Genomic DNA, 57,671 nt, shown 5'->3' with positions numbered 1-57,671 from the left:
TTTTCAACCGATTCTTCATAAGTATAACGAATAGGGGCATCTCCTAAAATAGGCGTATACATATCATACATATGTAACTCATCGACACCCATCATTTTTTTACGTAACGCAACATAGCGATGTAATAATGGTAAGTGTTTATGTACAACCTCGATTAACGTATCATATACGCTTTCTGGAATATGATTGCCTGCTAAAGCTGCTGCACGAGCAGATGGATAGTTACGTGCTTTTGCTTTATAGTTATGTACTTTAACATTACTTGATAAAGTCGTCGCAAACGTGTGTTGGAATTGCTCGTATACACTGTATAAACCTTTAAATGCCGCTTCACGGACTTCAGGCTTCACACTTTCCATTAATTGACCATAAACACCATGCGATAACTGAATAGCTTCGCCTTCTTCACCTTCAATAATCGGAAATTTCAAATCCGCATTATTTAAAATAGCAAACGTATCCCCTGCTGTACCAAAAATCTCACCTGCACCCGCTAACAATGCTTCTTCTTTTTCTGATAAAACATGCGCACGTTCTGCTAAAGTTGATTTAATCATTTGACGGTACACTTCAAGTTTTGGTTCTTCTTCAACGTAAGCCCAGATTTCTTCATCTGTTAATTGTAACATTTCAGGTTCAAACCATGAAATAGCTTCTGAAGCTTTAGCTACCAAGCCACTCATTTTACCAGACATCCCTTGATATTTGGTGTTCGCTGTGTCTTGGTCGTTCTTCATACTTGTGTATACATACATTGTTTCCAATTCACGTGTCAGTTCTAAGGTTGCTTCAATAGCCGCTAAAAATTGGCCTGCTCCTTCTTTTAATGTGCCTTGATATTGTTTCACTTCAGGGATTTTTTTCTCAAAAGCCGTATAGCTTGCTTCAAAATCCTCATCTGTTGCAAAAATTTTCGTTAAGTCCCATGTCAACGCTTCATCTAATTCCTCGCGTTTTGGTAATCGTTTCGGTTCACTCATTTAATTCTCATTCCTCTCTCACTATATGATAATAATTATGATACCACATTATGAGGCAATCGACTAACAAACACCCTATTATTTAAATTTTTTTCAACAAATAATTGAATTTCTTCCTCTGTCATCATGATATTTATTGGTTGTATGACTCTCAATTGATGAGACTCTATCTTCAACAATGAGACTTCGACTAATAAACGCAACCATTCTCTAAATTTCATTTGACTCTCTTGTGACAACTCATGACAATACAATCGTAGTTCTTCTTTGGTAATAATAGGTTGCGTGGCAATCTGTTTTATAAACTTAATTCGGTGTATAATCTCATTATCAAATGATGTGTCCGATACCAAGCTTGGCAATAAAATCATCGGATGCAGGGCACTTAAATGATACCCCTCTAAATACAACAAACGTTGAATAGCCATCACTTCTTTCTTACGACTAAATAAAGCCCGCTTAATCGTATGTGCTTGATCAAGATAGATCTCCTTTAGTGAATACCGCCACTGATGAAATAACTGACGATGATATTTACCGTCCAACATAAACAACAATAACTCGTCTGGTGTTAGATTTAACTCTGAAAAAAAGACTTCGTGAGTAAAAACAAATTCTTGTATGTGATATAGTAGCTTAATGTTTTCTTGTTCTGTATCTAAATAAATTAAATAATTCCCCCAAGATGGGTGCCACTTAATAAACGCGCGCTGTAAGTTGGTGATTTTCTCTTTGATAGACAACTGCTTACCCAACAACCAGCACACCTTCCCTATAGAAGCATAACCCTCATTACGCTCTCTCAATCGCTCGATACTTAATGGGCTACATTGAAATTCAACTGCTAGTCTATCCTCCATCCAGACATCTGGTCGTTGATCAATCTGAGGCATGGGATATTCTAGCTGAACATTAAGTCCCTTCTGAATTGCCCACCTGTATAATAACGCCTTGCCTCTAATATGCTCCACTGTTTCCGGTTCATTTACTCCTTGGCATTCATAAAGATGCTTGTGGGCAAAATGAGCCTGTTTAATTGCGCCTATTTTGATGATCATTTCCTTATGGCACACAGGACAATAATACTTATTCCCTCTTTTATGTAATAAAGTGTCACGTGTCTCTTCTATAATATTAATAATACGACCATCCGCCATTTCCGCTACTAGCATCTTCATCACCTCATGAAATAATACGCAAAAAAAGAGAGCTAACATCAATGTTAACTCTCTTACATATTCCTCTTAAATCCAAACTTTTGCTAACAAATAACAAAAGAAAAGAAATGAAATAATACAAACCGTTGGGGTTAATTCTTTTCGTTTTCCTGAAAACAGTTTAACTAACGGATACGCAACAAATCCAAATGCCAAACCTGATGAAATACTCATTGAAAAGCCCATCATCACAATCATTAGAAATGGTGAGAACCAATCTGAAAAATCTTCTAAATCAATGTGTTGGATATTACTCATCATCAAACAACCGGTAATAATAATAACGGGTGCCAATGCGGAACTCGGAATATATGATAAGACAGGAATCAAAAAGATACTCACAAAGAATAGAACACCTGCCACTACAGAAGATAGCCCTCTTTTAGCACCTTCTTGAATACCTGTTGAACTTTCAGCTGCCGGAATCGTTGGGCTTGTCCCTAGTATACTAGAAAACATCATCACACCAGCATTAATGATAGATGCTTTCTTAAAGCGTTCTTTACTTAACCCCGGTAGTAAGCCATTCATCAATCCAAGTGATTCAAAAATCAAAATCATCGCTAATGAAAAAGTCCCCAGTAAAAATTTGATGCTAAATAGACTAGAAAAATCTAATTTTGCTACAACATCTGGATAATCTTTTATAGCAGACAAACTGAAGTTATTTTGTCCAACATCCACTAATCCAAGTAAATTAGCAATAATTGTCATAATAATAATCCCAATAAAAAAACTACCTTGAACATTTTTCAAAAATAAAAACAACGTCAGAACAAGTGCTCCCAGCGTTAACAACATATCAGGGTTCGTAAATGAATTCAATTCCATGAAGGTTTGTTCACCACGAACAATAATTTTCCCATTTTCTAAACCAACAAGCACTAAAAATAACCCTATCCCAGACGTAATCCCGTGTTTTAAGCTTTCTGGAATCGAATCGTTCATTTTATCAATTAACGGAGTGACAGCGACAATCAAACAAATAATACTTGCCATAAAACTGATAGCTAGCGCTTCTTGCCAACTCATCTTCATATCCATCACTAAATTATAGGTGACAAATGAATTGACCCCCATTCCAGTTGTCAAAATAATCGGTACATCTCCAAGTAAACCAATTAACAAACATCCTATCACCGAAATAAAAATCGTACCAAACACACTCAACTCAGGTGGTAAACCTGCCTCAGACAAAATCATCGAATTGACAATAATGACATAAGAGATTGCAAAAAATGACGTCAAGCCACCAAAGAGTTCCTTTTTAATATCTACATTTTTCCATTGTTTAAACATCCTTTTCTCCTTTCATCGCACAAAAAAAGTATAGACGGGTAGCAAGAAGCCCACCCACCTATACATAACGAATATACTATTTAATTATTTAATAAAACGCTTCACTTAATCATTTTATCATGATTTGTACCTATTTTCAATCGTATAAAAGATGAAGAATTATGGCAATAATAGACGTATCAAAACGTATGCCGTCATCATTTGAAAAACTGCCACAGTTAGGCCATAAAGCATCGCTTTAGGTCCTTCTTTTAGTAAATAATGAATATTCACACGTAAACCAATTGCGGCCAACGCAATAATTTCAAATTGATTACTCAACCACTTCACTATTTGGACCCATTCATCTGATAAATGAATCACCGTAGAACTCGCTACACATAAAATGAAAAAGACCATAATAAACCATGGAATGTTGATACGTTGTCGCTTGATAGATGACTGTTCCACGCCACTAACATTTTTTATTTTACTAAAAACTAAGACCACCACTACTAGCAATACGACACGTAATAATTTGAATACCGTTGCCATTTCTGTTACGGGATCACTGACCATTTTTGCAGAAGCAACAACTTGACCAACCGATTGTAAATTACCACCAATTAAGGCCCCTGACTTTATGATACTATCATGAAACCAATAACCGGATAGTATCGGGGCAATCAACATCAGCACTGTACCTGTTAAGTTCACTATGGTAATAGACAAACCTTTATTTTTTTCGCTAGCACTGATAACCGGTACGACAGTAGCAATTGCTGATGACCCACACACACCATTTCCTGCACCCATTAGCAAACGAAAATCTAGTGAATAACCCATCCGTTTTCCAATTAGAATCACGCCCAAAATGGTCACACTCATCTGCAAAACAACATACAATACACCACTTATACCAATCTGTGAAATCGATTGTAAACTAAGCGTCAATCCTGTTAAGGCAATCGCTATTTCTAATAATTTACTCTCGGAAAACTTTGTTCCTTTATCGAGGTACTCTTGATGACCTATCATATTCCCTACTATAATACCTAATAATATAGCAATCAAGGCACTTCCTAATGTCGGTAAAAAACGTCCTACTAGCTGAGCAACGATACTTATCATGATAGATAATATAATACCTGGTAACAATTTTTTAGATTTTTGCATATTTTTCTTCCTTAAGTGTATTTCATAACGTATTGATTTAATCATCTATTACTTTATCAGAAAATACAACATATAAGAAATAGCTAGCTTCATTTTTTAAGTTTTCCTTCTTAAAATATTCAAGAGAATTATCAAATGTTGTGAAACTCTCTCCCTTAGACCACATGGCAAGCATCACAGGTTGATTTGTAGGCAGTTGTTTCATTTCATCAGATAGACTAAAATTACTAGAACTATTATATTGATAACGACTCATATCTGGAATCCCAAAATTAATACTACTTTCCTCTGTTACAAATGCTACGCTTAAAGGATTCATATAACTACTATCGTCAGATTGCTCATCAGAGTCGTTTAGCTTGTTATTTGCAGTTTCTCCCCAAACTAATGTCCCTTTTAATTTAAATAAGTCATCAGCGAAAACTTTACCAACTTCCTCATGTTTCACTATCTTATCTTGGTGATAGACATCAAAATATACAGTCATTTGTTTCACCTCATCATTTGGACTTATAATCAAGCCGCCTGGATTTTGTATTAATGTAACAAATGGATTTTGCTCCTGATCAGCAATTATATACCTCATCTTCCCCTCTTTTATTAACTGATTTTTTGGTAAAGCTGTTTGACAACCTGTCACTAACAAACACATGCTCAATATTAGCCCAAATTTAATTACCCTATTTTCCATTTCATCACCTCATATTAATATTATAAACATCTTAACATAAATAGGTATTTTATTGAACAAAACTAATACATGACTCTCATCCTGATATCATGACAAAAAAATAAGCCCTTGATTCTGATTTATCTTAGAATCAAGAGCTTTTATTAATTAAAAAACTAGAGAGTCAATCATGACTCTCTAGCTAAATTGTTATTATCTTACACGTACTGCAAAGTCTGGTGAGTAATATTGGAATGAACCATATTTGATTGACTCACCTGGTTGTGGCGCGTGGATATAACCTGTACCACCCGTTGAAATTGCAACGTGTGATGTGCCACCTCTTGGCCCCCAGAATAATAAGTCTCCTGCTTGAGCTTGTGATAATGGAATCACTGTTCCTGCAGACTCTTGAGGTACTGTATAACCACCGATTTCACGTCCAGCGGCTTTACGGAATACGTAAGCTGTAAAACCTGAACAGTCAAAGACATCTGGTCCTTTACCACCCCAAACATAAGGTTTCCCAATATGTTTAGCAGCTTCTGCTAAAATAGCTGAAGCATTAATAGATTGACTAGGCGCTGGTGTTTCGGGTTCAGCTGGTTGAGCTGGTTCACTTGGTGCTGCCGGCTCACTTGGTTGAGCTGGTTCACTCGGTACTGATACTTCTGGTGTCTCAATAGTTGAGCTTGTATCTTCAGTTGACGTATTAGTTTCTGATTCTTTACTACTTTCAGCATTATTAGTGCTACTTTGTGTTGTATTACTTTCAGTTACAACATTAGTAGTTGAAGCATCTGATGACACTAAATTATTACTTACAGATGTTTGTGTTTCTACCGCTCTTGCAGCTGCTTGTTCTGCAGCTGCTTGTTCTGCTGCTACTCTTTGAGCTTCTGCTGCTGCAGCTGCTTTAGCTTGCTCTTCAGCTTCTTTAGCTAAGCGAGCTTCTTCAGCACGACGACGTTCTGCTTCTTCTTTTTGAGCAATGAATTCTGCTTTTTTGCCTTCTTCAGTTGTCTTCTCAGCTGCAATTGTATTTACTAACACTGTTTGTTGTAATTCTTGATCAACTAATTGACCTTTTTGTGCTTCTAGTTCTGAAGCATTGGCTTGAATTTCTTTTAATTTATCTTCTGTTTTAGCTTTTTTCTCTTCAACAATCTTTTTATCTTGTTCTTGCTCTTCTAATAAAGAATTACTTGCAGACACAAGTTTTGCTGAAGCGGCAACACGTGTAACAGCATCTGATAAACTATCCGCTGATAATACTGCTTCTAAATATCCTGAAGACATACCACCTGTTTGAACAGCGCGGGCTTGGTCTTTCAAACGTGCATCACGTTTTTCGATTTTGATGTTCAACTCTTTCACTTCTTTGTTTAAAGTTGTCACTTCTTTACCTAACGCTACTTGCTCTTTTTGTAATTTCTCAGCTTTCTCATGAATAGCTGAAATATTTGCTTTTACAGCTGCTAATTCAGCTTCTGCTGTCGCTGCCTTATCACTTAACTCTTTAATTTTTTTATTTGAATTTTCGATTTTTTGATCATATTCATCTGCTTGAATCGTACTTGGTAATGCTAAACTTCCGCATGCCATGGTACTTACCAACAACATTGATAATAAACGTCTCTTCACTCTGTTTACCCCCGTATTAATTATCTATATATTTTATCTTTCCTACATCTACAAGAGTAATAGTAACATACTACTGTGACAGTCATATAATATTAATATTACAATAATATTTCAAGGTTATCTTTTTCTATTCAATAACTTATTGATTGGATAAGCTAGTATGACAAAAAAGAAGATATTCATAATTAAGGTTGGACCTAACTCACGGGCAATAAAATTAATGAAGTTGCCCTCTATCAACCCAAAAACCACCTGAATAAAATAGGCACTTGAATCCAAAAGTGTAATAAAAATAACCAAACTCAGGAACAAACTAGGAATACTAGGTTTTATGTATTTAAAAATCCAATACGCAATTGAAACAGTAATTGGTAAAGAAACCGTCCATATTCCTAAAATACCGTAGTAATAATTATCAATAATCAATCCTAAAATAATTGATAAAATCGTCATATAGCGTTGATTAAAAAACAAACTCGCTAGGATTAAACCTAGTAACATAAAATGACTAAGTATCACATATTGATTCTCAAACGCAATACGTAAAATATTACTTAATTGACTATCCAATAACGTTACCATCAGCAAAAGAAACGGCAACCATATTTTAATCACAATGTTTTCTTTCATTTATTCGCCACTTCCTGCCATGCGTTTAACAACAGTCACAATCGAAATGTCATATAAAGAGGTTGCTGGTTTAACGTAAACTTCTTTTTCTAACCCAAAATTAGTGGATTCAATCTTTTCAACTGTTCCTATAACCAATCCCTTAGGAGCCGTTGAACCTAGTCCTGAGGTGATGACTTTATCTCCTTTTTTCACGCCTTCTGTAGCATTTAATTGTTTTATAATGAATAGATTAGTTGCCTCGTCATAATCTTCTAATAATCCGAAAACATCGTCTCCTTTAGACGTTGTAATCATTGCTGGGAAGTAATTAGAATTTTGATTAGTTGATGTCAATAGCTCAACTTTCGATGATGTTTTATTAACTGAAATAACACGTCCAATTAATCCTTTTGCTCCCATTACAGGCATATTTACTTCTAATCCGTCAACTTCTCCACGATCTATAATCAAAATATCTTGCCAATTATCTGGTGAACGTGAAATCACATTAGCATTCACTTTTGCCTGTGTAGTTAATGTAGCTCCTAGAGTTAATTGTTCTCTTAACTCTTTATTTTCTTTCTTCAGCAGATTATTTTCTACTTGTGTTTCTGCGTAACTGTCCAAACGTTTTTTCAACTGAGTATTCTCTTCATAGGTGCCAAATACATCCCCTACTAGATGAACACTCTTTTCAATCGCCCTAATAGGATATGACAGACCTTTATCCAGTGTCGCAACTAAATCATTGGTCACCGCTTGAAAAAGACTTGTCTCATTTTTGCGATCACGTTGCAGCGCACTAACGGTTATTAATACCACAACAATTATGGTCAAAATAATGGCAATTATCATATTTTTGCTTACATTATATTTCTTCACTTTTCCACCTCAAGTTCTTTAAAAACAAAAAAAACAATCTCCAATATTTTACCATTTTTATCATTTTTTTTCCACAAACATTCCTCTTCTTAATCATTCTATAAACAATAAAGAAGGAGCGAAGACTTATGCTTCACTCCTTCTTTAGCTATTAGGAATTATTTGCCATTATATGCTTTAATAATAATCTCTTTTAATTCACTAATTAATGGTTCTTTTGGATTTGCTCCTGTACATTGATCTTCATAAGCTAATTCTGCTAATTCATCTACTTGAATATCTAATTGTGATTTAGTCACACCTTGTGCTTTAAAGTTCATATCAATGCCACATTTTCCACCTAAATCTGCAACTGCTTTAGCTAATGATTCGACTAATTCTTCTGTTGTTTTACCTTTCAGACCTAAGAATCGAGCGATGTCTGCATAATCTTCATCCGCACGGAAGAAATCATATTTAGGGAACAACGCATGTTTTGATGGGTCTTTTGCATTGTAACGAATCACGTGTGGTAATAGAATCGCATTTGTACGACCATGTGGAATATGGAAAGCTGCACCGCATTTATGAGCGATTGAATGACATATTCCTAAGAAAGCATTCGCAAATGCCATACCAGCTAAAGCTGAAGCATTATGCATTTTTTCGCGGTTTTCTTCATTTGGACGTAAGCAAGAATCTTCTAAGTTTTCAAACACTAATTTGATAGCTTGTAAGCTTAAACCTCTTGTGTAATCTGAAGCCATAACAGAAACATAAGATTCAATCGCGTGCGTTAACACGTCCATCCCTGTATCTGCTGTTACTGATTTAGGGACTGAGTATACAAATTGTGGGTCAATAATCGCTACATCTGGTGTTAAAGCGTAGTCAGCTAATGGGTATTTCACGCCTGTTTCGCTGTCAGTAATAACCGCAAACGGTGTTACTTCTGAACCAGTCCCAGAAGTTGTTGGGATTGCAACGAATTTAGTTTTTTCTGCACCAGGAATTTTGTACGTACGTTTACGAATATCTAAGAATTTTTGTTTTGCGCCAAAGAATTCCACATCTGAGTGTTCATAGAACATCCACATACCTTTTGCTGCATCCATTGGTGAACCACCACCTAGGGCAATAATAGTATCTGGTTTAAACGTTGTCATTTGAGACAATCCACGTTCAACCGTTTCACTTGATGGATCTGGTTCAACATCAGCAAACACTTCTACTTGAACTGGGTTAGAACGACGATTTAATGTTTCAATCACGCGGTTAACGTAGCCTAAATTTACCATCCCTTGGTCTGCTACGATAAAGACACGTTCAACATCTTTCATATCTTCTAAATAATTAAGTGAATTTTTTTCGAAATAAATTTTTGGTGGTAATTTAAACCATTGCATATTATTCCTTCTTTTCGCTATTGTTTTTGTGTTAATTAAATTAATCGCTGAAACGTTTTTAGACACTGAGTTTTTACCATAAGAACCGCAGCCTAATGTTAATGATGGAATCATTTCGTTGTATAAGTCCCCGATACCACCTTGAGCAGCTGGTGAGTTAACTAAGACACGACAAGCTTTCATGCGTAAACCGAATTGTAATTGTAAGTCTTCGTCTTCTGTATGAACAACTGCTGTATGTCCTAAACCAAACTCTAACATGTTTTCGCAAAGCTGTAGCGCTTCTTCACGACTGTTTGCTTTCACCATTGCTAAAACTGGAGATAATTTTTCTAATGATAATGGGTACTCAATACCTGTTCCTTTAAGCTCTGCCATTAAAATTTTAGTTCCAGCTGGCACTTTAATGCCTGCCCATTCAGCGATAGTCGTTGCGGGCATTCCTACCACTTTAGGATTAACCGCTGTTTTCGCTTCATTCATCACAGTTGCTTCTAATTTTTCAATTTCGTCTTCTTTAACAAAGTAAACTTGGTGCGCTTGAAATTCAGCTTTTACATCATCATAGATTTCTTTATCAACGATGATTCCTTGTTCAGATGCACAAATCATTCCGTTATCAAATGTTTTAGATACAATTAAATCGTTAACTGCACGTTTGATTTTCGCTGTTTTTTCAATATAAGCTGGTGTATTACCAGGACCTACACCCAAAGCTGGTTTACCAGTTGAATATGCTGACTTAACCATACCTGAGCCACCTGTTGCTAATACAATGGCCACACCTGGATGATTCATCAATCCGCTTGTTGCCTCTAATGACGGTTGTTCAATCCATTGAATACAATCTTCAGGTGCCCCTGCTTTAATTGCTGCTTCTTTAACAATACGTGCAGCTTCGGCTGAGGATTTTTGCGCACTTGGATGGAATGCAAAGATAATTGGGTTTCTTGTTTTAATTGAAATTAAGGCTTTAAAAATAGTAGTAGATGTTGGGTTAGTGGTTGGGGTTACCCCACAAACTACGCCAACTGGTGAGGCAATTTCAATTAAATTATGTTGTGGGTCTTCGTTAATAACACCACATGTTTTATCATTTTTTATGTTGTTCCAAATATATTCTGATGCGTACATATTTTTAATTGCTTTATCTTCATAAACCCCACGACCTGTTTCTTCAACAGCCATTTTTGCTAAAGGCATATGGGCATTTAAAGCTGCAATCGCCATCTTGTGAACAATTTCATCAACTTTTTCTTGTTCGAAATCCTCCATCGCTTTCAATGCTAAATTCCCTTTTTCCACTAACGTATTAATCATTTCTTCAACGTTTACTTGTTCAGACTTTTCAACCATTTTTTTATCTACCATGATGTTTCCTCCAATGTTTGTTAATCTTTTCACAATGTAATCATACACTTAAAAAAACGACTTGTAAATAGTTATTTTGTGATTTAATTAACAATATTCGCCCATCACTATTGTTTTCACGAATAAATCCGTTTTCATTTAATACTAATCCTTCTACTTAAAGAATTAGTATCCTTGATTTTGTAGCACTTTCATACAAAAATAATCTGTTAAAAAATAAAATAAAAAAAAAGAGTTGTGACATAAGTTTGTCACAACTCTTTAATCTCGAATAATCAGTCTTCAAAAAGTAGTTTCTTCTCACTATAATAAATCTTGAATATCAGAGAAATCAAAAAACTTGGCACTTTGAATCTGCACTTTCACTTGTTGGTAATCAAAAAAATCATTAATTGTTATAGCCTCAATGTCTTGCTTACACTCTTTAAATGACGGACTTTGTTTCTTCCACATTCTTTCAACAGCATAATCCCAAATCTCAGTGTCAATGACATTCAAATAACCTGCACGATGAAATTCTTTTAACTTTTGTTTCACAGCTTTGTTTAAAAACCATTGTTCAAAATGATTCCATTGTTTTTCCATGTGTTTTACCCTTTTGTTTAACTAGACATTAAACCTGCTATGCCTTAGGTTCCTCATGAGACGTTTCTTCGTTTGTCTCAGCTACTTCTGGCACTTCGGTAATTTCTTCTACAGCTGTTTCAGTAGTTTCAACTGTTTCTTCTACTGGTTCAGTTACGGTATTGGCCATACCTGTTCCTGGAATAATTGTTTTAATTGCTGCACGATCAAACTCTAAATAGATACCTTCGCAATCAATAAGAATTGTTTTACCTGCTTCTGTTGTTCTAACATCCGCTACTACACCGTGTAATCCACCAATTGTGACAACTTTGTCGCCTGCTTGAATACTGTCTAATTTTTCTTGATGCTCTTTCATTTGTTTCTTTTGTTTACTTGTTGTGAAATACATCATCACACCAAATAATACTAACATTAATAATGGTAACATGTTTACACCTCTTCTTCTTTCGTTTAATTATACTGTATCAAAAATATAACTTTCGTTCTACTTTAAACTTTTATTTTTTAGAATTTTTTAGCGTTTTCCTTGTTAAAGCCATATTCTTCAAAAAATGCTTGTCTGAATTCTAATAAATTATCATCCATGATTGCTTGACGAACTTGTTTCATTACATCTAATAAGAAGTATAGATTATGGTAAGACGTCAAACGTAAGCCGAATGTTTCATCACTCTTGATTAAATGACGCACGTACGCACGTGAGTAGTTACGACATGTGTAACAACCACATTTTTCATCAATTGGTCGGAAGTCACGAGCATATTGTGCATTCTTAACAACCAAACGACCTTTACTTGTCATACATGTTCCATTACGAGCAATACGTGTCGGTAAGACACAGTCAAACATATCCACACCACGAATAACACCATCAATTAATGAATCCGCTGTTCCAACACCCATTAAATAGCGTGGTTTATTTTCTGGTAATACAGGATTTAATACGTCTAAAATATTGTTCATTTCTTCTTTTGTTTCGCCAACAGATAAACCTCCAATTGAATAACCAGGGAAATCTAAGCTCATCAAGTCTTTGGCACTTTGTAAGCGCAAGTCTTTGTAACCCGCTCCTTGAACGATACCAAACAACCCTTGACGATCTGGATTAGCGTGTGCTTTCAAGCCACGTTCTGCCCAACGAGTCGTACGTTCGATAGATTTTTTCACGTACTCATGACTTTCTTCAAATGGTGGGCATTCATCAAAACTCATCATAATGTCTGGTCCTAATTTGTTTTGAATTTGAATCGCTTTTTCTGGTGAAAGGAACATTTTTGAGCCATTTAAATGATTTTTAAAGTGAACCCCTGACTCTTCAATATTACGCATATCTGATAATGACCAAACTTGGAAACCACCTGAATCTGTCAGGATTCCTTGATCCCAATTCATAAATTTGTGAAGACCGCCTGCTTCTTCTACGATATCTTCTCCGGGTCGTAACCATAAGTGATACGTATTACTTAAAATAATTCCTGCACCCATTTCTTTTAATTCTTCTGGGGCCATAGTTTTTACTGTCGCTAATGTACCGACTGGCATAAACATTGGAGTTGGAAACGTTCCATGAGGGGTAATAATTTCACCCAAACGCGCTCCTGTGTGTTTTTCCTTCTTAATCAATCGGTAACGAATGGCTGGTTCTGTCATTTCGTCTCCCTACTTTCATTTATTAAACATTATTATGCATCTAAATTATCATACTCTGAGTCGCGTTTTTGTGCAAGTTTTTGTCGAATAGATTTAATTAAACTTAATGAAGCATATTTTTTGAAAACGCCATCATTTTGTGGTTTAATAAAGATACAAGGAAGGAAGCAATCTTAGAAAGCCAATTCTCGAAACATTACAACTGAATAGGTAATACAAGGAAACAAAGAAATGTTCTAGATGTACACGTTTCACCAATCATTAAGAAGACATGTAACGTTTAACTCTTCACGAAAAACGTATGAAGCTCGAAAGATTAATGAATTGCAACACAACCACGAAGAAGTATAGAAAGACAAATCTTGTTTTGCAAGGGAATTTAGAAAAGAAAAGAATAATGTAAAGAATATATGCTCATCCTAAACTTACGTGACTTCTTATCTAACGTTCTTTCTAAGTCCTTCCGTAGAGCCAGAAAAAGCCAAGCATTCGAGAAGCTTGGCTTTTTTTTATTGTTTTTTAGTCCAATTAGTATAAGCATGACAAATGATTGCCCATATCATAATGACTGAAAGCAAAAACGCCCTCTCAATCACTCTTCTTAATCCGGATTTTGTGGGCTGCTTCTGTGGAAACATGGAGAAGTTCTCAAAAATATTTTTTATATTTTTGGCACTTCCTTCATGTTTCTTGAAGCAAAAACGCCCTCTCAATCACTCTTCTTAATCCGGATTTTGTGGGCTGCTTCTGCGGAAACATGGAGAAGTTTTCAAAAATATTTTTTATATTTTTGGCACTTCCTTCATGTTTCTTGAAGCAAAACGCCCTCTCAATCACTCTATTTTACAAACATGGCGTCGCCAAAGCTAAAGAAACGATAACGTTCTTCTACGGCGTGATGATAGGCATTTAAGACATTGTCTCGTCCAGCAAAGGCACTAACAAGCATAACAAGTGTTGATTTTGGCAAATGGAAGTTCGTCGAAAATGCATCGACTACTTTGAAATCAAAGCCTGGTGTAATAAAAATATCCGTCCAGCCGCTATCAGCTTTTATTTCACCATCAAATTTTTGTCCAATCGTTTCAAGTGTACGGATTGATGTTGTCCCAACCGCTACAATACGTCCACCTTGTGATCTAACATCATTCAACGCTTGTGCTGCTTCTTCTGTTAAACGATAAAACTCGCTATGCATTTTGTGCTCTTCTATATTATCAACACTAACTGGTCGGAATGTTCCTAACCCGACATGCAAAGTCAAATAAACTAAACGAATACCCTTTTCTTCGATTGCAGCTAATAACTCTTTAGTAAAATGAAGACCCGCTGTTGGTGCTGCGGCTGAACCATTTTCTTTAGCGTAAACCGTTTGGTAACGATCTGGATCTTCTAAACGTTCTTTGATGTACGGTGGTAAGGGCATCTCGCCTAATGATTCTAATATTTCTAAAAAGACCCCATCATAATTAAATTCAATGATACGTCCACCATGCTCTAATTCTTCTACAACTGTTGCATGTAATTTACCTTCACCAAATTCGATAACTGTCCCAACTTTTGCTCGTTTAGCTGGTTTAATTAATGTTTCCCAACGATCACCCGTCGTATTATTTAACAATAAGACCTCAAGTTGTCCGCCGGTATCCGGTTTTACACCATAAATTCTTGCAGGTAAGACACGTGTATCGTTCATGACTAAAGCGTCACCGGCATTTAGTTCTTCAATAATATCCGCGAAATGCTTATCTTCTATTTCACCGGTTTCTTTATTCAAAATTAATAAACGTGAAGTCGCACGATTTTCTAATGGTGTTTGTGCAATTAGTTCTTCTGGTAAGTCAAAATCAAAATCTTCTGTTGTATATGTCATGATTATCCCTCTTCTTCAAATTAAATCTCTTTCATTCTAGCACGATGAGCGTCAGATGCAACTGTCTAGCGTTATTTCTGTGGATAATAATAGCCTAGGTGTTCGTATGCTTGAGGTGTTGCGACCCTTCCGCGCGGTGTCCGTTGGATAAAACCTTTTTGAATCAAATACGGTTCATACATATCTTCTACCGTTTCTGTTTCTTCACTAATATTCACAGATAGCGTGCTTAACCCAACAGGCCCGCCTCCATACAATTCAATCATAGTACGTAAAATTTTCTGATCGACATAGTCTAGCCCTTCATGATCCACACGTAAAATAGCTAACGCACGATCTGCTGTGTCCGAGTCTACCACACCGTTGTTTTCAACTTGTGCCACATCTCGCACGCGTCTTAATAACCTGTTGGCAATTCTTGGGGTTCCTCGTGAACGACGAGCAATTTCTAAGGCGCCATCTTCTAAAATATCCGTATTGAAAATATCCGCTGAACGTAACACAATTTCTTGTAAATCACGTACATCATAATATTCCATGTGCAAGACAATACCAAAACGATCGCGTAAAGGGGCCGACAGCATGCCAGCTCTTGTCGTAGCTCCAACTAATGTAAACGGCGGTAATTGGAAGTGGACGGGATGCGCTGTAGGGCCTTGACCAACCATAATATCCACGTAAAAATCCTCCATTGCAGAATAAAGCATCTCTTCTACTACACGAGGTAAACGATGAATTTCATCGATAAATAACACATCACCAGGCTCTAATTCATTCAGTAACGCTACCAAGTCACCTGGTCGTTCAATAGCGGGGCCACTTGTTGTTCTAATTTGAACCCCCATTTCATTAGCGACAACCATTGCCATCGTCGTCTTCCCTAGTCCTGGTGGGCCAAATAATAAGACATGATCTAGTGCTTCTTGACGATTTAATGCTGCCTTAATATAGATAGCCAATTCTTCTTTCACCTTATGTTGTCCAATATATTGTGATAAACGCGTCGGACGTAACTGCTTTTCTTCTGATTCAAATGGTAGATTTTCAGGAGAAAGCATGCGCTCGTTTTCTTCCATGAGAAAACCTCCTTATTTTTTCATTAATAAACTTAAACCTTGTCTTAAGAAAGCATCTGTTGATTCTAAATTGAGCGTTGTTAATTCTTTTTCTATACGAGCTAATTCTTTTTGAGAGTAGCCTAACGCAAGTAAGGCTTCCAGCGCTTCTTCTAAATAACGACTAGCAACATTATCTAATTTAGCATCTAACAAGGACAGTTGTTCCTCGCCTGTTAACTCTGTAATCACTAAATCATCTAACTTACCTTTTAAGTCTAAAATCATTTGTTGGGCAGTTTTCTTTCCAACCCCTGGGAATTTAGTTAAATATTTGAAATCATCTGATTCTACTGCTTTCACTAATCCGACATGGTCTTCTCCTGCCATAATGGCTAGAGCACTTTTAGGACCGATACCTGAAACACTGATCAATTTCATAAACAATTGCTTTTCCTCGTATTGATTAAAGCCAAATAGTGTCATCGAATCTTCTCTAACTGATTGGTACACATAGATTAACGTCTCTTTTACTTCTGTATTATAACGAAACGGATTGGCCACAGCTAATTGATACCCGATACCTCCTACTTCCAATACAATGTAATAAGGGCTGACGAATGTCACTTGCCCTTTCATATATTCATACATATTAATTCTCCTTATCCAAAACATGCGTTCGCCTCTAAATTGTACCATATTTCCTCTACAAAATAAAAACGAGACAACAAAAAAGAGCTGTGATCACCTCACAACTCCTATCTATTCATCATTTTAATAATTTTATAAATATTGCAATTAATCCTACGACATATAACGTTGGAACCCACCATGGCGTTAAGCCCATCAAAACAAATAGCAGACCTAGAATGACTGCTGTAAAACCTATCAATTTAGCAAAAGCTTTTTTGTTAATTTTTTTACCTTTTAATTGTTGTGGTAAATATTTTTGCCAATAACCTAAAATTAATGGAATACCTAGACTCAATAATAGTAGCCCTATAATGACACTAATAATGTCTAACCAATTAATCTTCTTAGCTACTAAGCTATTGGGTGGTTCTGCTGCCAATGAGTTCGCACGATTCAGCATAACATGCTCTTTATCCACTGTGTCAGACATCACCTTCATCAAGTTAGTTGAACTAGATCTCTCAGTATCCATAGTAGGTGCCCAAACCATAATACCACCTGAGCCAGTTTTAATTGAAGCAAGTGTTTTATCTCTTACGGTTTGCTTGTTATTAATATAATAAGTAACGTCATTAATCGTCACTTCGTCCTCTAGCGGTACAGTAGGTGCTTCTTTAATAATATTACGATACGTCATAACGGAACCATCCGCCGCCTTACCGTAAAATGGAAGACCTGATACCAATTTGTCCATATGTTTACCGCCTAAAATTTCATTCCAGTAATCCAAGTTAGCTTTGTGCAATTCAGTGGTTGAATGATTAGGATAGCCTTCAATTTGAGCATCATAAGACATAATATTAATCCAATCAGCAGCTTTTAATGCTTCAGGGGTAAAATGCACTTCCCAATGACCACTTGGTTGACTATTGGCTGCCACACCTGAAGGAACTGTTATTGAGACATAAGTGTCTCCCAACGAAGCTTTCAATGTCTTAATAAATGTTTCAAAACGTTCTGCTTCATTAGATTCTGGATACTCCCAATCGATATCGATTGTATCTAATTCATAATCATTTGCAAAACGTTTGATGCTACTTACAAATGTTTTGAGCGTTGATTGATCAGTCGCAGCAGAAAAGTTATCGCTTAAATTCCACCCACCAATACTAACCCCTACCCTAACATTTTTAGCATGAGCTTTTTCTACTAATGCTTTTAACTGTTCTGGGTTACCACTATCCGTAAATTTTAATTTCCCATCACCTGTTGGGACTACCGAAAAATAATTAACATCCGTAAACTGTGCCAAATTAACCGTACTATCAATATGTTGCGTATCATAATCCGGCAAGTAACCTATTATTTTAAACTTTTCACTCGAAGCAGCCGCTTGTGGAATCAACCCAAAAAAAGTCAGTATCATTAAACAAACAATACTTAAGAGGCGCCTCTTTCTATTATTTACCAAAACATCCATCTAGTCTTTACTCCTTTTTTCCCTCTCGCATCTTTAAACATTATATCAAACATTAACCATGATTGTATATTTCAAGAACTGTTTCATTTGATAAAATAAAAAAAGCTCTAAGTTCTCGTATTTAGTTTCCAAAAGCATTTTTTTTAGGTATGATGAATACATACTATTTTTTTAGGAGACATAACATATGACACATACTATGAAAGACTGGCTGTTACGCTTTATCAAAGGGATGTTTATCGGCTCTGGCTTTATTTTACCTGGCGTTAGCGGCGGTGCATTAGCGGCAATTTTTGGGATTTATGAACGTATCATTTCATTTTTAGCACATATCACCAGAAACTTTAAACAAAATGTGCTTTATTTTATTCCCATCGGTCTAGGAGGAATATTTGGCGTTTTCCTATTATCTTTTGGGGTTAGTTTCTTACTTGGTAATTACGAAACGATCATCCTTTGGTTCTTCGTGGGCTGTATTATCGGCACGACTCCTGCACTTTGGAAAGAAGCAGGTAAAGAAGGGCGCAATAATAACGATCTAATGATTTTAGTCATTACCTTTATCTTAGGCGCACTATTTCTATTCTTTGGTCAAGGCTTATTTGGAACTGTCGACCAAAACTTTTTCACGTGGATGATTGCAGGTGCATTGATTGGCTTAGGGATGATTGTCCCTGGTCTTAGCCCTTCTAATTTCCTTGTTTATATGGGCATGTACAAAGCAATGTCTGATGGTATTAAAACGATGAATCTTGGCATTTTAATTCCAATCGCTATCGGTGGATTGGTCTGTGTATTAGGTTTATCAAAAATAATGGACGCGATTTTCCAACGACATTTTTCAAAACTATTCCATTTTATTTTAGGAATTGTATTTGCTTCAACCATTATGATTATCCCGACAAATTACGCCGGTTTTGGGACTATTCAATACCTTCTTTGTTTTATTATGTGTTTGTTAGGCGCTTGGCTTGGCAAATGGATGAGTGACTTAGAGGAAAAATACAAATAACCATCGCTACACAAGCGACTAAAACACGATCAATGATTGGTCGTGTTTTTTTGTTAACCGCATCATTACACAAAACACCCTAATTAATATATACTTATATTAATTTATACATGATTGATAACAATTTGGAGGACTAATAAATGAAAAAAACACGAGTGTGTAAAGGAGTTTATGTAGGATTACTTTTGGGAACACTGATTCTTACACCTCCTGCTTTTGCAGAAGAACAGGTACAACCTACCATGACCTTACCGACGATTAACTTACCGCAAATTAATCATAACCTTTCAGAGATACCCCTTACATCTGATGAAACCATAACAGATGACGCCATAATAAATCCCTCAGAAACAACAACAAGTAACGCTGGGGCAGGAGTTAACTTAGCCATATGGGATGCTAGCCTGAATGAAGAAATCGCTGTTATGCCCTTTTACGGTCAACCTGGTACCATCTTAACTATTCCGATTGATACTTCGATGGGACAATTAATCAGTGTGACGGGTGGAGATTTCGCCATTCAAGACCCCGGAGCAATCGTGGGTACTTATCCTAACCCAAATGAAATCATTGATATTTCTGTTAGAATAATGCCTGTTGCAGCACAGCCTGTTCAAATAGACGTCAATTTCATCGATGAAGATGGCAAGGCAGTCATAGGTGCCCCACTGACCACTTATTATGGGAAACCTGGCGAAACAATAACCGTTACTCCCTCCAATATTCCAGGTTATACGTTTAGCGATGAACACTCGTTTGCTGTGCCTGAAGATGCTCACTATACTGACTTTATTTCAGTTGATCTGATGTATACAAGAAATGACCTCACCTTAACCATTCAACACCTCGATGAGAATCGTCAACCAATCATAGATGACGAATTAATTAACGGGAAAATTGGCGATGAAATCAGTATCAAACCTGTTGATATTGAAGGATACACTTATAAACAGACAAGTCGTTCGTTACTTTCATTCACCTTTGGTTCAACCGATGAAACAATCTCGTTAGAATATGTGCGTAAACAAGATGCAAGGGATGAAATGGAAGAGCTCGATAAAGTTGAAGATGATGATGAAAAAAATAAGGATAAAACTGAAGAAAAGGAACTTATCACACCTACCACAATGACTGCACCAAAAACTGAACCAGCCATTACAGCCACTCCTAACGCTGATATACCTACTACAACAAACAATGATTTGAAAAACGTAACGCCTAAGGGCATAGACAGCTTAATCAATCAACCGAAAAAAACAATTGATAGTCCTAGCATTACACAACCTACGCAAACAAAAGAAACAAATCAAGATCCAAAAAGCACTCTCCCACAAACGGACGAACAACCCACCAAAGCTGCGAGTTTTCTAGGTGCTTTTCTGCTTATCTTTATTTGTCTAATCTATAAAATAAAACGTCTTATTTAACATCAAAAAAAGAGAAACGACATCACTGTCTTTTCTCTTTTTTTAATCTATTCAATTCCATTAATGCGTTGTACCAGCATTCAATTGAATGTCTTCTTTCGTTGTAACAACCGCTGCCAGCGCGTATTCAATAGAAGACGCAATATCTTGTAAACTCATTGCCGCTGTATCCACTGGACGTGCAACCGTTTGGGCTGGAATAAACGGCACATGAACAAATCCACCTTTTATCTCTTTGAATTCAGTTGCAATCATGTACATCAATTCATACATAATATAATTACAAACATACGTCCCTGCAGTATAAGAAATATATGCGGGTAATCCATTATCATGGATATTTTTTACCATTGCTTTAATGGGTAAGTTAGTGACGTAAGCTGTGTCACCTTCTACTTGAATGGCTGTATCAAACGGCTGATTTCCTTTATTATCTGGAATGCGCGCTTCAATCTTATTGATTGCGATTTGCTCAATAGAAACCGACGCACGTCCGCCAGCTTGTCCCACACATAAAACAACATCTGGGTTCACTTCGAGTATCTTAGCTTTTAACACCTCTGCTGAATCATAAAAAACTGTCGGAATTTCTAATTTAATAATCTGAGCACCTTCAATTGTATCGGGTAATAATTTTACTGCTTCATACGCTGGATTAATTTTGTCTCCACCAAATGGATCAAAACCTGTTACTAAAATTTTCATTAATTATTCCTCCTTATCTAAAGATAATCATGTATACAATTTGGAAAACTAGCATAAACAATGCCACAAATACTTGGTTTTTAATAACGCCATATTTGTTTTTCATTTCTAACATTGCCACTGGCACGATATTAAAATTGGCTGCCATCGGCGTCAACAGTGTCCCACAATAACCACATGTTAGAGCTAACATTCCGACTAGCGCAGGATTGGCACCATAGGCCAAGACAAACGGTCCACCGATTCCAACGGTCATTACCGTGATGGCTGCAAACGCATTTCCCATAATCATCGTGAATAATACCATGCCAATAGCATATACAATAATTCCAATAACAACATTACCTTCTGGAATCACTTGTTTTACACCAGAAGAGATAACTTCACCCACGCCGGCACTTGTAAATACCGCACCTAACGAAGCAAGTAACATTGGCAACATACTTAAAGGCCCTACTGTTCCTAACATCTCAGCAGAATCATTTAAAAATGTCATAGGTTTGTTGTCTCTTGATAATAACATTAAACTCATAATGGCTACTAACACACCCACACCGACACCAACTAAAGCACCTAAATTGGTAAACAACGCAAAGATAATTGCAAAAATCCCAATAGCAAAGGCTGGAATAAAGACTTTTAGCCCTAACTTATCAGACATTTTTTGCATGTATGCTTTGGTTGGTAAACGGCTCTCACCTTTGTTCACTCGTTTAGCAATTGCTGGAACGGTCATCAACAAGACTAATATCCCGTTGACTTGCGCTGGAATCCAACGTCCAAATGCTAATACTACGCCTAAAACTACCCAGAAAAAAGCTGTGCCTACACGATTAGGATTGGTTTTGTCAGATAAATTTTTAATCCCTGTATAAATGACAATTAACCCCATCACAATAAATAATAATTCCAATAACTTATCTGATAATAATATTTCTGAACTTGTAAAGAATGACATCTATTTTGCCTCCTTTTTCGTTTTTCCATAAAATTTCTTCATTAGCTGTTTATCTTTCCAAATGAAGTATCCACACGCCACAACGAGTGCCACAATTGCAACTGGAATTTCGTAGAAAGCTAATGTCCCTAAACTCACGTCGTATCCTAGACTCTTTAATGTTGATTGTACAAGTAATCCACCTGGACCACCAATAAATAATACTTGTCCAAAGAACCAACAAATATTTTCCATGGCCGACGACATGCCTTTTAATTCTTCTTCGTATTCAGGATTAGGCTCTAACCCTTTTGATTCTAAAGTCCCAACAGTCATAGGAAAAATTATTGGACGAACAAAACCAGCAACACCACCAAAACTTACATTAAAGGCTGCCATGATCATTCTAAACACACCATAAATCCCAATAATTACACTTGCTGAAACATTTTTGAAGCGTTGAATAAACGTTGCAGCCGATTCTTTCAAACCATTTCTTTCTAATGTTCCGGTTGCTAACATAATTAAAATAAAAATGGTCATCCCACGGTTATTAACAAAGCTTGTTCCTAAAACTTCCAACATCCCATCAATTCCTAGACCACCGACTAAAGCTGTCACGATCAATGAAATCGTAATAATCAATATAGCGTCTAATTTCAGTGCGAAACCAACTATCACAATTAGCACACCTAATAGCGTCAATATATCTTGCACTACACATACCCTCTTTCTGTTTTTTATTAAAAATTTATTAATGTTATAAGAATAACATAATATACGTATTTTTATAACCATCCTCTAACAATACTTTCGTTATTTAATCACAAAAAAAGCATGACACTATTTGTGCCATGCTTTTTTTGATGTTTTTCTATTAAATATTAATAACCTGATTGATCTGCTTGCATACCAGAAACAATTGCAACCCCTGCACTTGCACCAATACGTGTTGCACCGGCTTCAACCATTGCTTCTACGTCTTCTAATGAATGAATACCACCTGAAGCTTTCACTTGTGCGTTATCGCCTACTGTATCTTTCATCAATTTCACATCAGCAGCAGTTGCCCCACCTGTTGAGAAACCTGTTGATGTTTTAACAAAGTCAGCCCCTGCTTCTACTGCTAATTCAGAAACTTTTACTTTTTCTTCATCGGTTAATAATGATGTTTCAATAATTACTTTAACTAGCGCTTTACCAGCTGCGGCATCAACAACGGCTTTAATATCGTTCAATACTACATCGTACTGACCAGATTTTAATGCGCCAACGTTGATAACCATGTCAACTTCATCTGCTCCATCAGCAATTGCTTGTGTTGTTTCAAATGCCTTAACTGCTGAAGCATTTGCTCCTAGTGGGAAACCAATAACCGTACATACCTTAACATCGCTATCTTTTAATTCTTCAGCAGCTAATTTAATCCATGTTGGGTTAATACAAACTGAAAAGAAACCAAATTCTTTTGCTTCTGAGATTAATTTTTTGATATCAGCCTCAGTTGTGTTTGCTTTTAGTGCTGTGTGGTCAATTAATTTTGCTATCTCCATTTTTCTATCCCCTATCACTTAAGTTTACCTCTTTAGTATAAGTGAATTTCACCTAAATGTAAAACGCTGCCCCAAACTAATTAAACTAGTTTCACAGCTGTTCCGCTACATGTCACCATCAACATACCATTATCAGAACCTAGCACTTCATAGTCCATTTTCATTCCAATAATCGCATCTGCTCCTCGGCTACTTGCACGTTCGCTCATCTCAGCTAACGCTTCTTCACGAGCTACCATTAATTCATCTTCATATCCTTGAGAGCGTCCACCAAAAACATTACGAATACTTGCGCCAAAATCTTTCAAAATATTAACCCCTGTAATTACTTCACCAAAAACAATCCCTTCATACGTGGCAATTTCTTTTCCTGATACTTCATTTGTCGTTGTAATAATCATCTTTTTCCTCACTCCTAATTTACAATTTATTTATTTATATTGTACGTTTTATCGAATATTATGACTATCGTTCTTAAGACTGATTTTTTCACTATATATAGGTAAGCATAATAATTGTCTTTTATATTTTTAACCGTTACATTTAATATATAACGTACAAAATAACGGATATAAAACATAAAAAAGACACAATATAGCTTTTATATGTTTATTAAATCATTTTGCTACGTTAAATTTATTTAAGGAAGTGATGTATGAATATTTTATTAACACTCGCGCTGATTATTCTACTAACAAAAATCGCTGATTCCTTCGCTATCAAGCTAGGATTACCATCAGTAGTGGGGAGTTTATTAATCGGAATATTAGTGGGGCCCTCCTTCTTAGATCTCATTCAAAATGATCATTCGATTGAGCTGTTCTCACATATTGGTGTCGTACTATTGATGTTCTTAGCCGGAGTTGAAAGTGATTTAAAAATCTTAAGAAAACATTTCAAGCCTTCTCTAATTACTGGCTTACTGGGTGTTGTCGTACCTTTTTTAAGTTTCTTTCTGGTTTCGAAAGTATTTAACTTTTCACATGAAACCTCGATGTTTATCGGCCTAATCTTTGGCGCAACCTCTTTAAGCATTACCATTCAAGTCTTGAAAGAACTTCATTTTATCAAAACAAAAGAAGGCTCTATTATTATTGGTGCAGCTGTTTTAGATGATGTTATTGTGGTTATTTTCTTAAACTTTATCTTGAACATGATTAATCCTAATACAACATTAGTGGATATGGTGCCACTACTACTGAAGAACGTGTTGTTCTTTGCAATTGTTCTAGCTATTGATCGTTTTGTTATGCCTATTTGCCTAAAGTTATTAAAGCAGACAAAAGTTCCAGAAAAGAACGTAGCATTTTCACTAATACTTGCTTTCTTTTTGAGTTTCCTAGCAGAATATATTGGCATGTCAGATATTATCGGCGCATTCTTTGCGGGAATCCTAATTTCTAGAACAAAATTTGCGCATTTAGTTGAGATGAAAGTGACAAGTACGACACTATCACTTTTCGCACCCATTTTCTTTGTGAGTATTGGCTTAAATTTATCACTAACCAATATTTCAGAAAATCTTTGGTTAATTATTGTCTTTAGCTTATTAGCTGTTGCTACTAAATTCGTAGGGGGCTATCTTGGTGGGAAAATCGAAAAATTTGACCACTTGAGTAGTTCGATTGTAGGCGCAAGTCTTGTATCTCGAGGAGAAATGGCGCTAATTTTGATTAGCTTAGGGTTAGATAAAGCCTTTATTAATGACGAAATTTACGCTAGTTTAGTTCTAGTTATTATTATTACCACTATCCTAGCACCGATTATTTTAAAATACTTTATTACCAAGTTTCGTGAAAATGAAACCAAAAATGAACAAACAGCAACTAACTAAAACTTTAGACACTCACTTATTTGTGAGTGTCTTTTTTTTATAATAAATATACGAACATTATTATCGTTTATTATATTTATATTTCGCTATTAAAATGTAAATAGTTTGATTTTCTTGAAAGAACACGTTAACATTTAGTTATACACAAACAAATAACAGTTAGGGAGCGATTATATTTTGACTGAACTAATGCCATCAAAAGAGTTTATCCAAGGATTACCGAAAGCCGAGTTACATTTGCATATTGAGGGAACTTTAGAGCCAGAACTTAAACTACAACTAGCTGACAAAAATCAAATGGATATTGGCTTTAAAACAATTGATGAAATTAAGGAGAGTTATTTATTCAATTCATTGCCTTCTTTCTTAGAAGTGTACTACAGCGGCATGAGTGTTTTACAAACCGAAGATGATTTTTACCAATTAGCGTGGGCTTATTTAGAAAAAGCCGCTCAACATAATGTTCGCCGTGCTGAATTGTTTTTCGATCCACAGGCCCATACATCACGGGGTGTAACGTTTGAAACAGTCTTCAACGGGTATTACCGCGCTGTTTCTGAAAGTGACAAACTAGGAATTAGTACTGATTTAATTATGTGTTTCTTACGCGATATGTCCGCTGAGTCCGCAGCTGAAACTTTAGAGCAAGCTTTACCCTATAAAGATAAAATTTTAGGTGTAGGGCTAGATTCTGATGAAAAAGGCAACCCGCCGTTAAAATTTGCTGAAGTTTTCAGGAAAGCAAAAGCAGAAGGTTTCCGTTTAACCATGCATTGCGATATCGATCAAGAAAATTCAATTGAACATATTCGCCAAGTACTATTTGATATTGGCGTAGAACGTATCGACCATGGGACAAATATTGTCGAAAACCAAGAATATGTTGACTATATCAATAAACATACTATTGGCTTAACTTGTTGCCCAGTTTCTAATGGCTTTGTTGTTGACGACATGAAGGGGCAAGAAATTATTGAGTTATTAGAACAAGGCGTGAAGGTAACGATCAACTCAGATGACCCCGCTTACTTCCAAAGTTATATTTCTGATGACCTATATGCATTGGCTCAAGTGTATAACTTAACAACGGAACAAGTCGTACAATTAGCAAAAAATTCATTTGAAATAGCATGGATTTCTGATGAAGAAAAAACGAAATTCTTAGCCGAAGTAGATGCTTACTATCAGGCCTCATCAGCAATGAAATAATAAAAAAAACTCTCACTGAAATTCCATTCAGCGAGAGTTTTTTTTATTATTTGTTTTTTAATGCTTCAACGTCGCGAGCAATCATTACTTCTTCGTCTGTTGGGATTAAGAATACTTTCACTGTTGAATCGTCTGTTGAGATTTCACGTTCAACACCGCGAATGTTGTTTTTCTCTTCGTCTAATGTGCAACCAAACCAAGTTAAACCTGACATGATGTCATGACGACGAGTGATTGAATTCTCACCGATACCCGCTGTGAAGACAATCGCATCTACACCGTTCATTAACGCAATGTAGCTACCAATGTATTTTTGAATACGTGTATTGAAAACACGAATAGCCATTTCTGAATCTTCAGTACGTGCTTCTTCGACTTCACGCATGTCGCTTGATACACCTGAAAGACCTAGTAAACCAGATTTTTTATTTAAGATATCAACCATTTCTTTAATATCTGTGATGCCTTCTTTTTCCATGATGTATGGTAAGACAGAAGCATCGATATCACCTGAACGAGTTCCCATTGTAATTCCGGCAAGTGGTGTGAATCCCATTGATGTATCAATTGATTTACCACCTTCAACAGCAGTAATAGAACCACCGTTACCTAAGTGACATGTGATGATTTTTGTTTCTTCGATTGGTTTACCTAATAACTCAGCTGCACGTTCTGAAACGTAACGATGACTTGTTCCATGAGCACCATATTTACGCGCTTTATGTTTGTTGTAATACTCCATTGGAATGCTGTATAAGTAGTTTTCTTTTGGCATTGTTGTATGGAATGATGTATCAAATACTGCTACGTTCACAGCGTTTGGTAAAATATTTTGGAATACACGAATAACTTTAGCTTCAGCAGGGTTATGCAATGGTGCAAATTCTGCTAAATCTTCGATTAATTTTAATGATGCTTCATCAATTAATGCTGATTCTTTGAAGTGTTCACCACCAGCAACGACACGGTGTCCAGCTCCTTCGATTTCATCAAATGAAGCAATAATGTTTAATTCGATCATTTTTTCTAATAATAAGTTAACTGCTTCATCATGGTTAGCTAAATCTAAAACTTGTTCAAACTTTTGATCTTCTCCGTATGAAATAGCGAAGATTGAATCGTTTAAACCAATTCTTTCTACTAATCCTTTAGCGATGACTGTTTCTTCTGGCATTTCAAATAATTGCCATTTTAAACTAGAACTTCCGGCATTGATTGCAATTGTTTTTGACATGATAACTCTCCCTTTGTGTTAGTTATAGATTATTTTTTTGCCACTTAGCAAATTCTGTAAAGAAACCTTGGATGGCTTGTGGATCCTTTAATGTTGGTATTCTCGCAATTAGCACTTCCTTAGGCGGCTCAACCTGCTCGCTTCTGTTTTGTACAATAATAATAGATTTGCGCGAGTTGGCTGATTGGAATAATGTTTCTGGTAAGCCCACCACTGCGAGTAAGTGAACTTTTTCTTGTAACCATTTCTTTAATTCCGGCGCCTGATCAGAGACTAAGAAGTCTTCTGGTACTAAGAAAATACCAAAGCCATCATTTTTTGTATAAGTCATACTTTGTTCCATCAATAAATGATGTGCATAGGTATGGCCTTCGCTCGCTTGTACCGTAAAATCTTGTACACGCTCATCGTGTGGATAATAGCCAATAGGTAAATCACTAATAACCAAATCAGCTGGTGCTACTAATAAGTTTTGCATACTATCCTGATGGAAAAATGTCACCTTTTCTTTCAAAAGTGCGCTGTTTAATGAGGCAATCGTTAATAATGTATCGTCGATATCCACCCCTGTCGCTTCCATCTTATAGCCAGATTCTTTCAAATACAGTAAAACAGTGTATAACAAATTACCTGTACCAACGGTTAAATCTAACAATTGGTTGGTTTGTTCTTTTTTAGTTTTTAACAGTTGTTCACCTAAATAACTAAACAAGAAACCTAATGCATCTGGTGTTAATTGATGATTGGGTTGCACCGGTTCATGCTGTAGTCCGTTCAGCATAACTAATTGCAACGCATTACGCAATTCAGTTTGCGTTAATTCTAATGAACTGAACTGTTGATACAGCTCTTCTAGTTCTTTAACAACTTCGGCATTTGGCTCACCTTCCACCACTCGTACTTGATGATTATCTAAAATATTCTCAACCGTTTCAATATAACCTTCAAAAAAAGATATCTCTAACGCTTGCTGAATCTTAGTAATACTAACGTTTAGTAGTTGAAATGCCTGCTCCATTGTTTCTGAAGACACATTCATCAGTCCCTTTCAATTGAAAAATTTGACTTTCACTTCCTAAGTTTAACGAAAAAGGCTTGATAATTCAAGCCTTTTGATCACTTTCTAATGATAGATAACTCCTTAAAAATAGCCATTATTTGGATATTAAACGGGTTAACATTTTTCTTTTTGCTATTAATTCTATAACTAAGATTTTTACTACTAGTAAGACCAGGGCGGCAACTAAACGTGTTGGTAAATAAGCTAACGTCGATGCTTTTCCCATTGTCATGAATAACCATACCGTATTTAGACCTGTTGAAACAATCGAACCGGCTAAGTTACCGACGATATTACGTCCTAGGGTCATCTCTTTTTTGTAAAAAAATAGCCCATAAACTAATCCTTCGATAGCTGCCGTTAAGGTATAACCTGGGAAAAACATTCCGACTGGCCGTAAAACGAAACCAAACATATCGGCTAAACCATTCCCTATCGCAGCAAACAGTGGACCAAATAACCACCCCATTAAAATAACTGCAATAAAACTAAAGCTAATACGAAAGAACTCAGTTTGAATAACAAATTGACGAGTTAAAATAATTTGCATGGCAATCAATAACCCCATCAATGCTATTTCTTTAGCACCAATTTTTCTTTTCATATCTTGCTACTCCTTTCTAGAGCAGCCGCATAACAAACGATGATACTATGCAGCGAATGCGAAAACAAAATCGCGGATTTCTCCTTCGTCCCAAAGGCAACATCCCATCCTTCAAGCACTTGACGCTTTGTCTTCTACTCTGTTTTCAAATACGAACCTATTCTAACATATTTGAATTTAGATGAATAGATTTACTTCTTAATACTGTCCACTTATAAATAAAGCTAAAAGGAAAACGTTTTTCACATCGTTTTCTAACCAAATTTACTTTTTTATTTTCATTTTTTCATTTATGGAGTAATATAACTTTTGTATTTATAATTTTTATATTGAAAGTAGGTTTTTTATAAGATGGCTTCGAAAGAAAAAACGTTTTTAGGACAGCCTCTAGGATTAGCCACATTATTCTTTACAGAAATGTGGGAAAGATTTAGTTATTATGGTATGCGTGCAATTTTACTGTACTATATGTACGATACCGTTGCTAACGGTGGATTAGGATTAGAAAAATCGACTGCTTTAGCAATTATGTCAATTTATGGTTCACTTGTTTTTATGTCAAGTATCGTAGGTGGTTGGATTTCTGACCGTTTACTAGGCTCTAAAAAAGCAGTGTTCCTTGGTGGACTAGCTATTATGATTGGACATATTGTCTTGTCTTTACCATTTGGTATTAGCACACTGTTCTTATCAATGTTATTTATTATTATCGGAACAGGGATGTTAAAAGCTAACGTCTCAAACATGGTCGGCTTACTTTATTCAAAAGAAGACGTTCGTCGTGATGCTGGATTCTCAATTTTCTATATGGGGATTAACATTGGGGCACTACTAGCACCGATTATTGTAGGAACATTAGGACAAGAATATAACTATCATTTAGGTTTCTCCGTTGCAGCAGTCGGCATGTTAATCGGTTTAATTGTCTACCATTTCCAAGGCAAGAAAACTCTAGGTACTTCAGGTAATCAAGCAACGAATCCTATTACTGCAGATGAAAAATCTAAATTAATCAAACTATTTAGTTTCGTTATCGTAGCAGTGATGGCTATCTTTGCTGCAGCATACTTTGCTAACGCATTAACGATTGATTTCTTTGTTAACTTTATTAGTATTTTAGGTATCAGTTTACCAATTATCTACTTCACACGCATGTTACGTTCTAAAGATGTAACACAGGAAGAACGCAAACGTTTATTGGCTTATATTCCGTTATTTATTTCAGGAATTATCTTCTGGTCATTGCAAGAACAAGGCTCATCTATTTTAGCGTTATTCGCAGACGAGCGTACTAAAAATTCTTTATGGGGATTCAATGTCCCAGCTAGTTGGTACCAAACATTGAACCCAATTTTCGTAGTAGGTTTAACCCCTGTATTTGTTGGTCTTTGGACTAAATTAGGAAAACGTCAACCTTCTACTGTTGTAAAATTCTCATTTGGTTTACTATTTGCTGGTTTATCTTTCATCTTATTAATGTTCCCAGGAATGTTATTTGGAACAGATGCCCGAGTTAGCCCAATGTGGTTATTGTTGAGCTTCTTCATTATGGTATTAGGTGAGTTATGTTTATCTCCAGTAGGACTTTCTGTTACGACTAAATTAGCCCCTAAAGCGTTTGAAGCACAAACATTAGCTATTTGGTTATTAGCAGATGCTTCATCTCAAGCTATTAATGCACAGATTGCTCGTTTCTACACACCAGCAACTGAATCAGCTTATTTCGGTATTATTGGAGCTGTCGCTGTCGTTGCTGCTATTGTTCTTTATTCAATACGCAAACCAATTAAACAAATGATGGGAAGCATTCACTAATCATAGCAATTCCCTATTATAAGTAACGTCCTAAGAGAACGAGCGTCTCTTAGGACGTTTTTATTATGACAAAATAAAAAGTGTGCTCTCTTTCAAATGAGAACACACTAAGAATAGCTTTATTAATTTGGTTAATCATTAGACTGCTTTACCAACCACCAGAAAAGCCTCCGCCACCTGAAGAACCTCCTCCAAATGAAGAACCTCCTCCAGAGAAGCCTCCACCGGATGAGCTAGCATAGCTCGACCAAATCAGCGTTTGTAAATAATAATCGCCTAATGTCATATTAGATAAGTCATTTAACGCTTTTTCACGTTTGTCTTTGGCAATCTTTTTACGTTGCTTCTCTGCGTATTGATATGCTGAAGCTAACGGCTGGTCAGAAAAGTCTAATTGACTTAACAATGAGTCATCCGATAAATTCTTACCTTCTAACAAACGATACGTCATAAGCGCAACTAACAACTCATTTTCAATCGTGGTTTTATTCAATGCCCCTATGTGTTCAGTATAACGATACGAAATATTTTCTACCATTTGCTTGTTATGATCTGAAATAGCTAACAAATGTTGATGTTCAATAGTTCGATGTTCCACATAATGACCAATTTGCTCAATATAAGGTGCTTGTAAATAAGGATTAACCTTTAATGGCAACTTAAAACTATCAAATGCTTCAACAAGTTGTTGTGTTAATTCAGCTAACTGCTCACCTTCTAAATAGATGGGCACTTTATAAACATTGCGTCCCCGATTGGCTTGTTGATACTGCATAATCGCATCTTCAACCAAACCAACTGCCAAAACATCTGGTAATTGATTCAATGGCAACTGATTTCTTTTACTTTTTTGAGCATATAACTTAGCGAAAGATACACGTTGTTTTTTAGCAGCTATTGGCACACTTGCAATGGTTTTAGCTGACTCAAAGTGATAACCCTCAACTTGTTCATTAATATATGTATGACTAATTTTCTTCTTGATTATAAACAAGTACATCATATACCCAAGTGCGCCTAATCCAGTAGCTGACACAAGACTCACTATAACTTGTCCAAACATATGAAACATTTGGGCTTGTCGAGCTTTTTCCTCAACCACCTGTTGCTTAGACGCTTCATAATTACCATAACGATCCACGACTACTTTTTCAACGTTTTTTGAAATTAACATAATCGCATCGCCGTATTGCTCATCTTGTAATAATTCAGTTGCCTCATCTGATACAATATCTTCTTTCATACTATCTGTGATGACATCTTCTACACCATATCCGACTTCTAAGCGATATTTTCTATCTTCAATTGCAATAACAAATAAAAAACCATTATCTAAATCTGATTGTCCCACACCTAATTGTTCAAATTTACGAACTGCATAGTCTTCGATTGAACTTTGACCTTCTAGATTAGGAAGCGTCACCACAGCGTACTGCGGTGCACCTTCTAAATTTTTAAACGTTACGTCATTCATCTCTTTGATAGTCGCTTTTTGTTTATCACTTAAAACGCCTGCATAATCTTCAACAAAAATATTATTCTCAGATGCAAGCATTGAGGCAGGCAACACAAACATCAGCCATCCTAGTAACACGATGAATCCTAGATAAGGTATCTTTTTAACTATCCCACCCAAATGTTTCATCTCCTATCTGTACAACGACGACTATTCATCAAAATTAATGGTTGGCGCCTCTGCTGCTTTTTCATCTGCTTCAAAATAATCTTCTTTTTCTAAGCCCATCATTTTAGCAATAAATGATTTAGGGAATTTCTTTAGGGCGACATTATAACGTTTCACTGATTCATTGTAACGATCACGCTCAACTGAAATACGATTTTCTGTTCCTTCAAGCTGTGTCATTAATGTTTTTACATTCTCGCTAGACTTCAAATCTGGATAATTTTCCATCACAACTAACAATCGAGACAAGGCTCCTTCAAGTTCAGAACTTGCTGCTGATACTTCTGTTGCCCCTTTTGCACCTGCCATATTTTCACGCGCTTTAGTAATATTACTAAACACTTCTTTTTCCTGTTTCATACTTCCTTGAACAGAATTAACTAAATTTGGAATTAAGTCATAACGACGTTGCAACTTAGATTCAACTTTTGCCCATTGATTATCCACATCAGCTTCTTTTGAAATAAAGCCATTATACGTAACAATTCCATATAAGGCTAATACAATGACAATAATACCTGCAATTAGTCCGGTCTTTTTTGAATTATTCATTTGAAATTACCTCCATTATTTTATAATTAAATTATAACGTATTTTATAAAAATACACATCCGACTAAAGATGTATCCGTTCACAAATAACCGATAAAAAAAAAGCATCGCTAAAAGCGACACTTTTCTCTAATTATCTATTGTTGTTCACTCTTCATTAACGATAGGGATTTTTTCAACGATTGCCACATACCTGTATCACTGTAGACTAACGCTGTCGAGCGATAAATTTTTGCTGAAAGCTTTAATAAGATAAGCATTGAAAGCAACAAAATGACCAATGAAATGACGATTTCTGTTACCGAAACGGTTTGACTAGCAATACGTAAAGGCATAGTAAACGATGATAAGAAAGGGATAAATGATGTGATCTTCATCAAAATATGTTGTGGGTCATTCATCCCTAAGAATATCGTTAAGAAAAAGCCAATCATCGTTAGATAAGTTACCGGTGCGACCGCTTTACCTGCATCTTCAGATTTAGATACGAGCGAACCACATAACGCTGCTAATACCGTATAGATAACCACACCTAGTAATAAATAAAGCAAATTGTAACCAATTAACCCACCTACTAATTCTTTAATCGATACATTACTTAACATATCTTTTATAAAATCAGTCTCTTTAGTAAAGAAAAATGCACCCAATCCTAAACCTATGTATATGACAACTTGCGTTAAAATGACTAAGAAAATCCCTAATATTTTGCCATAGAAATGTTTAGAAGCTGATGTACTAGATAAAATAATCTCCATAATACGTGTCCCTTTTTCTGAAGCGACTTCTGTAGCAACTACTTGTGCATACATCAAGATAATGACATACATGGCTAACGAAATAAATACTGATCCCAATGTTTGCGCTAACTTATTATCCGCCTTATCCGTCATCACACCTTCATCAAAACTCACTGTTTTAGTTGTGAAGGTCGATGGTTGATTAAGTTTCTGCACATCTTCTGCTGAAAGTTTTAGCGAATCAGATACTCTAGCCAACTGCATGCTAGTTAAAATTTGTTGAATTTCTAGTTCATCTGTTTGACTTAACGATGATTCTCCAAAAAATTCCCCTGATATTTCTGGTTGTTTTTCTGTACTATTAATTACTAAAAAACCATCAATTTCTTCATTTTCTAGCGCTTTCTTGGCACTATCTTCCGTGTCGATTGCTTCATCCACTTCTAATGACACTCGTTTAAGGAAATCCTCACGAAGCGTTGTATCTTTAGCAACGACCGCAATATTCGTTGTTTCACCAAATTTATTTCCAATTAACCCACCTAATAAACTGAAACCCACCATCATAAAGGGAGCTAATATCATCACGAAAAACGTTGGACTTTTGATGTTTCTTTTATATGTTTCAAGCGCAATAATCCATAACTTATTCATTGCCTTCACCTACTTTCATTTTGAAAATATCTTCTAATGTCGGCGGAAATTGATTAAAGACTGGCATATAACCATACGCTGCTGCTTGCTTAAAGATGTCTTTCCCTACTTCTTCACCTCTCAAATTCACCTCAAGCATCCCATCTGGACGTTGCTTGGTTGATAAAACACCATCAATCGCTTGAATTGTTTCTAGCGGTAAAGAAGAATCAATCATTAACTTAGTACGTCCAAAACTTTGTCTAATAGTATGAACTTCACCATCCAGAACTGTTTGGCCATTACGAAGCATAATTAAATGATCACAAATTTTTTCTACATTTTCCATGTTATGACTAGAAAAAATCACACAAGCGCCTTTATCTTTCAATTCGATAATACCATTTTTTAATAACTCTGCATTCACAGGATCCAATCCACTGAAGGGTTCATCTAAAATAATGAGCTTTGGTTCATGAATTAGCGTTGCGATTAATTGGACTTTTTGTTGATTCCCCTTAGAAAGAGATTTCACTTTATCCGTCCGTTTTCCTTTGACTTGAAATTTTTCCATCCACTCATCGATTTTAGGTTCAATTTCTCTTTTACTTTTCCCACGTAAACGAGCAAAATAAATTAATTGTTCCTCAATACTAATTTTAGGATATAAACCACGCTCTTCCGGTAAATAACCAATCATGTCATAATCTTTTTCTGTTAATGGCTGTCCATCCCAAAGAACCTGGCCCTGATTAGCTTTCAAAAAATTCAAAATTAAACGAAAAGTTGTTGTTTTACCTGCACCATTTTGACCAATCAATCCTAAAATAGTCCCTTTAGGAATTGTAAAACTCAATTGATCAACCGCTGTCATCTCACCAAATGTCTTAACCAAACCCTTGACTTCTAACATTCATTTTCCTCCTTTAATAATAAACGACCTTATTACCTTCCATTCTAATGGACTTTATTAACAAAAGATAGTCCAACCCTTTACCAAAACAAAAAGAAGTTGTGACAGCGGCTGTCACAACTCCTTCATTCCAAATAAACAGTGTGCCAAAATATTGAAGCTGCTTTTGGCACAACCTTTTAGTAAACTATTACATTTCTTCTGCATTCGTTGCAATTAATCGTTGGTACCAATAGAAACTGTCTTTACGATAACGTTGACGGGTGCCATTTCCTTCATCATCTAAATCAACATAGATGAACCCATAACGTTTAGACATTTGTCCTGTTCCGGCTGAGATTAAATCAATACACCCCCAAGAAGTATAGGCGATTAAATCCACTCCATCTGCAATGGCTTCACTCATCGCTTCCACATGACGCTTTAAATAATCAATACGATATGGATCGTGAACACTGCCATCGGCTTCTAAAGTATCATCTTGACCTAAACCATTTTCTACAACCATCATCGGAATTTCATAACGACCATACAATTCATTCAAAATATAACGCAAACCTGTTGGATCGATTCCCCAACCCCAATCGCTATAGTCTAAATAAGGATTTAGCGCCCCAAAAGAAAAATTCCCTTGTCCTGTTTGGGCTTCTTCATCCGTTGTTAAACACATCGACATATAATATGAAAACGAGAAGATATCAACTTTACCTTCTAATAAAACGGCAGCATCATCTGCTTCCATCTCTAATTCAACCCCGTATTTCTCCCATAAACGCTTAGCAAAGCTTGGATACTTCCCACGAACTTGAATATCGCCACAGTAATAAATGCCTTGCTTCAGTGCTTCTTGCGCCATTAACACATCACTCGGACGTGAGGTCAATGGATAAGGCGTTACACCATTAATCATGCAGGCAATTTTATTTTGAGGATTGATTTGTCTAGCTAATTTCACTACTTTAGCACTTGCCAAAAATTGGTGATGTAACTCTTGAATACTAATTTGTGCCGCTTGTTGACGTTGCGATTCTGGTAACATCTCTAAGAAGAACAAACGATTGTTAATTTCATTAAAAGTAATCCAGTAATTGACTAAATCCTTGTATTCTGTCATCACTATTTCTGCATAGCGGACAAAATGGTCAATCGTGCTACGATTCATCCAACCGCCTGTTTCTGTTTCTAAGTAAAGAGGTGTATCAAAATGCCACAATGTTACTAATGGCTCAATCTTGTATTTTTTCAATTCTAAAAAGACATTACGGTAAAATTCTAAGCCAGCTTGATTGGGCTCGTTTTCAATACCTTTTGGAAAAATACGCGACCATGAAATGGACATACGATACATTTTAAACCCCATCTCTGCAAACAAGGCAATATCTTCTTTATAATGGTGATAAAAATCAATTGCTTCATGGTTTGGATAATACCGTGTTGGGTCTACATAAGGATTAGCTCCCTCAGGTACCCTCCCAAACATTGGCACTTCGACTATTTCTCCAGTTGGTAACTGATATGTCAACACACGATGTTTGTTAACTCCGCCTGATGCTGAAATATCCGTTTCGATCATGCCTTTACCTTCTATATTCCAGGCTCCCTCAACTTGATTAGCAGCCGTTGCACCACCCCAGAAAAAATCTTTTGGAAATTTCATGTCAATAACCTCCATTATTTTTTTCTACACTTGTAAGCTTAATAAATCTGTTCCAACTGTAATGTCTCCAGTTGTGGATACAGGTGAAATTTCACTATAATCACGTGTGTTAGTCACAATAATAGGCGTTACCATTGAGTATCCTGCATCCTTAATTGCATCTAAATCAAAAGAAATTAACAAATCACCTTTAACCACTTTTTGACCACTTTCAACATGCGCTTCAAAATATTGACCGTTCAATTGTACAGTATCCATACCTAAATGAATAAGAATCTCACTGCCACCCTCAGATATTAAACCAATCGCATGTTTGGTTGGAAAAACCGTCATTACCGTGCCATCACAAGGCGCGTACACATGACCTTCTTCAGGATCAATCGCAATCCCTTTTCCCATAATCCCTTGTGCAAATGCATCGTCTTTTACTTCATTAAGAGGAAGAATTGTCCCTTTAATAGGATTCACTAATACTTCAGCTTCTCCAATTGCGTTAGAAACGCTCGTCATTTTTGTATGATTTGTTCCAACTTCATCCATCGTTGCTTCTACTTTATCGTCTTTGAATAGAATATATCCTGCTACTAACGAAAGAATTGTGGTGATAATCATCACTATAATCGCTTTGACTAAATTATCTAAATCACCTGAATTTGGGTCAATCATACCGGGTAGCCCGAAGATTCCTAAACCTGCCATTGTATAAGCTTTAACATTTAATACTCCTAGTAAACCACCACTGATAGCTCCCATAATACAAGATAGAACAAACATTTTTCTACGTGGTAATGTTACCCCGTAAATAGCCGGTTCAGTTACCCCAAAAATAGATGCGATCCAAGCTGGTAGGGCAATATTTTTTAATTTTTTATCGCGAGTTTTCATCCAAATAGCTAAAACGATACCTAATTGTGTAAATGAAACAAGTGAAATCATTGCCATCATTGCATCAGGTGTTCCTTGCATTAAGCCCATAATTGACGGCATAATAATCATCATATGTACACCAAACATAACGAATAATTGCCACATACCACCTAGTAAAATACCTGCTAAAATTGGGCTTATCCCAATGACTGTGTTGATTCCTTTTCCTAAATATAAACCAACTAAATTTGCTAAAGGTCCAATCAATGCAAAACCAATAGGTAAACAAATTAACATCACAAGCATCGGCGTCATAAATGTTTTTACTGCACTTGGTAATACTTTATTAAAGAAACGTTCTACCGGTGCCGCTAAACAAACTAATAAAATAATGGGCAATACAGTCGATGTATAGGTAGCGTTTATATTATGACCAAAGAAGCTAAGATCTACACCATTAATTTCTGGGTAACACATAATAGCACCTAACGTTAATCCAATATATGGATTCATTTTCAACTTACGTGCTGTATTATAGCCTAATATAATCGGGAAGAAATAGAACATTGCATCCCCAATCGCATTAATTAATGTGTAATAAGAACTTTCTGCTGAGTAGACTCCTGCAACCGATAAAACCGTATTCAACCCTTTAATGATTCCCGACGCTGATAAAATAGCAATAGACGGCATCATCACGCCTGAAATAAAATCAAAGAATCTCGCGAACAAGCTCATTTCTTTTTTATCATCTTCAATAGTAGAAAGATCATCTGAAAGTCCTGCTTGTTCTCTCACGACTTTAAATACATCAGGTACATGATTACCGATAACAACTTGATATTGTCCAGCCGATTTTAAGACTGTCACTACACCTTCATGATTTTTTAAAAACTCATCATTGGCTAAACTCTCATCTCTTAATTTAAACCTTAAACGTGTGACACAATGTGTTAATCCTAAAATATTGTCTTTACCACCGACATTTTCAATAATTTCTGATGCTAATTGTTGATACTTTTCCATAATAATTCCCTCCGCTTAATTAATTTTTTAATTACTAGCGGTGTGGCCAACTTAATGTCACCATCCTATTGGTAATACAGAACCTCACAATCCTCCTTGGTGTTATTTTTTATATTAAACAAAAATTATTTTGTTTTATAAATCAATCGGTCTAAATGAATCGTTAAATAACTCAATTCTTCTTCAGATAAATTCAGGTGATACTTCTTGTTCAAAAAGTCATTGACTTTATTGGCACAATCAAATGATACAGGATAGGTGGTCTTAATTGTTTGAAATAACGGGTCTTCTCCACCTTCTTGATAGCTACTACCATTTAATAAACGTTGTGCTAAAAACTTCATATGTGTGATAAATCGGTAATAATAGACTGATTCTTCATCAAGCGTCACATTAAAATGATACGTTACAATATGTAACACCTCTGTCATCACTCGTGTAATTTGATAAGTATTCTCCACTTGTTCGTCAAGCTCAGAGTTCACAATGTGAAACGCAATGAATCCTGCTTCATCTTCAGGTAAACTAACACCTAATACTTTTCCTATCATCTCAATAGATTCTTGTCCTAATTTAAACTCAGCTGGATAAAAACGCTTGATATCCCATAACATTGTATTCGTTAAGGAAACACCTTCTTCGTAACGTTTCACTGCTGCAAAGATATGATCCGTTAAAGAAATGTAGATATTGTCATTGAGCGACTTACCTAATTTCTGTTTAATATTATCAATCACTTGATCAGCCAATTTAACATAATCATCTGGAATAACTGACACAATTTGCTGATACTTACTAACAAAATCTGCATTATCAGGCAAAAACTTTTTATCAATCAATCCTGTTTCAATTGTTTCACCAGCTTTTCTTTGAAACGCAATTCCTTTACCAAAACAAATAATCTCTTGATGATCCTCTGTTTGGCAAACAGCAGCATTGTTATTTAATATCTTGATAATTTTCACGTTCATACCTCCATTTAAATTGAAAAAAGACCTAATCATAAATCAATAAAACAGTCACTAAATAAACATAGCGCGTTTTATAAATTTATCATCAGGTCTAGCTCCTAAGATTACTATCCTTTTTGACATATCTATTACTTACAAGCGAATTGTATCAAAACGCTTACAAATTGTCAATCAGCAATATTAACTTATTTATAAAATTATTGGTTTATAACGTTCTGTTTTCTTCCTCTAAATAACCTGTACTTTGTTCAATAATCGCTTCATAAGGAATATGTAACTTATTCAACATAATAGAACCATCTTCTAAAATCTTAATTTCATTACCAATCCAAGTGTTAGCCAAAGGTTGAATAAATAAATCGACCTTCGTAAAACGAGACATATAACGTACTTCATTGTTATTAAACGTGATGCGTAATCTTAAATTAGGTAACATTTCTGCTTTAATTGGTTTTAAATGATTTACTTTCTTTGACATAATGATCTTCCTTTCCTAATAACATGTTTGCTTAATAGTAACACATTTATATTTAAAGGTCATTATAAAAACGATAGACCAACTATTTATCCACCGAGTCGCAAAATTATGATACACTGTATAAATAATGAATGATAATGAGAAAGTGAGTGACGAGAAGTTTATGACACGTAAGTTAATTGCCTTTGATATTGATGGCACAATTTTAGATAGCAATAAGCAACCATTACCTAGTACCTTAGCTGCTCTCAAACAATTAAGAGAAGATGGACATATGTTAATGATTGCGACAGGACGTAGTTATTTATTTGCTAAAGAGGTGATTGAGTCCTTAGGTTTTGATCATTATATTCTATGCAATGGTGCAGGCGCCTTTGTTAACCATCAACAAGTGTATAAAAATATTTTAGAACCAAACGATTTAAAGCGTTTTATTGAATTGACTAAGGAAATGGCTATTGATACCGCAGCTCTAAACCTAACAATTATTAAACGAAACACTGATTTTAAACCAGGTATTATGGATGATGCTATGCGTTCATTTGGGCAAGAAATCCCTGAATTCGATGAACACTTCTATCATGAAAATGATATCTATCAAGCATTAGCTTATTATGACAAGACCCTTGATGGTTACTTCGATCAAGACTTCCCACAATTTCGTTTTGTTCGTTGGCATGAGAACAGTGTAGATGTTGTCCCTCATAACGGCTCAAAAGCAGCAACAATCATGCATGTTGCTGAACAATTTGGCTTCAAAAAAGAAGACACTATTGCATTTGGTGATGGACTGAATGATTTTGAAATGTTACAAACAGTTGGCACTGGCGTAGCAATGGGTAATGCCGAAGACGAGGTCAAAGCGATTGCGACAATGGTCACTGATACTAACGACAACGATGGTATCGCAAAAGCACTACAACAGCTAGGACTTATTTAAATCAAAAGGAAGGACGAATATTATCGACCTTCCTTTTTGCTATTATAATCGTCAATAAGCAAAAAAAGTGGAAAAACTAGGCAAACGTTCCAACTCATAATAATCTCCCCATGAACTCACCACAAAACGTTGTGTAACCTCATTAAAATCAACCAACATGACGGTATGAAAATTTATTTGTTGATGATGATACGATACCTCTTCTGGTGCCATTAACTGCATTTTGGTTAGATAACTGGTCATGGTAATAATTTTTCCTGAACGTAAGGCTTTTATTAAGCGATGACGACTAGGCCAACTCAACCATTTCCCCTTGATTGCTAAACCGTGTTCTTTTGTATACCGATAAAGATTCATACGAATATCACCTGCTCTAATGCCAGGATGTCTTAATTTAAAGCGCAAAGACGTATGAGGCAAATGGTGCCAATTGTTTTGAGTATAGTAAAAATCCAGCAACAAGGAAACAAAATCAACACGTTGTCTTTCTTTATAAAACGCAAAGCCATAGGCAATTTCATACAATGCTGGTTGCTTCGCATATTTTTGTAAAATAATCGTCGTCGCCGCTGCAAAACCACAGCCTTCCTGATGAATCTCGGTTAAAAAATAGCGTATTTCTTCTTCTGTCAATTCTCTGCGAAATAAGCCTTCAAGTTGTGTCGCCATTCTGTCTTTCAATACTGAATGGTTGTCTTTCCAAATCGCTAACGGTCTACCTTGATCTGCTCCAAATTGCCCGCGTATTGAACGAAAAACTTCTTGGTAATCTTCTTTCAGTTCTTTTCTCATTTACCTCACCTTCCCTTCTGACTCGTTAATATCATCATAACATAACAAGCTATCAATCGAATATTCCGACATTTGCTAATAGTCTTTTTCATTTAACAAGAGGCTTTCTTTAGACAAGCTGTTAGAAAAAGCGTAATATTAAAGGAAAAATAAAAAGGAATGATGTTCATGAAAGCCATTGACTTACATTGTGATACTATCACACGCATTGATGGAACACCTGAGAATAGTTTGTTTCAGAACCATTTACAAATAGATTTACAAAAGATGAAAGAAAGTGGCACCATTCTGCAAAATTTTGCCATTTATTTAGATAAAGCAACGACACCTAATCTTTACGATTCATGCCATCACTATATCGATTTGTATGAACGTGAATTGAAAAAGAATCGTGAACATATTGCACCTGTATTATCTTATCAAGATTATTTAACCAATCAAGAACATGGCAAATTAAGTAGTCTCTTAACAATGGAAGAAGGCGCACCCCTTGAAGGACGCATTGATTATTTAGAAGAATTCTATCAGCGTGGTGTCCGTATGTTGACCCTAACATGGAACTACCAAAATGAATTAGGCTATCCCAATAGTTTATTTGTTGAAGAAAAAAGCGGATTGCTATCCACGTATCAAAAAGGGCTAACCCCAGTTGGTATTGATATCATTCAACGTATGAATCAATTAGGCATGATCATTGATGTCTCACACGGATCTGATCAATTAGTCAACGATGTTTTAACCTATACCGACCGACCGTTTGTCGCTAGTCATTCTAACGCTCGTGAAGTGACATATCATTCACGTAACTTACCCGACGACTTAATTAAAGCGATTAGTGAACGTGGTGGTATCATCGGTCTTAATTATTGTGAAAACTTCTTACGCAAGCCTAATGACACACAGCCACTCGTTCACGCCATCGCGTGCCATGCTAAACATTTAAAACAAGTAGGTGGTATCGAATGTATCGCCTTAGGTTCTGATTTTGACGGTATTCCTGTTAATGAAGAACTAAAAGACATACGCTCTATCACTAAGATTGCTCAGGCGCTATCACAGGCAGGTTTTAGTACCACAGAAATAGAAAAAATCTTCTATCAAAACGTCGAACGTTTATACAAAGAATTATTATAAAAAGTAGCTGTGACAACTATCTGTCACAGCTACTCTTTTCTAATATAAAAGATGTTTCAAAAAACTGCTTCTATTTCGTTTTATTCTTCATTGTAAGACCCATTACTAATAGAAAGACAGAGATACCGCTCATTATCAAAAACGTCATATTTAAACCGTGCATCTCATTAATCGTTTGTGAGCCTAGATTGCTATGACTCGCGATATTGTGCATGACACTAACAAAAACAGCTGTTCCAATCGCCCCTGAAATCGTTCTTAATGAAGTTAATAGTGCCGTTCCATGTGCCATTAATTGTTTTGGCACGTTGCTTGAGCCCCAAGTAACAAACGGCATCATCAAACAACCAATCGCCGCACAACGTAATGCGTTGAGTACTCCCGATACAATGATACTAGTCTGATCTGTCACAAAAAACATGCCTGCATTGCTTAATGTTAAACAACTAGCCCCAATAATCGTTAATACTTTCATTCCCATCTTGTCATACATTTTACCAGCAATTGGACTAATAAACGCCATCACCAATGAACCAGGTAAAACAACCAATCCTGAAACAGTCGCTGACTTGCCTAAAATCGTTTGAATATATAACGGTAAAATCATTGTTGACCCCATCATCACAAGATACAGCAACATACTACCAATCACACTCATCGTATATTCTTTGTTTTTAAAGACACGTAAATCTAAAAACGGTTGTGCTAGCTTGAATTGACGTCGGGCAAATATTACTAAAGCTAGTATACCTATTAGTAACATACCTCCCGCATTAAAACTTGCCAATGAATACGTGCCTAAATTACCAATTCCTAATGTAATTCCACTAAAACCAATTGCGCTCAACGCAAAGGAACTCACATCAAACGACTTAACAGAAATTTCTAATACATTATCAAACACTTTCCAGGCCCAAATCAGTGAAATCACTACTACCACCATGACAACGTAAAAAATCATACGCCAATTCCACAAGTCGACAATCATACCCGCAAGCGTTGGTGCTACAACAGGGGCAGCACTTAATGATAAGCCATACCATCCCATGATAGCACCACGTTTTTCAGGCGGATAGATCGTCAATAAAATAACCTGCGCCATCGATGTTAAAATTCCGTTACCCGTTGCTTGCAACACACGCGCAAACATCATCATCGGAAAATTGGTTGCTGTTGCACACAATAATAACCCTATCAAGGCTAACAATAACCCACTGATGTATAATTTTTTAGTTGGAAAACGAGTAATTAAAAATGCTGTTAAAGGCATGACAATCCCCATCGCTAACGAGTAACCACTCGTCAACCATTGCCCCATTGTCATATCAATAGATAAATCCGATACAATAGCGGGTAAAGCTGTTGTTAACGCTGTAGCTAGCATCGTTAAGGCGATACACGTAATCACGATATTAATAAAAATCATCGTGCGTCTTTTATCGGTTAAAACTAAGTTATTCAAACAATTCTTCCTCCATCTCCAGATAATACCGTTCTATTTTTGATAAAATCTGATAAAAATTTTCTTTCTCATCTTCTTCAAGAATTGAGACCATTTCTTTATGTGCTTCTATTCTCTTTTTCTTCACCAGTTCAGCTTGAATACGTCCTTCTTCTGTTAAAGAAATAATACTCACACGTTTGTCATTTGGTGATACTTTTTTAGAAACATAGCCTTTTTGTTCTAATTTAGCAATTAATTCTCCTGCCGAGGTTGAACGAATTTGTAAAACTTCTGCTAGTTCTTTTTGGCTAAGTGTTCCTCTATTATCTAAGGCTAATAAACAACGGTACTGCCCTCGCATAGGGGTCAAATTCCCGTATTTCTTTTCTGTATAACGACGATTTAATCGGTTAATTTCAAAAAACAACTCTACTAATTTTTCATTCTCCATATAATAGCTCCTTTCTTGTCATTTCCTCTTAGCAGTATACATAGGTACCTAACGAATGTCAAACAATAACAAAAGGACACGCAAACACGTGCCCCATCATTATTTTCCCATTTGACTAATTTATTGCTCTATTCTAATTAATTATTTAGTTAAATCTATTTTTTTTGAGATCCAGTGGATTAAGACACCACCTACTGTCATTGAGAATAATTCTCCTAGGCCAATTGCTAACCAGTTAATAAAAAATGGTGCCTGATACATAATGGTTAATTGGCCGGAAACCGTAAACATGGAAATAGCAAATATAACAGCCGTCACCGCTAACTTTAGTGGCATTGACGTCATATTTCTTGTAATAAATAAATTAAATTGTAGGACTAAAAACGTGCAAACACTTCCTACCGCAACATCAATCACTCCTAATGGCGAGAAGATGTTAGCTATTGCCACACCAAGTGTCACTGCCCATACATATTTTTTGTTGTACAAAGATAAATAATTAAACATTTCTGCCAACCGTAATTGCAACGCACCAAAACTTATGACCGACAAAAATAAGGTAATCACGACATATAATCCTGTGACTACGCCGATTGTGGCAATTTCTTTCGTGTTGAATTGACGACGTGCGCCTTCTCTTGATTCATTCATATTCGTTCTCCTTTACAAGCTAAACTTGTTAATAACTACAACCAAAGGATGGGAAAATCTCCGACTGAAGTGTTGTAGTGCGAATTTTTTTCGCTCATTAATAGCATACAGGTTTTCAACAAATAATCAACCTTATTTTATTAACCAACCACCATCAATTGGGACAATAACTCCCTGAAGATAGCTTGCTTGTGGCGTCGCTAAAAATAAGGTTAGTTCCGCTACTTCCTCAGGTTGCGCCCAACGCTTAACAGGTGTCTCATTAGCCACCCATTTTGCCATCTCACCATCTCCTAAAAAATCAGCTTTCGTCATAGCAGTTTGGATAGCCCCTGGCGCTATTCCTTTAACCGTTATCCCTTGTGCGGCATAATCAAGCGCCAGTTGTTTAGTGAATCCTGCAACAGCATGTTTCGACATGGTATAAGCAATACCACCGCCACCAGCAATCATCCCGGCAATTGATGTCATATTGATAATCGTTCCTCTTTTATTGGCTAACATCTGAGGTAACACTAACCTTGTCAGGCGATACATACTTTTTACATTTGTCTCATATATAGCATCCCATAAGTCTTCATCTGTCTTATGAAGCGGTAAATAGTCATCCAGAATGCCCGCAGTATTCAGTAAAATCGTGATACTGCCAAACATCCGATCACATTGAGCTAACGCTTCTTCTAACGTGGCTTGTTGGCAAATATCTCCGACAAAGTAGCCAAAATGAGCCGGATACTTTTTAGTAAGTTCTAACATTTTTCCCTCTTGACAATCCACCCCAAACACATACGCTTCTTGTCCTAAAAAAGCTTCCACCTGTGATAAGCCAATACCTGAAGCTGCCCCTGTAACAAGCACCACTTGATTAGCCAAGTCTAAATACTTATTTCTCATTGAACAATCGCCCAATCATCTGCCAAAATATCGCAAACAGTCGGTGCAAAACTAGAAAAGCCTTCATCACTTGTTTTAATTAAAAAATAAGGGGTTACCGGTGAACCATCAAAAACGTCATCTTCTACTAACGTGACATATAACTCAAAACCACCCCAACCTTTACGAATAATCTTGGCACCTTTTTTTAATTCAGGTAATATCTCTTCAAATGTCATACTCCATCATCTCTCCTTCTCATCTTTCTTACAATTATACATCAGTTTGTGAACCAATTGATAGACAAAAAGGTGATTCATCTTGACAGAATGAATCACCTTTTAACTATCTGTTATTATGACTTAACTGTTGAATTGGTTGCCTGTACACGATTCATTAATAACTTACCTAAAATCAAAATAGCCCCAAAAATAACAGGAACTGCTGGTGTATGACTAATATTTGGCACAAGACCATCAACAAAATGGGCAATCGCATGATCTTCTACAAACATTTTACCTGCTGTATAAGCAATCATCACTGCTCCTACCCAAATTAATGCTGGAAATTTATCCATTAGTTTGATAATCACTTGACTACCAAAAATAATAATTGGAATACTTACTGCTAAACCAATGACTGCTAAACCAAAATGACCATCAGCTGTTCCAGCAATGGCAATCACATTGTCTAAACTCATGACTAAGTCAGCCATTAAAATCGTACGAATCGCTGAAAAATAAGAACCGCCAGATGCTTTGATATTTGCTTCATCATCAGTATCGGTCTTTAATAAATCATACGCAATATATAATAGTAATAAACTACCGATGATTTTAACATACGGTAACATTAATAGTTGAACAGCTATTAACATCAAGACGACACGTAAAATAATCGCACCTGCTGTTCCAATCATAATGGCATTCTTACGTTTACTCTCTTCCAAACCACGCGTTGCTAAAGCAATCACGACGGCATTATCTCCACTCAAGACAATATCAAATAAAATAATCGACGCTAGTTTTGTTGCGAATTCTAACACTTAAAAACATCCTTTTCTCTTCTAGTTTAAAAAATACCACAACTGAACGTGACACTTAATGTTTCATGTCCACTTGTGAAATTTCCCTTACAAATTATAACGGACTAGCAAGAAAAATCAAAGCATTATACATCAAATTTCACAAGAAATTAGAGGTTTTTCATGAAAACAATGCAAATCATTAGTTTGGATTGTTTATTTGTGTTAAGCTACAAAAAGTTAAAAATATAATAGCGTATAATGGTTCAGCAAAAAACAGCTGCACGTTTCGACGTGTAGGTATTCTTTGCTGAACTTTTTTATGCTTACAGGAGGACAAACATGGAGTTTTATATGAAGTTACCACGTAATGCTAAAGAAGGGATTTTATTTACACTGATAATTGCCTTATTATCAGTTAACTTGATTGCACCAATCATTTCAATGTTAGAAGCCGGCTTTACAATGGACACTTATACTACTATTTTGAAAAAAATACCCTTTATCTTCATTGCGGTTTTAGTTGTTGTGTCACTATTACATCCGTTAGGCTCAAAATTAGCACAAAAAATCGTAGGAGAAAACGATAGTTTCAATTCAAAAATTATTATTGACACGCTATGTACCGTTTTCTTCATGTCAATGGTGATGACCATCATCGGTAATTGGTTCGGAATGGGTGAGCTATCACTAGCCCCCTTCAAAACATTTTTCCACAAATGGCCACGTAACTTTGGTGTAGCTTTTGCTGTTGAATTATTAATTGCTCAACCTATTGCTAGAGCCGTCATGAATGCCATACATAAAAAACAAGACGCTAGAGTAGCTAAAACAGCAAAATAAAAAAGAAGCCTTAACGGGCTTCTTTTTTTTCTAAATACTTCACCACTCCTACAACGATGACACCTATTAAAGCCAGTCCAATGAGTGTGATTTTTTCTTCAGACCAGTTGGTGAAATAATACAAAGCTTGTTGCACCAATCCACAGCACCCAACTAGCGCTCCTATCCGATACAACCCACGCCATCCCTCACCAAATCGAGAGCTGATATCACAAATCAACATAATCACGATAAACAAGCCAATTATCAACACATTATATGGAAAACTAATCGTGAAATTCCAAGTATTTGGTAAAAAAGTTGCTATATAACCACTAATCCCCAAAAATATCATTGGAAGCATTCCATACTTGAACATATCGAGATATTTATTTTTCACCTTTTGATACACCGATTTTTTAGTCATCTGTATAAATAGTCCCACATATATCGGGACAATAATAATGGACATAGCGTAAAACAATGGATTAATGGTCGCAACTTTCGATCCACCAAAATCCGTTATCATAAAGGCTAACCAAAAAATCGCTACAATAAATGTTACTAACTTAAAGCGAGATTTCCAACTAGAAGGCGGGGTATTTTTTAACAATTCATCAGCAATTGCTTGAGAATCTTGACCAAAAAATTCTTCTGCTCTTTCACCATGCGACTGCGCTTCTACCAAGTCAACGGCAATTTGATAGATTTGTTCATTCAGTTTCTCCTCATCCAAAAAAATACTGGATAAACCTAAGTACTGTTGAATTTTACCGAAGAACGCCTTATTTTTGGGCGTTAACTGTTCTGCCAATTGATTGGCTTGTTCACGATAGTTCTTAGACATATTCGTCTGCTCCTTCCATTAACCGATCCACTTTTTCAACTAATTCTTGCCACTGATTCTTAAAACCAGACAAATACGCTTGCCCTTCTGTTGTAATCGTAAAATACTTTCGGTCAGGCCCTTCTGGTGATTTTTTCATCTCACCATTAATCAAGCCATTTTTTTCTAATTTTTGTAGTAGCGGGTAAATCGTGCCACCGATAATGGTTTGAAATCCCGCAGCTTTTAAACGTTGCACTAATTCATAGCCATATATTTCCTCTTCCGCAATAATTGCTAATACACAACCATCGAGTACGCCTTTTAATAATTGTGTTTCTTTCATTGGCCTCTCCTACTTCCTAGCTATTATGTTTTACATACTAGTTACAACTATAGAATAGCACATCCTCACTAGTATGTAAAGCAACCTAGTTAGCATTAAAAAAACGCTACTCGATTAGAGTAACGTTACTTCATCTTATTAAGCCTCTTGTTTTTTTGATTTCATCGTCCAAACGGTCAAACTAACCACGCCCATAACCATCATCGCGATACTTCTAGGCATCACTTCTGGATCCATCGCAAACATTACATTGGTACGGAACCAACTTTGAAATGGTAAACCTACACCTAATAATACCGCAAAGAATAAAATCTTTGTCATGATCGATTTACCCTTCATTTTTTTTATATTATGATTCACAAATAATCTTAGTAAACCTAATCCTAACCCAACCGCAAAAAAGATTGGTAAAAACAAACGCGCAGCTGAGCCTGCGTATAATGCTTGAATTAACAATGTAATGCTACCTGTTAGTGATATACCTAAAACAACATTTTTAATCATTTCTTTATTCATTGATAGTCTCCTTTTGTTCATTGACACGTTTACATTTCAGTGATTAACATCTTATCACACAATTTATTTTATTGTCAACGAAATTGACATGGAGTTAAACTAAGTTAACAAAAAAGGATTGATAGCCTAAGCCACCAATCCTTTACCATTATTTATTTACATTTAATATCCACATAAATCCTATAAACACAAAAAACAGTGCATACATAATAGGTGACACTTCTTTACCACGTTTTGCGGCAATCATTGTGATTGGATAGAAGATAAAGCCTAACGCGATTCCATCAGAAATACTGTAAGTTAATGGCATCCCAATTAAAATTAAAAAGGCTGGTATCGCAATTTCAAGAGAACCCCAATCAATATCACGTAATTCTTGTGCCATTAAAACACCTACAATGATCAAGGCTGGTGCAGTCACTTGTGACGTTACAACTGCTAAAAGTGGTGAAAAGAATAAACCAAATATAAAGAAAATACCTGTTGAAATAGCCGTCAATCCAGAACGTCCACCTACTGCGATACCTGCTGAAGACTCAACATACGCACCTACTGGAGACGTACCAAATAATGAACCTGCCATCATGGCTGTTGAATCAGCAGCCAACGCTTTACCCACACGAGGCATTTTATTATCTTTCATAAAACCTGCTTGATTAGCTAAACCAACTAATGTCCCTGCTGTATCAAAGAAGGTTACTAATAAGAAAGTTAAGACCACAACGACTAATTGTAGTGAATTAATATCTTTCACATGACTCAACGCTACCATGAACGTTGGTTTCAAACTTGGTGCAGCGGACACAATTTTTTCTGGTGCCCCAATTAACCCTGTTCCCAGACCTAATAAGGTTGTAGCAGCCATCCCAATAAAAATCGCTCCTGGAATTTTACGAATCATTAATACAGCAGTTGCTACCAAACCAAAAATAGTTAACCATGTAGTACCAACCGTTAAATCACCTAATCCAACCAATGTTGAATCATTTGCTACAATAATACCACCTTCATTTAATCCTAAGAAGGCGATGAACAATCCAATTCCCCCACCAATCGCATGTTTCAAATCAGCAGGAATCGCATCAATAATCATTTCTCGTAATTTAAATACGGTAATTAGAATAAAAATTAACGAAGCAACAAATACGCCCGCCAAAGCTGTTTCCCAAGGAACACCCATTCCTATACATACCGTATATGAGAAGAACGCATTAATTCCTAACGCAGGTGCTGTTGCAATTGGGTAACGCGCTAATAATCCCATTAGAATACAGCCAAACGCACTTGCTAATGCTGTTGCAGTAAACACTGCTCCCTCATCCATTCCTGATGCCCCTAATACCGTTGGGTTCACGAATAAAATATACGCCATTGACACAAACGTTGTAAAACCAGCTAAAATTTCACGACGCACTGTCGTATTTAGCTTCTCAATCTCGAAATAAGAAAGAATCTTGTCTTTCATACTATTTCCTCCTAAAAACCGAACATTAAAATATAATATTCTTATTTTTTTATTTTTTTAACACAACGTTATCTATATTAAACTAAAAAAGTTAGGAAGTAAACTAAAACACTAAAAGTAACCCTTTACAATTTAGATTAATTAAAATTGTTTAATTTCTTATTCTCACTAATTTTTCTATAACAAAAAAAGCCTCGCTATCCTTATAAAAAATGAACAGCGTGACCTTTCATGATTATTTATTCACAGATTGGATAGCCCCTGAAAAATGTTGCTGAATAAGCGCTATTAATGCCTGTTGTTGTTCAGCGCTTAATACTCGTTTGGGTAAGGTGCTAATTTGACGCTCAACAAATTCAAATAAGAAAAACTCCTTCGTTTCATAGATATTTCCAACCGATTCCCAATTAATAGTGGATAACTCCTTACGATCATTCGCAATGTAAAATCCTTCATCTGAAATAGTTAAATCAAGTTTTTCAAATGCTTTTTGATTTATTTCCTTTTTAGCCCAACGTTTTGCTGTCCAAATAGAAGAATAGTAACCGACAACAAGAAAGAAAACACCCAAGAGCAGTTCTCCAAGCATCATCAGTCCATACCCATACATTTCAGAAAAAAATAGCGTTAACGCCGTCTAAATAATCGTGATATTATACAAACTATCTACAATTAATCCTACGCCCACCAAATAATAAAACCAAATAAGATATTTACTGATTTTATTAATATGTCGCGCATAAATACTATTCATGCGAATAAATTCTTTTTTTGTTAATTGATATTCTACTTTCATAAACTCCTCATCAAAAATAATAATCATTTTACGAACAACATTTTGTAAAAAAAGAAGTTGGATTACTTTCCAACCTCTTCTAATCTATTATTTTCTTCTCTGACTTGATTCCATAATCACTGGTAAAATCACTGGGCGTCGTTTAGTTTGTTCAAATAAGTAACGGCTTAATTGATCACGGATTTCTTGTTTTAGTTTGCTCCACTCGAAATCGTTATCAACTAACTGTTCTTCCACAATTTTCTCAACGATTTTAGCACTTTCTTCCACTAATTCACGATTATCTTTAACGTAAACGAATCCTCGTGTAGTAATTTGTGGTTTAGCTACTACTTTACGTGTTTTACGATTAATGGTAGTTACCGCAATGAAGACACCATCTTCAGATAAGATACGGCGATCACGTAGGACGATATTCCCAATATCACCAACACCTATACCATCGACCATGACATTTTGAGCGTCCACGCTACCTGCCATATGCATGCGTTTGCCATCATATTCAATAATATCTCCACGACCTGTCAAGAAGATATTACGATAATCCATCCCGACATCATGGGCTAAATCAGCATGTGCTGCTAACACACGATATTCCCCTTGAATAGGAACAAAATAACGTGGTTTCATTAAATTAATCATTAACTGTAAGTCAGCTGGACTACCATGTCCTGAGACTTTAATATTATCAGAAATCGTACGAACGGTTGCCCCTGCACGATAAACTAAATTCTCTGTCTTCGCCATCTCTGTTTCCATAGCTGTTGATGGTGTTGTGGTAATGTATACCAAATCACCTTCACCCAGTTGAATGCCTCGACCACGTTGATTCGCCATACGTTGTAACGATTTGATAGGCTCGCCATGACGACCTGTTTCTAAAATCAATAATTCTTCTGGTTGATAGTTTTTCATTTCTTGATACTTAATAATTAACTCATCACTTGGCAACGTTAATTTATTTAAACGAATCGCCACTTGAATGACTTCGTTGATATTGCGTCCTGTTAAGACAACTTTACGATTTGCTCGATGTGCGGCATTGAAAATTTGTTGTAAACGTTGAATATTGCTAGCAACTGCTGCTACGACAATACGTCCATCCCAATATTTCACCGTGTCTTCTACTTCTTCAGCAATCTGTTTTTCAGATACTAATTGCGCAGGGTTTTCAGCATTTGATGAATCACTTAGTAAAGCAAACACGCCTTTTTGACCAATTTCTGCTAAGCGGCCAAAATCGGTTTTATACATATCAATGGCGCTATGATCAAATTTAAAGTCACCTGTATATACAATACTACCTTCTGTTGAACCTAACACAATCCCTAATGAATCTGGAATTGTATGCGTTGTTCTAAAGAAACTAACCGTACTAGTTGGAAAATCTATTTCGGTTTGTTCGTTTACAATATGAAAATCAGTAAATTTCTTCGAACCAGGGTAACCAGTTGTCGCTAATTTAGCTAATTCTACGGTTAATTCTGAACCAAAAACAGGAACTTCTACTGAAGCCAATAAATACGGCAATGCGCCAATCGCATCCGCATGACCATGTGTTAAAAACACACCGACAATACGCTCTTTATTTTCTACTAGGTAGGAAAAATCGGGAATTACTGAATCAATTCCTAATAAACCATTTTCTGGGTATTGCAATCCACAATCTAAAATATAGATATCCTCTTCTATTTCAGCTACATACATGTTTTTCCCATTTTCACGTACGCCACCAAAAGGGATGATTTTTATTGAACTCACAAACTTCACCTCTTTATTTTATTAACAGACAGCGTATTAAGGACTTGTTGATTCTGTACGAAAGAAAAGCTATTTGCCTCATCCTTTTTTCGCATATTGAAAAAGGTTACACAAACAGCTTTTTTCATTCTCGTAGGCCTTCTCAAGTCTTAATTGTCTATTTTTCTATGTCAGTTCTATTACTTCTTGATTATATTCTATCATATTCTTATTAAAATAGCTTGTTTTAATGCAACGTAGCAGTAGTGTCTGATAATAAAATAATAACTATTTATTATTTTATTACAGGCTAAACAACCTTCTACGATTAGAAATACATCTAAGTTTAGAAGGTTGTTACTTTATTTATAACGCTCGGCTACTTCTTCTTTTTATCGATTATAATAGAAAATTGATCTTTCTTTTGCCAATATTTATAGACAAGATGAAAAACACCCCACCCAAATAAAAAGATAGCATATACCGGACGGTCTTTCCAAATCGTTAAACCTACCACGCTAGATAGAACTAACATCACGATTAAATAATTCGTCATCATTCTATAAAAAACGTTTCTTTTGGTTAGTTTATCAAAATAAGCCTCTAATTTTTTTGGCTCTTGATTAAATTTTTTGCTTATTCTTTGCATTTGTATCAGCCATAATCCCATCGATAAGAAGATGGCACCATACGTACTCATTAAAAAGATTAAGATAATTTCGACAACGTCTACTAACATGTTTTTCCCCTCTATCGTACTACTATTACTTCCATCAAAAAAGTTTAGCAGTCTTTCATCATCAAGTCAATTAACGGACGGATGATAAAAGACTGCTAATTACTTATCTGTGACCTATTCTTACTAAATTACGCAAATTGCGCGTCGTGTAGTTTTTTATACGCGCCATTTAATGCTAGTAACTCCTCATGTGTGCCTTCTTCCACAATGCTTTGTTCGTTAATGACAATAATACGTGTCGCATATTTAATCGTTGCTAAACGATGTGCGATTATTAATGTCGTTCGTCCTTTAGCAAGTGAGAACAACGACTCTTGAATGACTTGTTCTGTTTCGGTATCAAGCGCTGAAGTTGCCTCATCTAGAATTAAAATGGGGGGATTTTTCAAGAACATACGCGCAATTGCGACACGTTGCTTTTGTCCTCCTGATAATTTTACTCCTCGTTCACCAATCACCGTATCTAATCCTTCAGGCATTTGGTTCACGACTTTTTCTAAGTGGGCTAATTTAACCGCTTCTTCAATCTCATCCTCGGTCGCCTCTAATTTACCATAGGCAATATTTTCTCGAATGGTACCGGGAAACAGGAACACTTCTTGTTGAACAATCCCTATTTGGCTTCTTAAAGAGTTAAGTGTGACATCTCGCACATCCATCCCATCTATTTGAAGCGATCCTCCTGTGATTTCGTAAAAACGAGGCACTAAATTAGTTAAAGTTGTTTTCCCCGCACCACTTGGGCCTACAAACGCAATTGTTTCACCCGGATTAATGGTCAAATGGATATCTTTCAACACTTCCGTCCCATCACTATAAGCAAATGATACCCCTTGATAGTTAATTTGGCCGGTAACTTTAGGTAAATCAACCGCGGTTTCTTTATCTTTAATTGCAGGTTCTTTATCAATTTCTTCTGTAAAGCGTTTGAATCCAGCAATTCCTTTAGGGTAGCTTTCAATCATAGTATTTACTTTTTCAATTGGTTTCACAAAAATATTAGCTAATAAGATAAAGCCGACAAACTGCCCGGTAGTAATGTCTCCTTTTAATATATAATACGAACCAAAAATCAGCGTAAATAAATTAATTAGACGAATCATAAAATAATTGTACGAAGAGCTTGTTCCCATTAAGCGGTAAAAAGCTAACTTAGCTTTGCGATACCCTTGGTTAAATCCGGCAAAGCGTTTTTCTTCAAATGATTCATTAGCAAATGCCTGAACCACACGAATCCCACTCACACTGGCTTCGATCCCTGCGTTAAACTCTCCTAAACTGTTGTATATTTCTGTGTTCACCTTGGTCATCTTCTTATTGAAGAAAACTAAAGCTATCGTTAGGAATGGAATCAAGACAAACGTTGCAATCGCCAACCCTGCATGTATTCTAAACATTAAAACAAATGACCCAATCAACGTCATAATGGTGATAAAAACATCTTCTGGACCATGATGGGCTACTTCAGAAATCTCAAACAAATCAGTAGTCAAACGACTCATTAACTTACCTGTCTTACTATTGTCAAAATACTCAAAAGGTTGTTTTTGCAAATGGGCAAATAATTGTTGTCTCATATCTGTTTCAATATTAACCCCTAACATATGCCCAAAATACACGACAATAAATTGTAGTAGCGTATTAATAATATAGAAGAATAATAATGCCAGACAGACCAATATTATCATCCGCCAATTGCCTTTTGGTA

At 35.9% G+C, this 57,671-nt stretch carries 55 protein-coding genes and 1 riboswitch (2 of these 56 running past the window's edge); of the genes, 8 read left to right on the top strand and 47 right to left on the bottom strand.

Annotated features, from left to right (window positions below; genetic code table 11):
* The 16 genes from pepF to E4Z98_RS00935 form a co-directional block, all read right to left on the bottom strand.
* Positions 1 to 980, bottom strand: partial view of an oligoendopeptidase F gene (gene pepF / locus E4Z98_RS01010; protein ID WP_135254368.1) — the 5' portion only. Its footprint begins 832 nt before the window's first position; 980 of the gene's 1,812 nt are visible here — the first part of the coding sequence; its start codon is at positions 978 to 980; its stop codon lies off the left edge, out of view.
* A gap of 35 nt (positions 981 to 1,015) precedes the next feature.
* A complete protein-coding gene (locus E4Z98_RS01005) occupies positions 1,016 to 2,152 on the bottom strand; it encodes a competence protein CoiA (protein ID WP_167790908.1) in 1,137 nt (378 codons plus the stop codon).
* 72 nt (positions 2,153 to 2,224) lie between these two features.
* A complete protein-coding gene (locus tag E4Z98_RS01000) occupies positions 2,225 to 3,496 on the bottom strand; it encodes an NCS2 family permease (protein ID WP_135254370.1) in 1,272 nt (423 codons plus the stop codon).
* A gap of 159 nt (positions 3,497 to 3,655) precedes the next feature.
* Positions 3,656 to 4,651 carry a YeiH family protein gene (locus E4Z98_RS00995; RefSeq protein ID WP_167790909.1) on the bottom strand — a complete coding sequence of 332 codons (996 nt, stop codon included), beginning with the start codon at positions 4,649 to 4,651 and terminating at the stop codon, positions 3,656 to 3,658.
* Positions 4,652 to 4,688: 37 nt separating this feature from the next.
* Positions 4,689 to 5,342: a hypothetical protein gene (locus tag E4Z98_RS00990; protein WP_135254372.1), complete on the bottom strand. Its 654-nt coding sequence runs from the start codon at positions 5,340 to 5,342 to the stop codon at positions 4,689 to 4,691.
* Positions 5,343 to 5,534: 192 nt separating this feature from the next.
* Positions 5,535 to 6,965 carry a C40 family peptidase gene (locus E4Z98_RS00985; RefSeq protein WP_135254373.1) on the bottom strand — a complete coding sequence of 477 codons (1,431 nt, stop codon included), beginning with the start codon at positions 6,963 to 6,965 and terminating at the stop codon, positions 5,535 to 5,537.
* A 117-nt stretch (positions 6,966 to 7,082) separates the two neighbouring features.
* A complete protein-coding gene (gene mreD, locus E4Z98_RS00980; protein WP_135254374.1) occupies positions 7,083 to 7,595 on the bottom strand; it encodes a rod shape-determining protein MreD in 513 nt (170 codons plus the stop codon).
* Positions 7,596 to 8,459: a rod shape-determining protein MreC gene (mreC, locus tag E4Z98_RS00975; protein ID WP_135254375.1), complete on the bottom strand. Its 864-nt coding sequence runs from the start codon at positions 8,457 to 8,459 to the stop codon at positions 7,596 to 7,598.
* A 158-nt stretch (positions 8,460 to 8,617) separates the two neighbouring features.
* Positions 8,618 to 11,215 carry a bifunctional acetaldehyde-CoA/alcohol dehydrogenase gene (gene adhE, locus E4Z98_RS00970; protein WP_135254376.1) on the bottom strand — a complete coding sequence of 866 codons (2,598 nt, stop codon included), beginning with the start codon at positions 11,213 to 11,215 and terminating at the stop codon, positions 8,618 to 8,620.
* A gap of 303 nt (positions 11,216 to 11,518) precedes the next feature.
* Positions 11,519 to 11,800, bottom strand: coding sequence for a post-transcriptional regulator (locus E4Z98_RS00965; protein WP_135254377.1), 282 nt, complete (start codon positions 11,798 to 11,800; stop codon positions 11,519 to 11,521).
* 37 nt (positions 11,801 to 11,837) lie between these two features.
* Positions 11,838 to 12,230 (bottom strand): preprotein translocase subunit YajC, encoded by a 393-nt coding sequence (gene yajC / locus E4Z98_RS00960; RefSeq protein ID WP_135254378.1) that lies wholly within the window; start codon positions 12,228 to 12,230, stop codon positions 11,838 to 11,840.
* Between the two features lie 77 nt (positions 12,231 to 12,307).
* Positions 12,308 to 13,453, bottom strand: a complete 1,146-nt coding sequence (tgt, locus tag E4Z98_RS00955) for a tRNA guanosine(34) transglycosylase Tgt (RefSeq protein ID WP_135254379.1) — start codon at positions 13,451 to 13,453, stop codon at positions 12,308 to 12,310.
* An 838-nt stretch (positions 13,454 to 14,291) separates the two neighbouring features.
* Positions 14,292 to 15,326, bottom strand: coding sequence for a tRNA preQ1(34) S-adenosylmethionine ribosyltransferase-isomerase QueA (gene queA, locus E4Z98_RS00950; RefSeq protein WP_135254380.1), 1,035 nt, complete (start codon positions 15,324 to 15,326; stop codon positions 14,292 to 14,294).
* Between the two features lie 71 nt (positions 15,327 to 15,397).
* Entirely contained in the window at positions 15,398 to 16,402 is a 1,005-nt protein-coding gene (gene ruvB / locus E4Z98_RS00945; protein WP_135254381.1) for a Holliday junction branch migration DNA helicase RuvB, read from the bottom strand.
* Positions 16,403 to 16,414: 12 nt separating this feature from the next.
* Entirely contained in the window at positions 16,415 to 17,032 is a 618-nt protein-coding gene (gene ruvA, locus E4Z98_RS00940; RefSeq protein ID WP_135254382.1) for a Holliday junction branch migration protein RuvA, read from the bottom strand.
* Positions 17,033 to 17,150: 118 nt separating this feature from the next.
* Entirely contained in the window at positions 17,151 to 18,494 is a 1,344-nt protein-coding gene (locus E4Z98_RS00935; protein WP_135254383.1) for a glycoside hydrolase family 18 protein, read from the bottom strand.
* Between the two features lie 187 nt (positions 18,495 to 18,681).
* On the opposite strand from E4Z98_RS00935, the gene E4Z98_RS00930 reads away from it, so the two are divergent.
* Both E4Z98_RS00930 and E4Z98_RS00925 read left to right on the top strand, forming a co-directional pair.
* The gene (locus tag E4Z98_RS00930; RefSeq protein ID WP_135254384.1) at positions 18,682 to 19,506 is read left to right on the top strand and encodes a DUF368 domain-containing protein; all 825 of its coding nucleotides are present in this window, start codon (positions 18,682 to 18,684) and stop codon (positions 19,504 to 19,506) included.
* A gap of 140 nt (positions 19,507 to 19,646) precedes the next feature.
* Positions 19,647 to 20,933 carry a MucBP domain-containing protein gene (locus tag E4Z98_RS00925; protein ID WP_135254385.1) on the top strand — a complete coding sequence of 429 codons (1,287 nt, stop codon included), beginning with the start codon at positions 19,647 to 19,649 and terminating at the stop codon, positions 20,931 to 20,933.
* A gap of 60 nt (positions 20,934 to 20,993) precedes the next feature.
* On the opposite strand, the gene pcp is transcribed toward E4Z98_RS00925, so the two are convergent.
* The 5 genes from pcp to E4Z98_RS00900 form a co-directional block, all read right to left on the bottom strand.
* The gene (gene pcp / locus E4Z98_RS00920; protein WP_135254386.1) at positions 20,994 to 21,638 is read right to left on the bottom strand and encodes a pyroglutamyl-peptidase I; all 645 of its coding nucleotides are present in this window, start codon (positions 21,636 to 21,638) and stop codon (positions 20,994 to 20,996) included.
* Between the two features lie 13 nt (positions 21,639 to 21,651).
* On the bottom strand, positions 21,652 to 22,596 hold the full coding sequence (locus E4Z98_RS00915) for a DUF979 domain-containing protein (protein WP_135254387.1): 945 nt from the start codon (positions 22,594 to 22,596) through the stop codon (positions 21,652 to 21,654).
* Entirely contained in the window at positions 22,597 to 23,292 is a 696-nt protein-coding gene (locus E4Z98_RS00910) for a DUF969 domain-containing protein (protein ID WP_135254388.1), read from the bottom strand.
* A 167-nt stretch (positions 23,293 to 23,459) separates the two neighbouring features.
* Positions 23,460 to 24,128, bottom strand: coding sequence for a deoxyribose-phosphate aldolase (gene deoC, locus E4Z98_RS00905; protein WP_135254389.1), 669 nt, complete (start codon positions 24,126 to 24,128; stop codon positions 23,460 to 23,462).
* Between the two features lie 80 nt (positions 24,129 to 24,208).
* Positions 24,209 to 24,529, bottom strand: coding sequence for a heavy metal-binding domain-containing protein (locus E4Z98_RS00900; RefSeq protein WP_135254390.1), 321 nt, complete (start codon positions 24,527 to 24,529; stop codon positions 24,209 to 24,211).
* Positions 24,530 to 24,783: 254 nt separating this feature from the next.
* Here E4Z98_RS00900 and E4Z98_RS00895 point away from each other — a divergent pair, with 254 nt between their 5' ends.
* Positions 24,784 to 25,962, top strand: coding sequence for a cation:proton antiporter (locus E4Z98_RS00895; protein WP_135254391.1), 1,179 nt, complete (start codon positions 24,784 to 24,786; stop codon positions 25,960 to 25,962).
* A gap of 177 nt (positions 25,963 to 26,139) precedes the next feature.
* Positions 26,140 to 27,171, top strand: coding sequence for an adenosine deaminase (gene add, locus E4Z98_RS00890; RefSeq protein WP_241856707.1), 1,032 nt, complete (start codon positions 26,140 to 26,142; stop codon positions 27,169 to 27,171).
* Between the two features lie 46 nt (positions 27,172 to 27,217).
* Here the strand turns inward: add and E4Z98_RS00885 are convergent, their stop codons facing one another.
* The 3 genes from E4Z98_RS00885 to E4Z98_RS00875 all read right to left on the bottom strand — a co-directional run bounded on the left by E4Z98_RS00885 (position 27,218) and on the right by E4Z98_RS00875 (position 30,069).
* On the bottom strand, positions 27,218 to 28,405 hold the full coding sequence (locus tag E4Z98_RS00885; RefSeq protein ID WP_135254393.1) for an acetate/propionate family kinase: 1,188 nt from the start codon (positions 28,403 to 28,405) through the stop codon (positions 27,218 to 27,220).
* 22 nt (positions 28,406 to 28,427) lie between these two features.
* Entirely contained in the window at positions 28,428 to 29,444 is a 1,017-nt protein-coding gene (locus E4Z98_RS00880) for a class I SAM-dependent methyltransferase (RefSeq protein WP_241856705.1), read from the bottom strand.
* A 115-nt stretch (positions 29,445 to 29,559) separates the two neighbouring features.
* The gene (locus tag E4Z98_RS00875) at positions 29,560 to 30,069 is read right to left on the bottom strand and encodes a folate family ECF transporter S component (protein WP_135254395.1); all 510 of its coding nucleotides are present in this window, start codon (positions 30,067 to 30,069) and stop codon (positions 29,560 to 29,562) included.
* 48 nt (positions 30,070 to 30,117) lie between these two features.
* Positions 30,118 to 30,213, bottom strand: a riboswitch (THF riboswitch).
* 207 nt (positions 30,214 to 30,420) lie between these two features.
* Between E4Z98_RS00875 and E4Z98_RS00870 the strand changes: the two genes are divergently transcribed.
* A complete protein-coding gene (locus E4Z98_RS00870; protein ID WP_135254396.1) occupies positions 30,421 to 31,884 on the top strand; it encodes a peptide MFS transporter in 1,464 nt (487 codons plus the stop codon).
* Between the two features lie 148 nt (positions 31,885 to 32,032).
* Here the strand turns inward: E4Z98_RS00870 and E4Z98_RS10015 are convergent, their stop codons facing one another.
* The 8 genes from E4Z98_RS10015 to E4Z98_RS00830 all read right to left on the bottom strand — a co-directional run bounded on the left by E4Z98_RS10015 (position 32,033) and on the right by E4Z98_RS00830 (position 41,404).
* Positions 32,033 to 33,520, bottom strand: a complete 1,488-nt coding sequence (locus tag E4Z98_RS10015) for a TPM domain-containing protein (RefSeq protein ID WP_167790910.1) — start codon at positions 33,518 to 33,520, stop codon at positions 32,033 to 32,035.
* Positions 33,521 to 33,550: 30 nt separating this feature from the next.
* Positions 33,551 to 34,120: a LemA family protein gene (locus tag E4Z98_RS00860; RefSeq protein WP_135254397.1), complete on the bottom strand. Its 570-nt coding sequence runs from the start codon at positions 34,118 to 34,120 to the stop codon at positions 33,551 to 33,553.
* A gap of 136 nt (positions 34,121 to 34,256) precedes the next feature.
* Positions 34,257 to 35,513 (bottom strand): ABC transporter permease, encoded by a 1,257-nt coding sequence (locus tag E4Z98_RS00855; RefSeq protein ID WP_135254398.1) that lies wholly within the window; start codon positions 35,511 to 35,513, stop codon positions 34,257 to 34,259.
* Complete coding sequence (locus E4Z98_RS00850) at positions 35,506 to 36,405, bottom strand: ABC transporter ATP-binding protein (protein WP_135254399.1); 900 nt, start codon at positions 36,403 to 36,405, stop codon at positions 35,506 to 35,508. The genes E4Z98_RS00855 and E4Z98_RS00850 overlap by 8 nt, the downstream gene beginning before the upstream one ends.
* Before the next feature lie 190 nt (positions 36,406 to 36,595).
* The gene (locus E4Z98_RS00845) at positions 36,596 to 38,062 is read right to left on the bottom strand and encodes a glycoside hydrolase family 1 protein (RefSeq protein WP_135254400.1); all 1,467 of its coding nucleotides are present in this window, start codon (positions 38,060 to 38,062) and stop codon (positions 36,596 to 36,598) included.
* A 24-nt stretch (positions 38,063 to 38,086) separates the two neighbouring features.
* Positions 38,087 to 39,955 (bottom strand): beta-glucoside-specific PTS transporter subunit IIABC, encoded by a 1,869-nt coding sequence (locus E4Z98_RS00840; protein WP_135254401.1) that lies wholly within the window; start codon positions 39,953 to 39,955, stop codon positions 38,087 to 38,089.
* A 125-nt stretch (positions 39,956 to 40,080) separates the two neighbouring features.
* The gene (gene licT / locus E4Z98_RS00835) at positions 40,081 to 40,920 is read right to left on the bottom strand and encodes a BglG family transcription antiterminator LicT (RefSeq protein ID WP_135254402.1); all 840 of its coding nucleotides are present in this window, start codon (positions 40,918 to 40,920) and stop codon (positions 40,081 to 40,083) included.
* A gap of 211 nt (positions 40,921 to 41,131) precedes the next feature.
* On the bottom strand, positions 41,132 to 41,404 hold the full coding sequence (locus E4Z98_RS00830; protein WP_135254403.1) for a hypothetical protein: 273 nt from the start codon (positions 41,402 to 41,404) through the stop codon (positions 41,132 to 41,134).
* Positions 41,405 to 41,567: 163 nt separating this feature from the next.
* Here E4Z98_RS00830 and E4Z98_RS00825 point away from each other — a divergent pair, with 163 nt between their 5' ends.
* Positions 41,568 to 42,344 (top strand): Cof-type HAD-IIB family hydrolase, encoded by a 777-nt coding sequence (locus tag E4Z98_RS00825; protein ID WP_135254404.1) that lies wholly within the window; start codon positions 41,568 to 41,570, stop codon positions 42,342 to 42,344.
* A gap of 51 nt (positions 42,345 to 42,395) precedes the next feature.
* Here E4Z98_RS00825 and E4Z98_RS00820 read toward each other — a convergent pair whose 3' ends face one another.
* Positions 42,396 to 43,136, bottom strand: coding sequence for a hypothetical protein (locus tag E4Z98_RS00820; protein WP_135254405.1), 741 nt, complete (start codon positions 43,134 to 43,136; stop codon positions 42,396 to 42,398).
* A gap of 159 nt (positions 43,137 to 43,295) precedes the next feature.
* Here E4Z98_RS00820 and E4Z98_RS00815 point away from each other — a divergent pair, with 159 nt between their 5' ends.
* Complete coding sequence (locus tag E4Z98_RS00815; RefSeq protein WP_241856704.1) at positions 43,296 to 44,270, top strand: dipeptidase; 975 nt, start codon at positions 43,296 to 43,298, stop codon at positions 44,268 to 44,270.
* 70 nt (positions 44,271 to 44,340) lie between these two features.
* Here the strand turns inward: E4Z98_RS00815 and E4Z98_RS00810 are convergent, their stop codons facing one another.
* The 6 genes from E4Z98_RS00810 to E4Z98_RS00785 form a co-directional block, all read right to left on the bottom strand.
* Positions 44,341 to 45,654: an MDR family MFS transporter gene (locus E4Z98_RS00810; protein WP_241856735.1), complete on the bottom strand. Its 1,314-nt coding sequence runs from the start codon at positions 45,652 to 45,654 to the stop codon at positions 44,341 to 44,343.
* A 70-nt stretch (positions 45,655 to 45,724) separates the two neighbouring features.
* Positions 45,725 to 46,165, bottom strand: coding sequence for a MarR family winged helix-turn-helix transcriptional regulator (locus E4Z98_RS00805; protein WP_135254406.1), 441 nt, complete (start codon positions 46,163 to 46,165; stop codon positions 45,725 to 45,727).
* 141 nt (positions 46,166 to 46,306) lie between these two features.
* Positions 46,307 to 46,816, bottom strand: a complete 510-nt coding sequence (locus E4Z98_RS00800) for a QueT transporter family protein (RefSeq protein WP_135254407.1) — start codon at positions 46,814 to 46,816, stop codon at positions 46,307 to 46,309.
* 132 nt (positions 46,817 to 46,948) lie between these two features.
* On the bottom strand, positions 46,949 to 47,710 hold the full coding sequence (locus E4Z98_RS00795) for a 3-oxoacyl-ACP reductase (RefSeq protein ID WP_135254408.1): 762 nt from the start codon (positions 47,708 to 47,710) through the stop codon (positions 46,949 to 46,951).
* Positions 47,707 to 47,928: a DUF2829 domain-containing protein gene (locus tag E4Z98_RS00790; protein ID WP_135254409.1), complete on the bottom strand. Its 222-nt coding sequence runs from the start codon at positions 47,926 to 47,928 to the stop codon at positions 47,707 to 47,709. Before E4Z98_RS00790 ends, E4Z98_RS00795 begins: the two co-directional genes overlap by 4 nt.
* Before the next feature lie 116 nt (positions 47,929 to 48,044).
* Complete coding sequence (locus tag E4Z98_RS00785; protein ID WP_135254410.1) at positions 48,045 to 48,734, bottom strand: TerC family protein; 690 nt, start codon at positions 48,732 to 48,734, stop codon at positions 48,045 to 48,047.
* A gap of 321 nt (positions 48,735 to 49,055) precedes the next feature.
* Between E4Z98_RS00785 and E4Z98_RS00780 the strand changes: the two genes are divergently transcribed.
* Positions 49,056 to 49,556, top strand: coding sequence for a DUF2798 domain-containing protein (locus tag E4Z98_RS00780; protein ID WP_135254411.1), 501 nt, complete (start codon positions 49,056 to 49,058; stop codon positions 49,554 to 49,556).
* A 10-nt stretch (positions 49,557 to 49,566) separates the two neighbouring features.
* On the opposite strand, the gene E4Z98_RS00775 is transcribed toward E4Z98_RS00780, so the two are convergent.
* The 8 genes from E4Z98_RS00775 to E4Z98_RS00740 form a co-directional block, all read right to left on the bottom strand.
* A complete protein-coding gene (locus E4Z98_RS00775; RefSeq protein ID WP_135254412.1) occupies positions 49,567 to 50,382 on the bottom strand; it encodes a DUF1129 family protein in 816 nt (271 codons plus the stop codon).
* Entirely contained in the window at positions 50,375 to 50,707 is a 333-nt protein-coding gene (locus E4Z98_RS00770) for a PadR family transcriptional regulator (RefSeq protein WP_135254413.1), read from the bottom strand. Before E4Z98_RS00770 ends, E4Z98_RS00775 begins: the two co-directional genes overlap by 8 nt.
* A gap of 138 nt (positions 50,708 to 50,845) precedes the next feature.
* Complete coding sequence (locus E4Z98_RS00765) at positions 50,846 to 51,223, bottom strand: hypothetical protein (protein ID WP_209316302.1); 378 nt, start codon at positions 51,221 to 51,223, stop codon at positions 50,846 to 50,848.
* Between the two features lie 148 nt (positions 51,224 to 51,371).
* Entirely contained in the window at positions 51,372 to 52,688 is a 1,317-nt protein-coding gene (locus tag E4Z98_RS00760) for an NCS2 family permease (protein WP_135254414.1), read from the bottom strand.
* Positions 52,689 to 52,923: 235 nt separating this feature from the next.
* Positions 52,924 to 53,259 (bottom strand): YcxB family protein, encoded by a 336-nt coding sequence (locus E4Z98_RS00755; protein WP_210410154.1) that lies wholly within the window; start codon positions 53,257 to 53,259, stop codon positions 52,924 to 52,926.
* Positions 53,260 to 53,571: 312 nt separating this feature from the next.
* Positions 53,572 to 55,245 (bottom strand): ribonuclease J, encoded by a 1,674-nt coding sequence (locus tag E4Z98_RS00750; RefSeq protein WP_135254416.1) that lies wholly within the window; start codon positions 55,243 to 55,245, stop codon positions 53,572 to 53,574.
* Positions 55,246 to 55,603: 358 nt separating this feature from the next.
* Positions 55,604 to 55,963 carry a hypothetical protein gene (locus E4Z98_RS00745; RefSeq protein WP_135254417.1) on the bottom strand — a complete coding sequence of 120 codons (360 nt, stop codon included), beginning with the start codon at positions 55,961 to 55,963 and terminating at the stop codon, positions 55,604 to 55,606.
* A gap of 128 nt (positions 55,964 to 56,091) precedes the next feature.
* A protein-coding gene (locus E4Z98_RS00740) for an ABC transporter ATP-binding protein (protein ID WP_135254418.1) crosses the window boundary here: on the bottom strand, positions 56,092 to 57,671 show its 3' portion. 133 nt of this gene lie beyond the right edge of the window; the window shows 1,580 of its 1,713 coding nt (coding positions 134-1,713); its start codon lies off the right edge, out of view; it ends in the stop codon at positions 56,092 to 56,094.

The sequence above is a fragment of the Vagococcus xieshaowenii genome (assembly GCF_004792515.1).
GTDB classification, from domain to species: domain Bacteria; phylum Bacillota; class Bacilli; order Lactobacillales; family Vagococcaceae; genus Vagococcus_A; species Vagococcus_A xieshaowenii.
Note: the sequence above shows the minus strand (reverse complement) of the source record. Positions and strands in the feature narration are given on the sequence as shown.

Bases quoted from the DNA above. Each gene is read 5' to 3' on its own strand.
- E4Z98_RS01005 (WP_167790908.1), bottom strand. From the start codon at position 2,152: ATGCTAGTAGCGGAAATGGCGGATGGTCGTATTATTAATATTATAGAA.
- E4Z98_RS01000 (WP_135254370.1), bottom strand. From the start codon at position 3,496: ATGTTTAAACAATGGAAAAATGTAGATATTAAAAAGGAACTCTTTGGT.
- E4Z98_RS00995 (WP_167790909.1), bottom strand. From the start codon at position 4,651: ATGCAAAAATCTAAAAAATTGTTACCAGGTATTATATTATCTATCATG.
- E4Z98_RS00990 (WP_135254372.1), bottom strand. From the start codon at position 5,342: ATGGAAAATAGGGTAATTAAATTTGGGCTAATATTGAGCATGTGTTTG.
- mreD (WP_135254374.1), bottom strand. From the start codon at position 7,595: ATGAAAGAAAACATTGTGATTAAAATATGGTTGCCGTTTCTTTTGCTG.
- adhE (WP_135254376.1), bottom strand. From the start codon at position 11,215: ATGGTAGATAAAAAAATGGTTGAAAAGTCTGAACAAGTAAACGTTGAA.
- E4Z98_RS00965 (WP_135254377.1), bottom strand. From the start codon at position 11,800: ATGGAAAAACAATGGAATCATTTTGAACAATGGTTTTTAAACAAAGCT.
- yajC (WP_135254378.1), bottom strand. From the start codon at position 12,230: ATGTTACCATTATTAATGTTAGTATTATTTGGTGTGATGATGTATTTC.
- tgt (WP_135254379.1), bottom strand. From the start codon at position 13,453: ATGACAGAACCAGCCATTCGTTACCGATTGATTAAGAAGGAAAAACAC.
- queA (WP_135254380.1), bottom strand. From the start codon at position 15,326: ATGACATATACAACAGAAGATTTTGATTTTGACTTACCAGAAGAACTA.
- ruvB (WP_135254381.1), bottom strand. From the start codon at position 16,402: ATGGAAGAAAACGAGCGCATGCTTTCTCCTGAAAATCTACCATTTGAA.
- ruvA (WP_135254382.1), bottom strand. From the start codon at position 17,032: ATGTATGAATATATGAAAGGGCAAGTGACATTCGTCAGCCCTTATTAC.
- E4Z98_RS00935 (WP_135254383.1), bottom strand. From the start codon at position 18,494: ATGGATGTTTTGGTAAATAATAGAAAGAGGCGCCTCTTAAGTATTGTT.
- E4Z98_RS00930 (WP_135254384.1), top strand. From the start codon at position 18,682: ATGACACATACTATGAAAGACTGGCTGTTACGCTTTATCAAAGGGATG.
- E4Z98_RS00925 (WP_135254385.1), top strand. From the start codon at position 19,647: ATGAAAAAAACACGAGTGTGTAAAGGAGTTTATGTAGGATTACTTTTG.
- pcp (WP_135254386.1), bottom strand. From the start codon at position 21,638: ATGAAAATTTTAGTAACAGGTTTTGATCCATTTGGTGGAGACAAAATT.
- E4Z98_RS00915 (WP_135254387.1), bottom strand. From the start codon at position 22,596: ATGTCATTCTTTACAAGTTCAGAAATATTATTATCAGATAAGTTATTG.
- deoC (WP_135254389.1), bottom strand. From the start codon at position 24,128: ATGGAGATAGCAAAATTAATTGACCACACAGCACTAAAAGCAAACACA.
- E4Z98_RS00900 (WP_135254390.1), bottom strand. From the start codon at position 24,529: ATGATTATTACAACGACAAATGAAGTATCAGGAAAAGAAATTGCCACG.
- E4Z98_RS00895 (WP_135254391.1), top strand. From the start codon at position 24,784: ATGAATATTTTATTAACACTCGCGCTGATTATTCTACTAACAAAAATC.
- E4Z98_RS00885 (WP_135254393.1), bottom strand. From the start codon at position 28,405: ATGTCAAAAACAATTGCAATCAATGCCGGAAGTTCTAGTTTAAAATGG.
- E4Z98_RS00880 (WP_241856705.1), bottom strand. From the start codon at position 29,444: ATGAATGTGTCTTCAGAAACAATGGAGCAGGCATTTCAACTACTAAAC.
- E4Z98_RS00875 (WP_135254395.1), bottom strand. From the start codon at position 30,069: ATGAAAAGAAAAATTGGTGCTAAAGAAATAGCATTGATGGGGTTATTG.
- E4Z98_RS00870 (WP_135254396.1), top strand. From the start codon at position 30,421: ATGGCTTCGAAAGAAAAAACGTTTTTAGGACAGCCTCTAGGATTAGCC.
- E4Z98_RS00860 (WP_135254397.1), bottom strand. From the start codon at position 34,120: ATGAATAATTCAAAAAAGACCGGACTAATTGCAGGTATTATTGTCATT.
- E4Z98_RS00855 (WP_135254398.1), bottom strand. From the start codon at position 35,513: ATGAATAAGTTATGGATTATTGCGCTTGAAACATATAAAAGAAACATC.
- E4Z98_RS00850 (WP_135254399.1), bottom strand. From the start codon at position 36,405: ATGTTAGAAGTCAAGGGTTTGGTTAAGACATTTGGTGAGATGACAGCG.
- E4Z98_RS00845 (WP_135254400.1), bottom strand. From the start codon at position 38,062: ATGAAATTTCCAAAAGATTTTTTCTGGGGTGGTGCAACGGCTGCTAAT.
- E4Z98_RS00840 (WP_135254401.1), bottom strand. From the start codon at position 39,955: ATGGAAAAGTATCAACAATTAGCATCAGAAATTATTGAAAATGTCGGT.
- E4Z98_RS00830 (WP_135254403.1), bottom strand. From the start codon at position 41,404: ATGTCAAAGAAAGTAAATCATTTAAAACCAATTAAAGCAGAAATGTTA.
- E4Z98_RS00825 (WP_135254404.1), top strand. From the start codon at position 41,568: ATGACACGTAAGTTAATTGCCTTTGATATTGATGGCACAATTTTAGAT.
- E4Z98_RS00820 (WP_135254405.1), bottom strand. From the start codon at position 43,136: ATGAGAAAAGAACTGAAAGAAGATTACCAAGAAGTTTTTCGTTCAATA.
- E4Z98_RS00815 (WP_241856704.1), top strand. From the start codon at position 43,296: ATGATGTTCATGAAAGCCATTGACTTACATTGTGATACTATCACACGC.
- E4Z98_RS00810 (WP_241856735.1), bottom strand. From the start codon at position 45,654: ATGCTAGCTACAGCGTTAACAACAGCTTTACCCGCTATTGTATCGGAT.
- E4Z98_RS00805 (WP_135254406.1), bottom strand. From the start codon at position 46,165: ATGGAGAATGAAAAATTAGTAGAGTTGTTTTTTGAAATTAACCGATTA.
- E4Z98_RS00800 (WP_135254407.1), bottom strand. From the start codon at position 46,816: ATGAATGAATCAAGAGAAGGCGCACGTCGTCAATTCAACACGAAAGAA.
- E4Z98_RS00795 (WP_135254408.1), bottom strand. From the start codon at position 47,710: ATGAGAAATAAGTATTTAGACTTGGCTAATCAAGTGGTGCTTGTTACA.
- E4Z98_RS00790 (WP_135254409.1), bottom strand. From the start codon at position 47,928: ATGACATTTGAAGAGATATTACCTGAATTAAAAAAAGGTGCCAAGATT.
- E4Z98_RS00780 (WP_135254411.1), top strand. From the start codon at position 49,056: ATGGAGTTTTATATGAAGTTACCACGTAATGCTAAAGAAGGGATTTTA.
- E4Z98_RS00775 (WP_135254412.1), bottom strand. From the start codon at position 50,382: ATGTCTAAGAACTATCGTGAACAAGCCAATCAATTGGCAGAACAGTTA.
- E4Z98_RS00770 (WP_135254413.1), bottom strand. From the start codon at position 50,707: ATGAAAGAAACACAATTATTAAAAGGCGTACTCGATGGTTGTGTATTA.
- E4Z98_RS00765 (WP_209316302.1), bottom strand. From the start codon at position 51,223: ATGAATAAAGAAATGATTAAAAATGTTGTTTTAGGTATATCACTAACA.
- E4Z98_RS00760 (WP_135254414.1), bottom strand. From the start codon at position 52,688: ATGAAAGACAAGATTCTTTCTTATTTCGAGATTGAGAAGCTAAATACG.
- E4Z98_RS00745 (WP_135254417.1), bottom strand. From the start codon at position 55,963: ATGTTAGTAGACGTTGTCGAAATTATCTTAATCTTTTTAATGAGTACG.